A 56,687-nucleotide genomic window follows, 5' to 3' on the forward strand; every position below is an offset into this window, starting at 1 on the left:
GAGATTTCTGCCTGTCTCGTGGGCTCGGAGATGTGTATAAGAGACAGGCCTACGGCCGCCAGTCATGGCGGTAGTCAGGGTGGTCCTTGCACTGCTCGGCGAGTTTGAGCATCAGGTCGCCGAGCGCGGTAGCCGTGGGCCATCGTCGGTTGTTGACCGCTTCGCAGTACTCGTTGACGATCAGTTCGACCACGGCAGCGCCCTCGAAGGGATGCCCCGGATCGGCAATGCGAGCGCGGAGGAAGTCCTCTACGAAGGTCTCGAGCGGCACCTGATACTCCGACGTCGTGGTGTGGTGTTGCGTCATTCTGGCAGCGTCGCCACACGGGCAGAAACGGACGCCGCGCGCCGGCCCGCTGGGGGCGGGGGGCACCCGCCACCCGGCGCCCGCCCCGGCACGGTGTTCTGGCCCATCAGGTGCGGGGCGTTCTAGCGGGTGGAGGGGAGCGGCGGCCTTCCCTGCCGGGTCTGGCGGACGAGGCAGCTCAGGATCTCCTCCTTGCCGATGCAGGCATGAGCGGGCCTCGGCTCCGGGAGTGGTCATGACATCCCCGGACCCCAGCAGCTCCCAGCAGTCGTCTCGGAAATGACGAGGGGCTTCTCGCTAGGGATCCCTTCGGGAGGACGAGCTTGGTCAGATGTAGTCAACGAAGTCGCTACCGCCGTGCTCGATGTACGCCGTGAGGCCGGAGGCCGCTGCTGCGGCTACCTGGCGAAGGCGATCCATGCTCCGGGGGTTGAGGACGTCGGTCCAGTCCTCGACGGGGCGGGCGGCCCAGTCGCTGTGTTCGGCGGGATCCAGGTGGATCGACGCGAGTTGCTCGGGGCTGAGTGCGCCACCGTCGAAGATCAGACCGAACTTGTTCGCGGGCCACGTCGGTTCGGGCGGAAGGAAGTGGACGGCCAGCAGTCGGCCGCACTTCAGAGTGAGGCCGGTCTCCTGCCGGGTCTCGCGGATCGCCGCCCCGCTCGGGGGCTCGCCGGGGTCCATCTGGCCGCCGGGGAACTGCCAGATCTGGCCCTTGTCGGGCTTGTAGACCGAGGAGTTGAGCAGTACCGGCTGGCCGTGCTCGTCGGTGATGTAGAGAGAGGCGTACGCGGTCGCACGGGGAAGGGTGGCGATGAACTCCTCCGGCGGGAGCCAGCTGCCGGCCTGCGGATCGGGCTCGGGCAGGAAGCTCTCCATCAGTTCCTCCAGTCGGTGGCGGTGTTGAGGACGTCGGCGGCCCACTGGTAGTGGCCGGTGTCGCGGATGTCCTTGTCCTGCTCGGGATAGAGGTCGCAGCTCAGCAGGGCGATCATGTGCAGGTAGTCGGCGAGGTCGTCGCGCCGGTCGGCGGGGAGGTCCTCGGCGGCGGCGGCCAGCAGGCGGTTGCGGACGTCGACACGGTCTTCGTCGTACATCCGGTAGTAGGAGCAGGCCCCCGCGAGGTCGTAGAGCGGGTCTCCGAGCAACGTGAAGGTGCCGAAGTCGATGACGGCGCTGACCTTGCCGTCGGCGACGAGGATGTTGTCCGGGTAGAGGTCGCCGTGAATGACGCCCTCGGGCCCGGTGTAGGGGCGGGCGAGCCGTGCGGTGAGCCGGTCGGTGATGTGGTCGACGGCCGGGACGTCGCGGCGCAGGTCAGCGAGGACCTTGGGGAGCTTCTGCCCGAGGAGGCGGCGCAGGAAGGCGTGCCAGTCCTCGCCCTGGTGGGCCGGGTCGGGGTCGAGGAGCATCCGCCGGGCGAGCGGGGTGGTCAGGCGCAGGCCGGTGAAGTCGCGGACGGCGCCGAGGTAGGTGTGTTCGGTGGCCGCGTCGGTGAGGTCGAGGGCGTCGCCCATCGGGGTGCCGGACAGGCGGGTCTCGGTGACGGCGAGCAGGGGGCCGTGCTGCTCGATGCTCTGGATCTCGGGCAGGGCGAACGGGACGCTATTGCGGTCAAAGCGCCGGTAGAGGTCGGCGATGGTCTCCAGCGCACTGCGCTGGTCGGGGTCGGCGTAGACCTTGAGGACCTGGTCGTGGCCGAGGGCGTAGACGCGGGCCTCGGTGCCGGCGGCGATCAGGTCGGCGGGGGTGAGTCCGCGGGCTTCGAGGAGCTGGTTCTCGGCATCGGCGGTGATGCTGCTGGCGTCTCGGCGGGTGATCACGGCGTGCTCCGGGTGATGGCGGTGACGACGGTGCGGTTCTCGGGCCGGACGGGGCCGCCGGTGAAGTCCCCGGCGAAGGAGACGACGGCGAATCCGGCCTGGTGCAGGGCGTCTTCGAGTTCGGGACGGGAGTACATGCGGGTGCGGCAGGTCGCGGACCAGCCGGGCCGGGTGTAGGTGACGTGGGCGTGCTTGGCCTCCCAGTCGTACCAGGCGCTCTCGGTGACCCCGTTGTACGTAACGGTTTTGGTGCTGATGGGTTCCGTGCCGTGCCGGTTCTCGTGCTCGGCCCGCTCGCGGGTGGTCAGCTCCATGACGAGGTGGCCGCCGGGCTTGAGGGCGGTGGCCCAGGCGGTGAGGGCGGCGAGGTCGTCGGCCGGGGTGTCGAGGTAGCCGAAGCTGGTCCACAGGTTGAGAACGACGTCGAACTCCCCGGGCGGGGGGTTGCGCATGTCGGCCTGGTGGAAGTCGGCGCCGGGGTGGAGGGCGCGGGCGCGGCCGATCTGGTGGGGCGAGGCGTCGATGCCGGTGACGTGGAGTCCGCGGGCGGTGAGGGGGCCGGTGTGCCGGCCGAAGCCGCAGGGGACGTCGAGGACCCGGGTACCGGGGGCCATGAACTCCTTCGCGCACAGGGCGTCGAGGTCGGCCTGGGTGCTGTCGTACTTGCCGAGGGCGCGGAAGGTCTCCTCGAAGCCGGGGTCGAAGAAGGCGTCGGCCCAGTCGTCGGGGGCGGTCACAAGGGCGGTGTCGTTCACGGGGTGGACTCCAGAGTGTTCAGGAGGAGGGAGTGCAGCTCTCGGGTGTCGGAGGCGACGAGGTAGCGCGCGGTGACGTCGGGACCGTCGAAGCGGACCGGGCGGCCGTGTTCGTCGGTGATGTGGCGGCCGGTGGCGATGAGGAGGTGGCACAGGGCGGCGATGTCCCAGGCCCGGTGGCCGCACATCTCCGCGACGGCCCCGGCGGCGGTGCCCCGGGCCACTTCGGTGAGCGCCCGGGTGGACTCGAAGGCGTCCACCAGCAGCGGGTTCCCGGCGGGCAGGCGCTCGCGCAGTGCGGCCGGCTCGAAGTAGCAGGCGTGGACGGGGCGCTCATCGGGCGGTTGCGGGAGGGGCCGGAACGTCGCCTGGTCGCGGTCGGCGACGGCAAGGATGCCCGCGGCGGGGAAGGAGGCGATGGAGAACTCCGGCACCTGAGCGCGCCAGGCGCTGACGAGGACGGCGAAGTCGGTGGAGCCGTCGAGGTACTGGCGGGTGCCGTCGAGGGGGTCGATGTACCAGGTCAGCACGCGGTGGTTTGTGTTGGCCTGGTGGGTGGCGGGGTCCTCCTCGGTGACGATCACTGCCGTGGGGTCGAGGTGGGTGATCGCCTTGACGAGGATCTGTTCGGCGTCGGTGTCGGCGGCGGAGACGAGCGTGCCGTCAGCCTTGCGGCGCACGTCTTCCGGGCCGGCCATGCTGGAGCCCGGCCAGGTGCTCAGCAGGCGGGCGGCGGCCTGGTCCACGGCGCCGACCAGACTGCGCGACCAGTACGCGGCCCCGCCCAGGAGCGTCACCGTGGGCCTCCCGTCAGCGCGGCGGCGATGTGCTCGCCCCACGCGGGCCAGGAGAACGCGGGGTCGTAGGCGGCCGGGGTGGGGGTCCGGTGGTATTGGGTGCGCATCGCGTCGATCAGGTCAGCGCTCTCGCGTTCACCCTGGCTGACGGTCAGGTGGATCTCCTCGGGGCAGCGCGGGTGCATGCCGGGGATGTCGCTGAGGATGGTCGGGCGTCGGTGGGCGATCAGGGCGCTGGCCGGTCCGGAGGTCTCGCCCAGCCAGGGGCCGCGCAGCTGGATGCCGCAGTCCGCGGCGAGCAGCAGGGCGTTGAACTCGGCGTCGGTGAGGTATCCGGTGTGGCGGACGGTGGGGTCGTCCGGGACTGTGAGGCCGTCGCGGGCCTCCCCGGCGAGCAGGAGCAGGGCGTTCGCGGGGCGGTCGGTCCAGTTCCGCCAGGCGTCGAGGATGACGGGGATGCGCTTGTAGGCGCCGAGGAATCCGAAGGTGGCGAAGACGAACGCCTGCTCGGGTAGGCCGTGGCGGGCCCGGGTGCCGGTCACGGGGTTGAGCGGGTGGACGGGGAAGGGCAGGTGGCGGATGTCGGCGGTGGGGTGGCGGTCGGCGAGGTGCTCGGCCAGCAGCGGGGAGTGGACCAGGACGCGGGTGGCTGCTTCGATCGCCAGGTCCTCGATGTGGGCGTTGAGGCTGTAGCGGTCGACGTGCGGGTGGTCGGCGAAGTGCCGCTCCATGGCCGCCCGGGTGTCCAGGTGGGTGCCGACCGCGGTGGAGATCCGGGTCAGGACGGCCTGCTGCTCGGCGGCGGGCAGCTGGTCCCACGCCTCGTAGTAGTAGTCGAGGTTGTTGTACTCGTGGAGCAGGACCGTGCCGGGCCGGGCTGCCAGCGCGCGGAAGGCGCCGTGGTGGAGGGTGTTGTTGCCCAGGTGGTAGAGGACGTGGTCGAAGGCGGTCGGGTCGATGCCGGGGCCGGCGATCCGGCGGGTGGTGAAGTGCGCGGCGAGGTGGGGCAGGGACTGGGTGATGTACCCGGCGACGCCGCTCTTGTCGCGCGGGGCGGGGCCCCAGACTCCGAGGGTGGGAAGCTGCTCAGACACGGGCCGCTCCGAGGACGGGGCGGGCGGCGCTGATCGCCTCGCTGTAGGCGCTGCCGGTGTTGGCGACGCAGCGGGTCATGCCGAAGTTGCGGGTGGCGCGGTCGGCGGCGGCCCGGCCGGTGTGGGCCCGCAGGGTGGGGAGGGCGGCGAGTTCGTCCAGCGCGGCGGCGTAGGCGGCGGGGTCGGCGGTGTCGACCAGGCGGCCGGTGTCGGGGGTGACCACCTCGTTGAGGCCGTCGATGTCGCTGACGACGGCCGGGGCGCCGTGCTGCATGAACTCGATGACGGCCAGCCCGAGCCCTTCGGCGGTGCTGGGCTGGGTGACCAGGTCGGCGGCCTCGGCGAGCAGGTCGCGTACCTCGTCACTCTGGTCGGTCAGGAGCGTGATCCGGTCGCCGTGCCGGGCGGCGCGTTCGGCGACGTATCGGAGGTAGGCGGAGTCGGAGCCGTTGGTGGAGCCGAGCAGGACCACCCGGCAGTCTGCGCGGGTGGCCATCAGCTCGAAGGCGTCCAGCAGCCGGTGCTGGGTCTTGCGGGGGGTGTAGCGGCCGGTGAGGGCGATCAGCAGGCCGTCGGTGGGCACGCCTGTGGCCTGCGCGAGGAAGTGCCGGGCCACCCGGCGGTCGTGGACGCGCGGCCGGTGGCGCACGCCGAGGTGGACGGTGCGGATGCGCTCGGCCGGGTAGCCGAAGCCGGCGGCCTGCCGGGCGAAGGCCCGGCTGCCGGCGAGGACCAGCGTGGGCGTGCAGGTCCTGGCGACGAAGCGGGAGCGGGGCCAGCCGCCGGGCTCCGTCTCGGGTCGGGTCTCGTGGAACGAGGCGACGACGGGCACCGTCTCGGCGAGGCCGGACATGTGCGTCAGCAGCAGCGCGGCCTGGGTGTGGGTGTGGATGACGTCCACCTGCGCGTCGGCGAGGGGGGCGAAGTCGTCCAGGGCGGCGAACAGGCCGCGCTCCCACGGCACCGCGTTGGGGTCCGGCGGCTGGAGCAGTGCGCCGCCGCGCAGGACCCGCACCCCGTTCTCCCACCTGGCGGCGGGCTGGTCCGGGGAGTCGCGGTTGGTGAGGACGGTGACCTCGTGACCGGCTGCGGCGAGGTGTTCGGCGAGGGTGGTGACGTGGGTCTCCATGCCGCCGTGGCGCGGGCGGTAGGTGGTGCTGACCAGGCCGACGTGCATGCGGTACCTCCTTCTCCGGTCGGGGAGTTGGTCAGGTGGCGGGCAGGTGGTCCAGGAGCTGGGGCAGGGCGGTGATCACCGGGACGGGCAGTTCGCGGTACACCTGGTGGCGGTCGTAGAGGACGGTGGAGGTGATGCCGGCGCGGAACGCGCCGAAGATGTCGTTGATCAGGCCGTCCCCCACGAACAGCGCGTCCGCGGGCGCGCAGCCGAGCTGGCCGAGGGCGGAGGCGAAGATCCCCGGGTCCGGCTTCTCGACTCCGGTGAGGGTGGAGTCCACGACCACGTTGAAGAAGTCGAGCAGGCCGAAGCGGGCGAGTTCCTCCGTGAGGGTGCCGTCCGAGTTGGAGACTGCCGCCACCGCCAGGCCCCGCCCGCAGATCTCGCGGAGTACCGCAACCGCGTCCGGGTCGAGGTCGCGGTACAGGTCGGTGCGGTCCGTGCAGCGGCGCCAGGCCCGGCGGCCGGTCTCCGACCCGACGCCCAGCAGCTGTCCCCACATCGCGCCGACCTTCTCGGGCCGGGTCAGGCCCTGCGGGAAGTCGAGGTGGTGGGCCTCGGCGGCGGTGGCTAGCGCGGCCTCGGCGGTCTTCGCTCCGATGCCGGGTGCGCCGACGGCGGCGAGTTCCTCACTCATCACCTGTCCGCTGGGGTGGATGAAGGTCATCCCGATGTCGAACAGCACCGCCTTCCGGAGCTTCACGCGATCACCGCCAGGAAGGAGGCGTCGAGCGGGGGCCGGGTGCCGGAGCACATCGCCAGGTACTCCTCCCGGAGCGCGCTGCCGATCGGGTGGTCACCGTGGCGGGGGCGGTGGCCGTCCACCTGCCCGACGATCCGGACTTCGTCCAGCGTGCCGGTGACGAAGACCTCGTCCGCGCCGTGCAGGTCACCGGGGGTCAGGGACTGCTCGGCGGCCGGGATGCCGAGCCGCTCCGCCAGCGCCAGCACGGTGGCGCGGGTGATGCTGGCCAGGATGCCGTCCGTGAGCGGCGGCGTGGTGATCCGGCCGTGCCGCACCGTGAACACGGCGGCGCCCCCGGTCTCGGCGACGTTGCCGTGCTGGTTGAGCAGGATCGCCTCGTCCGCGCCCTTCTCCAGCGCCTCCAGGCGGGCCAGGCGGAACCCGGAGTACGCGGCGCCGGTCTTCGCGGCGGTCGGCAGCGCGTCGTCCGCGATCCGCTGCCGGCTGCTGACGATGCACCGCATCGGCTCTACCGGCCGGGCCGGAGCGGGGAAGCAGGTGACGATCGTGCCGGTCGTCATCTCGGTGCGGTCCGCGGTGTAGCGGCCGGTGTCCACGTACACCGACGGCCGCACGTACACGTCGCTCTGCGGGGCAAGCGCGGCCAGCAACTGCGCGATGCCGTCGCGCAGTTCGGCGGCGAGGCCGGGGTGAGGGATGTGCATCAGGGCGGCGGAGGTCTCCAGGCGCTCCAGGTGCTCGCCCAGCCGCACGACGGCCAGGCGGCCGTCCGGCTGCCGGTAGCCGCGCAGGCCCTCGAAGACGTTCACCGCCCGCATCGCGGTCTCGGCGGTGACGTGGATCGTGGCTTCCTCCCACGACCGCACCTTCCCGTTGTGCCAGATCAGCTCGGGGACGTTGCTCATCGTCCTTCTCTCTTCCGGGTCGGGGGCGGTGCCGGGTGGCCGACCGGCCTGGTCGGCCACCCGGCACCGCGCGGGGAGTGCGGTCAGGCCGCGGCCGGCACCTTGACGTCCAGGTGGGCGGCGAGTTCGAGCAGCGCGGGGGTCGCCTCGCGGCGGCACATGAAGTCCTCGTCCCGCGCGCCCTCGACCAGGTATGGGCGGAACACCGACCCCTCCTCGAAGCCCTCACGGTCCAGGAAGAACACCGTCAAGCCGCGCTCGCGGGCCCGGGCCTGCACCCGTCGGCGGTCGGCGTGGCTGCCGATCACCAGCAGCGACCGCGCCCCGGGGAGGAAGGGGACGTCCGGGATCTGCTCGTGGTAGCGGCGGACGTAGTGCTCGTCCAGACCCGCCCGCGCCATCAGGCCGTCGAAGTTGTTGGTGATCACCGGCCCCACCATGTGCCCGGCGTCCGCCAGGCCGCGCAGGGTCCGGTGTCCGATGGTCGGCTCCGCCTGGAGGCAGGCCCGGGTCATCTCGGTCAGCTCCGGCATCTTCGACTCCGGCGCACCGAGGATCTCCGGCAGGAAGGTGTCCTCGCCGGGCGACAGCACGAACCGGTGGTCGCTCATGTCCGTCACCCGGTAGACCTCGTGCAGCCGGTGCAGCGGCGGCACCCCCGCCTCGACCGACATGCCGCACCCGACCTCGACCTGGAACGGCAGGAAGTCCGCGATCCGGGACAGGTCCGGGATCAGCGTCGGGTTGCCGCGCTCCTCCTTGATCCGCATGCCGGCCGCCATCACCTTCCACGGCATGTTCTGGTCGTGGAGCACGGGCATGTGCCCCGCAGAGGTGATCGTCACGTCCAGGCTCTCGTACCCGGCCGGGAGCGTGCGCCCGGCGAGCTCGTCCTGCGGGTGCACGCGGTGCGGCAGCACCGTGCACTCCAGGTCCCCGCGCCGCCACCGGCCCCGGTCCCCCGGCTGCCAGCCGCCGTCCGCGAGCGCCTTGCGGACCCGGTCGAAGTGGTGTGCCAGCTCGGCCTCCGGGTACGAGGCGCTGTGGAATATGTACAGCTCGGGGACGGTCAGCACCGTCCCGCCGCCGACCTGCTTGGTGGCGTAGCGGTAGCGGTAGTGCAGGATGCGCCGGCGGCCGTCGTCCGGGCCGGTCCAGCCTGACTCGGCCGCGTTGCGGGGGTCCTGGGTGCGCCGCCACAGGCCCTCTTCTAGGTCGCGGGGCCGGTCACGCCGGCTGACGTACCGCTCCCAGCGGGTCGCCAGGGTCGGCGAGAGTTCCTCGGCCTCGTACGGGAAGTGCATGGTGCTCTCCCTGCTGTCGATGTTCGCGCCGCGACGGCGCCCAGCCGGTTCCGCGATCAAGTCCCTGGCACCCGCGGCAGGCACGCACTACCGCGCGGGCAGTGAAGTGGGACAAGGTCGCGAGACTCACGAGCTGGTAGTACGCCTCGGCGTGAAGATGAAGAGGACGCCTGCCGCTGAACGTTCGTCGACAACCAGCCTGTGATGCAGGCGAGTTGACAGACCACCGCGACCAGGAAGAGGGCATGCCGAAGAAGGAGGCGCACTACCGGCCATTGCAGTCCGTGCCCCCATGAACACTGACTGCACACAAGATGATGACCGGCAGTCAGAGCACTGGCAAGGGTTCGCGATTGGAAAACTTTTCCTGTACGCCAAGTTGTATGTGCTCGGCTCGACCGAGCCACTACGATCAATCTGACTTTGGAGGTGACGATGCCAGGAGAACCCAACCCCCGACGCCGGAGACTGGGCGCCGAGGTGCGCCACCGCCGCGTGGAACTCGGCTGGTCCCTGGAGACGTCGGCCAAGCAGCTCGGGTACGGATCTGCGAGCACCGCTCACAAGATCGAGTCCGGGCACCAGAAGATCACCCTCCAACAACTCCCCCACTTCCTCAGCGTCCTCGGAGTCGCCGAGCAGGGCGCACAGGAGTTCTGGCGGGAGCTCGTGGTGAGCGCGAACAGCGACGACTGGCACGAGCGCTTCCCCGGTGACGCCGACGACCCCTTCGGCAGCTACGCCACCGACATCGAACTCGCCAGATCGGCCTTCTTGTGGTCACCGACCGCACCCCACGGGCTGCTCCAGCACCCGCTCACGGAACGGGCGATCATTGAGGCGGACCTGGCGTGGAGCACCCCAGACGACGTCGAGAAGTTCGTCAGCGTGCGCGCCGAACTCCGTGAACGTGTCCTCTCCCGGCAGCCGCCGCCAGCGATCACCTCTGTCCTCACCGAAGGCCAACTCCGGCAGGAGATCGGCGGGCGGGCCGGCGTACACCGACAGGCCGCACACCTCGCAGAACTGGCGAGAAGCGTTCCAGGCATCACGATCTTGGTGATCCCGTTCTCAGTCGGCGCGCACGCGGGGATAGACGGCCCGTTCATGCTGATGACGTTCCCGACAGGGCGCACCAGCGTCACCATCGAAGGCAGGCGAGCGGCTCTCCAGATCCACGAGGCCGACGTCGTCGACGAGTACAAGCGCGTCAGCGAGCAAATGGCGGACGATGCCCTCTCCGCCGAGGACTCACTGACCTTCCTAGATCAACTCGCTGAGGAATACGCATGACCTTGCACGTCGGGGGCCCCGTCCCCAACGTACGGCGCATCAACGCCGATCCTGTGTGGCTGGCCCGACAGCTCGCTCATGCTGAATGGCAGTCCGCCAGCACCGGCGGATCGAACTGCGCCGAGGTTGCCCTCCTGCCCCGCGATATCACCGCTGTACGCGACTCCGTCAACCCGGAGCGTCCCCCCTTGATCGTGTCCGACGCAGGGTTCGGGCAGTTCGTGGATGCGGTCACCGCGAACCTCTTCAACGGCCCCCTTGGCCTCGGCAGAGACCCGGTCACTGCGATCGGCAAGAACACGCTCTCCACCGAGTGGCTAGCCGCTCATATCAACCTCTCCACCTGGCGGTTCGGAGGTCCGGAAAGCATCGGTGTGGCCTTCCTCCCCCGCGCAGTCACTGCCTTTTGCAGCCCTGCAGGCGAGGAGCGACGATTTCTGATCTTCGCTCAATCCGAGATCACCGACTTCTTCGCCGGCATCAGAGGTGGGCTGTTCCGTCGCCCGTGAAGGCCGTCGCACTGGCGGGCGCATCGGAGCCAGATGCCTCCGGCGGCCCGGTTACAGCTCGGGCACAGCCCAGCACGGCAGCGGAATGGCGGCACAGGCGGCGCATTCCGCAGATCAACACGCATCGACTACTTAAATCTCAGCTGCCGTAGCGTCGCAGTGCGAGCCGCTGGGTGGGGGAGTCAAGCCGTCGGGGTCTAGGACCCAGTCGGGCACGGCCAGCACCGCCGTCGGGCCGCGCCGGCTTCTTCACGGGAGCGTGCTTGCCATGCCCTTGGCAACGTCGGATCAGCCTGGTCGAGGGTGAGTAGACGGACGGCCAGACGGTCACGGGCGGGCGCCGCCCGAAGCGGGCGGACCAGGCGGACCGGGCGGCGCAGGGGCGGGACGCGCAGCACGGGAGCTCTGATGCTGACCGGGAGAAGGCAAATTGACGGTCACTCAGGGAACCTAGACTCATGAGTTTCCCGGCCCGCCTCATGGGCCGGACTGAGGGGCTGGAGCCGCGCTCCCGCAAGCTCCAGACGATCATTCCCGACCGCGTGGAGGTTGTTCCGATGCCCAAGAAGGTCACCAAGGAGAAGGTGCTCGTCTACGTCGTGCGCGACGGGCGGCTGCTGGTGTTCCGGCACACCGACTACAGCTACGAGGAGGTCGGCATCCAGGTCCCGGCTGGCAGCATCCGCCCCGGGGAGACCCCGGAGGCCGCCGCACTGCGGGAGGCCCGCGAGGAGACCAGCCTGACCGACTTCAAGATCGTGCGAAAGCTCGGCGAGACCGAGTACGACATCAGCCCCTACCGATTCGAGATCCAGCACCGGCACGTTTTCCACCTGGAACTCATCGAGCCCACCCCGGAGCGGTGGACGAGCCACGAGAACCACGACGGCGAGCAGGAGCCCACCCGCTTCGAGTGTTTCTGGATCCCGCTTGAGGCCGCGCACATCCTCCAGTCCGGCCAGGGCGCCCTACTGGGACGCCTGTCCGACTGATCGACCGGTCACGGCAGCAAGGGGCAGCCGATGCACCGACCCACCAAACAGCACCACTCGATCGACCGGCTTGCCAGGGCTCTGAGCGGCTCCCTCAGGGCGGGGCGGCAACGGCCCGGCCAGGACGGCGCACGGCAGGGGCGACGGATATGGGCGGACCAGGCCGACGGAGGGCGGCAGACCTGGAGGCCGGGGCGGCAGGCGAATATTGGGGCCTGCTAGCCCGTGCGTTGCTACGGTCGTATCCATGACGTTGTCCTCGCCAGTTGCCTCCCAGGTCGATCTGCGACGTGAACCGGTCGATGAGGTACTTGATCGCGTGGAGCGGTCGTTGCAGGTGCGCCTCGACCAGGAGACCTTGGTGCGTAAGCGCCGATCGGTGGGCGCGCGCACGGATCGCGGGACGTGGGTGCGTGTCGAGCGGCGGGGACTGGACCGGATCGGCGTACAGGGTGGCGACGGTACCGCTGCGGCCGAGGCGCTGCAGGGGATCTCGAAGCCCGCATGGTTGGCCAGCGCGGCGTGGCGGGACGAGGAGAATCCGGTGATGTGGCGGGCCGACGAAACGGCGCTGCTGCCCTCCTCCCCAGCTGGGTCCGCCGTAGTGGCCAAGGGGCCTGATCTGTCCTCCGGCTGGTGGTCAGAGTTGAACGGCTCTCTCGACGCCCTCGCCGCGCAGCACACCAACCGGATCGCCACCCCGGACACCGAGACGATCACCCAGGCGCTGGTCACCGCGACGATCCAGCAGGTGTTCCCCGACGTCGACACCACGGTGAGCGAGTGGGTTCCGGCGCACGCTGATCTGAACTGGGCGAACGTAACCGCGCCAGAGTTCTGTGTCTTCGACTGGGAGGACTGGGGGATGGCCCCGCGGGGTCTGGACGCGGCGACCCTGTGGGGTGCGTCGCTCGCTGTCCCGGCTCTTGCCGATCGCGTCCGTGAGGAGCGGCGGACGGATTTCGAAAGCCGGGACGGCAAGCTGATGACGCTATTCGTCGCGGCGAAGATCATCGGGCCGTACGCAGTTCTCGGTGATTCCCGCCTGGAGCCGGCCCGCACGGTGGCGGAGCGGCTGGTGAACGACCTCACCTCATGACGGGGTGGAACTTCGTTCGTTGAGGAGCGAGCGGTAGCGGTCGACGGTGGTTCGGTCGACGCGGAGGGAGAGCGCGTCGACCAGGCTGCGGAGGTGCTCGATGCTTCCTGTGCCGACCGCGACCCGGTGAACGGGCGGGATCTCGAATGCCACGCGGAAGGCGCTCTGGATGTTGGTGGCCTTCTGCCCTGGTTCGAGAAAGACGGCCGTGTTGAAGGTGGTCCATACCTGCTGTCGGCTGTCTCCGCCGAACGGGCTCATGCCCCATCGCCCGTCGGGTTCAACGCCCAACCCGACGGCGAGCAACTCCCCGGCTGCGAGGGTGTCAGCGTCGACCAGGAGACCGGCTCTGGTCATCAGCACGTCGGTGGGCGGTAGAGAGCCCGCATCGGTGAGCGTCAGCAAGGGGCGCGGGCGCCAGCTGGAGATGCCCCAGAAGGTGCACAGCCCGCGCTTGGTGATCTCGGCCATCGTCTCGAAGGCGCTCAGGAGATTCCCCTTCGCCTCGGCCGGCGGCTGGTGTGCCAGGCTGTGCTCCGGGTTGTGGAGGAGCAGCACATCCGGGATGCGACCGAGGTCCTCAGCTGTCTTCTCGGCGGCGGCCCACAGCTGTTGGGGATCGAGCGAGTGCTGTGGTCGGTCGTGGTGGGGGAAGAAACCGATCTTGGTGCTGATCGTGAACTGTGGCAGCAGATCGCCAGCGACCTCGAAGAGGGTCCGGTGGGAGGCGAAGCTGAGGTAGTTGAAGGCGGTGTCCAACGAGGTGACGCCGAGGTTCAGCGCGCCTTCGAGGAGCCTGCGGCGGTGCTCAGCTCGGTATAGCCCAAGGACAACTCGGGCGTCAGGGCGGTGCACAGTTCCTCCTCGATCAGGATTTCGGCCAGGTGCTCGACGTCCACGCCTGTGTCAGCTGCTGCGGCGGCGATGTTCACCGGGTGCCCGCTCAGCAGCAGCCGCAGAGCCGGGGCCGCCTTGGCCGCGAAGGTGAGCTTCTTCCCCGAGGCGATGACCTCGACCACGCCGCTGCAGTCTCGAAGAGTCGGCTCGAACTCGGAGACGCACACCACCGCGTCCGGCTTTCCGAAGGAGCCGATGAAGGGGACGTGCCGTGCGGAGGAGCGCTCGCGCTCGCGGGCCGCCAGGAACTCGGCCGGCGGCAGCTCGGCAGCGATCCGCCCCACCGTCTGGACGAGGGCTTCCTGCTGACGGTCCCACTGGTCGGGGTTCCATCGGTCAAGATCACGCCGGAACGCTTCGTCAGTGCGGCATTGGTCGGCCAGCCATGCTGCCCAGTTCACACCTGCCCGCTTCACGATGCCGAAGGTGGCATGGAGGCTGTAGCCGTCGCCCTGGTCTCTGCGGGTGGCCTGGTGCCAGAAGCCGCGCGGGATGTGCATCACGTCGCCAGCCTTCATCGTGCCCTGCCAGACGATCTCCTCGCTCGGCTCGATGTTCGGCGCGGAATCCCGGTACATCGGCACCGACCGGGACGCCCCGCGGACCTCCCAACTCTTCTCCCCGGCGAGCTGGACGATCAGCACGTCGTGGTCGTCCCAGTGCAGCTTGAAGCCGCTGGCCTCCTGGGTCGTCAGATAGGCGTTCACCTGCACCAACTCGTGGGACCACCATTGGAGCGCCCGGCAGACGACCTCCATCACCGGGTCGAAGAAGTCGATCTCATCGAGCACCAGCGTGCAGCCGGAGTTGAGCAGACTGCCGACGCGGCGCATGTCGGCCATCGGAATGGCCTGCCCGCGGCGGGTGACAGCCGGGTTGATGTAGCGGCCGGAGTGAAGCTCCGCGCCCTCGTGGAAGATGCGGAACTGCGGCGTGGTGAGGCTGCGACGCATCACCAGGTCAAGGAGCTTGTTTGGTGACAGCAGCTTGCCCAGGAACTCCGGCTCGTCCAGGGCACCGCGTGCGAAGGTGGTGCCGAGCGCGCCAGGGCCATCCCAGCCCAAGGCCTTTTCGACCGCGCGAACGAACGGGTGGTCCATCAGGTACCTCCATGGTCGTTGTACGAGCTGAGGAGGGTCGGGGCCCGCTAGTTGCGGCGGGCCCCGCCGTTCTCGTGCTGGACGAACTACTCCTGCGGCAGGTTCAGACCATCCCGGTTGTCACCGTCGTCACCGGACGACGTACCGGTCGGGTCCGACTCGGCCGCGTCGGCGGTGAATCGGTCCTGAACGGTGATCAGGCTCTCCACGCCGATCAGCAGCTCATCACGGTCCATCGGATCACTCCCTCTTGTTGGTGGAGCGGTACACGGGCTGGCGTCGCCGGCCCGGTCGCTCGGGGAAGCTCACGACTTCCCCCAGCCAATCTGACGGCCTCGGGCACACATCAGCTTGCGCTCGGGCTCCCACTGCTCTGGAGACGCTGGGAGAGCCAACCGTCTTGTCCACTGATGTATCAGCGGCCTACGACAGGATTTGACTGGTCATCCGTAGGTGAACCGTCTGTCTAACGCGTTCCGGACAGCATGTAACTGCCGAGTGATTCATGGGCAACGGCTCCGCGTGCCACCGTGACCTCGTGTGATCGACCACTTCTCGGCGTGGGTGGTCGCGGCAGCTCAACGGGTTCAGATGTCCAAGGGCGAGGAGGGGTGTCATGACCTGCACACGCGTCGGGTGGAGGGGTGCAAGCGTTGTGGTCATGGATATGGCGAAAACTGGCGGGCGTACCCCGGTGGTGCGGACCCGGGGTGCGAGGCCGCCTCCGAGAGAACGACGTCGTCGCGGCGACGCACGAGGTGGGGTCGCCGGCCAGTCTGAAGCACTGCCGCCCGTGTGTACCTACCGGTCCGGACCGACGTGGGCGGGTCCGGGGGTCCGTCAGATGTGGGGCGCTCTAGCTGGTGAAGGGGAGCGGCGGCTTGCCCTGCCGGTTCTGGCGGACGAGACCATCCAAGATCTCCTCCTTGCTCATGCCGCGGTGGCCGGGCTCGGCCTCCAGAGTGTTCTTGGCGTTCCCTGACGTCAGGAGCTCCCAGCACTCGTCTTGGACGATGACGAGGGGCTTCTCCATGGTGTTCCCTTCGGGAGAACGAGCTGGCCCTAGTGCAGCTGAGGCACCAGCGTAGCCAGGGGTGACAGAGCCGCTTGGATGGGGTGGCGTGTCCCGGCGCGGTGGAAGCGACGCGCAGAGGCTGGAGGCCCAGTCGGCGCGGACGGTTGCTGGAGAGCCAAGCAGGAGGCGCGCAGCCGCCTGGGGTTCGGCGATCAATTTGTCGTCCTGGGTGGCGTGCGCTGCCCGTGTGCATGGCTGAGCAGGTACAGCCCCGCCTGGAGGATGAGCGCGACGTGGTGCCTGGGCGGAGTACCGGTCAGGCCGTGGAGGATGTCGTTGCGCAGGTTCATTCCGCGGTCGGAATCGACCAGGAGGAGTTCCAACGCCTTGCTCCAGTCCGCCGGGTACCCGGCCTCCGGCATGCTCTGGAGGAGTCCACCCATCAGGTCGACCCCGCCGGAGCTCTGTCCCCGGGCTACGGAGACGACAGGGACCTGGGGGCGCAGAAGCTGGCGGAGGATCTGCTCGACCTGGGGCAGCGCCACGCACGCCGCAGCGTCGAATTCCTCCAGCCAGTAGTAGCAGAAGGCCTGGGCAAGGGTCCGCGCGCGAGACTCGGGCAGCACCGTCTCGTGTGCCAGAGCGGCGGTCATCTCGAACTCGTCGGGTCGAAAGCGCTCGTGGATGCGGTCGAGCTGGACTGCGGTCAGGATCCCGAACAGCCCCAGGCCGCGGACCTGCATCGCCACGGCAAGGTCGTCGTCGGCGTCGACGGGCGGGCGGACGAAGACCGGTCCGGCTGGGTTGATGCGCGAGCGCGGGATCCGTAGCAGGCCCTCGAGCGCACCGTTGGCCTCGGCCTCGGCCTGCGCGCGCATCGCCGGGTGGATGTCCGGCACGGTGAGCCACAGCGCGGTCCGCAGATCCGGGGCGGCATCGACCCGGGCCTGCTGCCCGGCAATCAACGCGCGCGGGATGGTGCCCTCGGTCCGGATGGAAGTCCACTCCGGCGTGGTCTGCTGCAGGGCCATCTCGGCGCGGGCCCGCAGGTCGGGCAGTCCCCGCTTCTGCGCCTCCGTCGCTGCCTCCGTCAGAAAGTACAGGCGGCGGTGCCCAGCATCTGCAGTATCGGCAGCGTCGAGGAGGGTACAGACCACGGTGGCGTCGATCTCCGCGTGGCGGCTGGGGGGTGCGTCCTTCCGCAGTGCATCGAGGAAGCCGAGCCGGACATCGACGTCGCGGGCGAAGAGGCTGGCCGCCCGTTCGGCGAGGTCCGCGACATCGCACTCCAGAGTCTGCAGCGCTTCCAGGACAACCAGCAGGGTCCGCCCCTCGTCCTCGGCGCCGGCCAGGAGACGTTCGGCGAGCGCGAGGGCGTCCCTGGTCGCGCGTTCACGAAGGTCGTGCTGCTTGAACTTGAGGGACAGCTCCCCGGCCTTCTTCAGGCACCGGGCGGCCCGCGGCAGCCCGGTGCCGCCCTGGGCGGCCAGCAGCAGTTGCGCCGCGTCGAGGTATCCGGTGGCCGCGTCGCGGACGTGGTCGGGCCTACGGCCGTGTCCGGCGTCGAGCAGTAGATGATGAAGGTGGCCGCGGAGAAAAGGATCGTCCACGTGGTCTGCGTACAAGCTCCAGATCTCCAACTGGGCTGGCGCGGACGGAGCCGGCGGCGTCGCCCGCGCCTTCTGCCGGGCCTTCGTCACTGCGGACGGCCGACGGTTCAAGGCGGCGACCAGCGCGTCCCGCTGTGCGACGGCTGTGCCCGAGCCGACGTCCGTGGCCGCGAGGGTCAGGGCGGCGGCCGTGTTGGAGGCGGCGTCCTTCGCGGCCATCATGAGCGCGGTCAGCACGCTCGGCTCGATCTGGGACACGGGGCCTCGCTTTCGTCACCAGCAGTATCGGAGCAGCCGGGGTACGCGCGCACCGATTTTCGTGCGCCTGGCGGCCCAGCGACCCGAGTGCGACACACCAGCCCGCAGACCTCGGGCGCAGCCCCTCGGCGGTCGTGGTCATTCATCATCAACGTCGCCCTTGGACCGGCGCCGAGCGCCAGCGGCCCGCACCCGCTGCGAGCGGTCGTACAGCGGCGCGCCCTCGGGGCCGCGGGTGTAGCCCTTTCACCTCGCGGTGCTGGCAACCCGGGCCGCGCGGCACCACCACACGGTCCGGCCGGCGGTGCACCGGGCCGGACAGCGGGGCATCCTCGTGGATCACCGACACCCGACGCGGCCCGGGGCGGGGCCGGCGGCGCCCGACGGCCCGGCGGAGGGGCGCGGGCGGCAACCGGCGGGCCGCCGAGGCGGGACAGGGGCGGCATCGCCACACCGGCAGGAGCGGCCGGGTGCCCCGGACGGCGAGGAGCTCACTTCCCCGACATCCGGAACCGGCAGGGACTGGAACCGGCGGGCAGACGGCAGCAGCCCGGGCGGCCAGGGACGGTGGCGAGCGGGGGCCCAGGGCGCGCGGCGGGAGAGACGGCGCCCCGGGCCCCCGTTGGATGATTCGATACAGATTGGGGCACTTGTACTGTACGTACTATGCGTGTGGATATTCGTACTGTGCTCCGTAAGCACGAGGAAGAGCTCCGGCTCTTTCGCCGGAGCCTGTTCTCTACGGAGCCGGCCGATAGCGGCCTGGCCTCCGTACTGCCCGAAACCGTGCTGAAGCAGTTGCAGGCGGAAGGAAGGGTGATGCCGCACCGTCTCGGACCGGTGCGCTCGGTGACCGACCGACGTGCTGTCCTCACCGTCGTCGGGGACATCACCGACCAGGCCGTACTCCTGGAGAAGCCTGGCCGGGAAGGAGCTGTGCTGACACTCTCGGTCGCCGCGCAGCACAAACAATTCCGTACTCGCCAGCCCGTCGATCTGGAAGAGGCGACGGCCTGGGTGGAGGCGGTCGTGGGATCCGACTGGCTGCCGCACTTCTACTCTGCCGGGGCCCTGAGCGGTTCCGCGACGGGCGGGACCTCGACGCCGAAGCCCCTGATGACGCAGTACTTCTACATGTTTCTAGGCCCGGACGGTGTCCCGCATGCCGAGCCGGAAGGACATCCACTGGGCGCCCTGGCCCCGCTCGTCCAGGGGCGCCCTGACGACCAACAAAGCCCAAGGTGAGCGGGGGTAGCGGGGCCGACACGGCGCGGTGTTCAGGGCCCGAGCGACTAACCGACAGCTCTCCCGCAGCGGGCACGCCCTGCCAATGCTAGGCATTGGTATCAGCTGCTAGCTATGCTGGGGGTATGGGTAAGCAGACCAACATCCGGCTGGACGAGGCCGTGCGGGCGGCGGCCGAGGAGCGGGCCAAGCGGCGCGGGCTGAGCCTGCAGGGGTACGTCGCCGATCTGATCGAGCAGGACGTGAACGAGTCCCGGTCGGCGTTCATGGCCGGCGCCGCGGGCTTCCTGGCCTCCTACGCGGAGCGGTTCGAGGCGGAGTTCGGGGAGGACCGGTACCCGGGGCTCCCGGACGGGCTGCCGAAGGACGCGCCGAGGGACGCCGCGTGAACCTGAAAGTCGACCTCGCGTGGATCCTGGCAGTGGCGCAGCAGATCCCGGGGGATCCCCAGGTCGTCGACTACGGCGTGCCGATCGCCGCTGAGGCCCGGCACCGCGCGGAGATCCTGGGCCAGGAGGTCTATCCCGAGCCGCACCACAAAGCCGCCTCGCTCCTGTGCGAGCTGGCCCGGCAGCCGAGTCTGGAGGTCCGCAACCTGCTGTTCGCGGCCACCGTGACCGCCGCTTACCTGGCCGCGTGCGGGCTGCCGGTCAGCCCCGGCCTCGACACCGTGCTCCCGCTGGCCCGCGCCGCCCGCGACGGACTCCCAGCACGCGAAGTCGCCGCCCAGATCAAGACCTGGACCAGTTAGCCCGCTGGTCAGGCTCTGGCGACCGGCGCGACTTTTGGTGCGCCGATTCGCGCCGACTTCTCCCCACTCACCTCAACACGCTGTCAGGATGTTGTTCAGGGCCGAGGGGGTGTGCCGATCCAGAGGAGCGTGATGGTCGGATCCGCAGGAGTACGTCGGGCCACTCGCTGGCAGGATTCGGTGCGGCTGCTGTTGCTGATCAACGCCGCCGCAGAGCCGGAGACCGAAGGCGAATCGGTGCCGCCGTCGACCGTCGGGGTGGTCCACACTCAGGTGCGGCTGCAGAAACTCGACTTCTGGGTCCGCAATCCGGACTACCTGGCCTACGAGCTGATGAACGAGTACGTGGCCGCTCCGGACGTTCCTCGGCTGCTGGAGCTTGCTGCGGAGATTCTGGAGTCGGAGGAACCGGATCTGCGGCGCTTCCCGATGCTGCGTTACAAGTACGGCGCCTTCGAGGAGCTTGATGACGCTCTGGCCCCGCTGGTGGAACGGGGGCTGCTGCGCAAGACGCAAGTCCTCGGGCGTGAGCGCGTGGTGGAGCACATCTACTTCCTACTGGAGCGGGGCCGGCAGGTGGCACAGTCGACGGTCACCGAGGCGCCCGCGCTGGCCTGGTACGTCGAGCGCACGCGCCTGGTCGTGGACCTGGTCGACGGTCTCGGCGGCACGCAGCTAAAGGACCGGCAGTACCTGCTGCGGGACTACGCCGACACCCCCTGGGGCCAGCACATCGGCCCCATCACCGAGCAGGCCCGCGAGCGGCTACGCGAACTTCAAGCGGCACTAGGCCCGGGAGCCACGGGCGACGCTGACCAGGAGGCTTCATGACCGCGCCCGGCCCGGCCCGCTCCGACGCGAAGGACATGACCGCCGCACCGAGCGCCGGCGAGATCCTGAGGGAGGTCGCCGAGAAGCTGGGGCTGACGCCGGTACAGGTCGAGCGGACCCTGGCCGAGGCGAACATCACCCTGAAGAGCCCGACCGCCGCCGACCGGCGGCTGCGCATCATCCGGCTGCGCGCCAGCGGCACGAAGCACTCGGGCGACGACTTCACCGTGGAGCAGCCCTTCACTCCAGGGGTGTGGGCGATCGTCCACCCGGACAACAGCGCCGGGAAGACCAGCCTGCTGGAGTTCCTCGTCTTCCCGTTGCGCGGCGGGCCGCGCGATCTGCCGCCCGATGTCCGATCGTGGCTGCGGCATCTGAGCGTGGACATCGCCGTGGCGGGCCGGGCGATCCGCATCGTCTTGGACGTCGATGACCAGCCGCACCCCCAGTTGCGGGGCCGGATCCTCGCCGGGGAGTCCGTCGACCAGTTGCTTGCCGCGGACGACGAAGCGCTTCGTCTGCTGGCGACCGCGTCCGGCAACGAGGAGGTGAGCCGGTGTATCGGTGAGTTCTTCCTGGACGCGCTGCGTATGGAGCACACCAACCTGTGGCAGGTGACCGGCGGCGCCGACGGCGAGGGGGCACCGCAGGTCCACGGGTGGGCGTCGTACTTCGGGGCTTGCTACCTCAATCCCGGTGGGGACGAGATCCTGCTCGGCGATGTCGCCGGTGGCCTGCCCGGGCGGCTCATGGAGCTGTTCGTCGACATCCCGTACAGCACGGCCCTCACCCAGCTGTCCGTCGCCGGGAAGCGGGAGAAGAAGACGATCACCCAGGGGCAGCGCCGGGCGGAAGGGGACGCGGAAGCCCGACGGACCGAGCGTGAGGCGTGGCAGACGGAACTCGCCGACGTGACTAGGCAGATCGAGGCGGGGCGCCGGGCGGCTACCCAAGACATCTCCCCGCTCTTGCAGGCCGCCGACCAGGCTGCGACGGAGCTGCGCGGCATGCGGGCGCTGTTGGAGGAGGCCGAGCACACGCTCACGGAGGTGTCCGCCGCTCGGATGCGCGCGGAGCAGGGGCTGATGGATGCCCGGGAGACCTGGCAGGCCCGGCGGGTCCTGGGACGGCTGGACCCGGTGTGCTGTCCGCGGTGTGAGGAGCCGCTGGGCAGTGTGCGGCGCAGCGAGGAGCGCGAGCAGGCGAACTGTGCGGTGTGCACGCGGCCACTGCCTGAGGTCGACCCGGAGACCGCCGAAGCGCTGCTGGCGGAGCTGGAGCAGACCCTGGAGGGAGGCCGGGAGGCCGAGCGGGAGGCAACCGATCAGCGGTTGAGGACTGTAGAGGCGGTGCAGAGCGCTCTGGCCGTCCATCGCGAGGCGGCGGCCGACCTGGAGCAGGGGCTTGCCACCTCGCAGGCCCACGACCGGCTGCGTGACCTGGAGATCCGGGCGGCCGAGCTCCGCGGACGGCTCGAGGCGACCGGATCGACGCCCCCGGCTCCGCCGGTCCCGGTGTCCGCGCAGGTCCTGGCCGCCACCGAGGAAGCTGTCCGCGCGGCCGTCGAGGCTGCGGCGAAGCAGCTGTTCCCGGCGATGAACGAAGCGATCGTCGAGCTCGCCGCACGGTTCGGCGTGCAGAACCTCGACAGCGTCAAACTCGACCGCTCCGGCAAGGTCAACGCCGTCAAGGCCGGGGTGAAGACCCCGTTCAAGAGGCTCAGCCGCGGCGACCGGCTCCGTATGCGGATTGCTACCGTCATCGCGCTTCTTCGTGTGAGCGCTGACCGCGGCGTGGCCACGCACCCCGGCCTCCTGTTGATCGACTCGGTCGCCGCCGAAGAGGTCACCGAGGTTCCCGCCCGCACCCTGATCGCCGAGCTGCAGGCCATCGCCGCAGAACTTCCCGAGCTGCAGGTCGTTCTCACCACGGCGCAGCCCGAGCTCGTCGACGCCCTACCGAAGGACCACCTCATCACCAGCGACGGTGAACACCTGTTCTAAGCTGCTCGTTCCCGAACCGGCCGGCGACAAGGAGAGGACCGTGGCCCCAAGCGTGGACCAGACGCTCCAGGACTGGGCCAGCCACGCGACCGACGACGAGCTCGAGGCCGGGCCCTCGCTCGCGGACCTCGGCGGGACCGAGGCGGTGCTCGCGGAGGCCGACCAGCTCGCTGCCGGTCCACTCCTGCCCTATCTGCTCACGGCACTTGGCCGCGACCTCGACGCCGTGGACGGCGAGCATGCCCGGCAGTTGCTCGACGCCGCGGCCCAGGGGCTGCGTAACCCCCAGGCCGCCTGGATCTTGGCCGACGCGATCGACGTGGTCTGTGCCCGCCCGGCGTTGGCCACCCGCCTCGGCACCCGCACCATCCGGGACCTTGCCGCGCACGTGGAGGCCGCGCTGGCCGGCGATGCGGACGCAGCCCTGGCTCAGCCGGCCGTCGCCGGGCTATTGCGCCTGGCCGTCGCGCAGATGACCACGCCGCACCGCCTCATGGCGTTGCTCGCCGAGATCACTGGGGACGAGCCGTCCGAGGCCCTGGAGCGCCTGCCGATCCTGGTCGGGGTCGCCCACGACCACTTCGGCGACGACGCCCTGCTCGATGTCCTGAGCGCGCTGGAGAACCAGGCCGATCTGCCAGCGGGCACCCGGGCCGACGCCAGCTTCGAGCTGGCCGTCGCGGACATGCGGACCGCGCTGGAGGCGTCCGACCGCTCGGCCGTCGAAGACCACCTGCGCCGGGCTCTGATGCGGTTCAAGGACCTCGACCGCACTCATGAGGCCCGACTCGACGCCCGCGCCCACGCCGCCGCCGTAGACGCGGTCCTCGCCTTCGGCGAAGTCGACCAGCAACCTGCGACGGCCGCACCCGCCGAGCAGCGCCTGGCCGAGGCTGCAGACCAACTGGATGCCGCCACCGCGCAGCTGGCCGCCTGGACTCGCGGCATGCACCAGCTGGACTGGCTCAGTGCCCGCGGACTTGCGCAGAGCGCCTGGTCCCGGCTCGTCACCTCGCTCCAGACCGCCCGCACCCACCTGGACCAACCCAGCTGGTACGACCCGGCCGGCACCCTCGGCGACCTGCTGGACGTCTACGTCGCCAGCCGCAGCATCCACACCGTACGAGCCGACGGATCCGGCGGCCTGACGGCAGTGGTGAGCCCACCGGTGGAAGCTGCGTTCGTCCGCAGCGACGGCCTGCTGCACCACCTCGAACAGGCCCTCACTACCGACCCGCAGTTCACCGGCTCCCCCGACGCACGGGCGCTGTACGAGGTCGTCCAGGCCCAGCGGCAGGCAGTGCCGTCGACCGGGCAGGTGGTGCCGGGAAAAGCCCTGGAGGGCCGCCCCACCCTCGCCGGGCTCTTCCAGGCTGACGCCTCAGCGCTGCGCGACGACCTCGACCCGCTGCTCCTGGATCGGATCGAGCAGCTCTTGCAGCAGCAGTCCAAGGGCTACACTCCGACCGGCAACGCCCGCTTCGACGCCCACCTGGAGTCCCTGCTCGAAGAGCTGGCCACCAGCCCCGCCTGGAAGCAGCGCGAAAGCTCCTACTTCACCACCCTGCTCGAGCAGTTCCTGCGGTTCCTCTACGACCGCTTCGACGCCCAGGCCGACTACTACGGCGCCCGCACCGCCTATCTCGGCCCCTGTACCGACAAGAAGCCTGACGGCAGCCCCGACCACTGGGACGAGAAGCACGTCCAGGACGACCTCCACCAGCACCTCGCCGGCACACTCACCCCCGGCACCGTGCAGCGCGAACTCATCGACGTCGCCAGCGGACGCACCGATGTCACCTACACCCCCGAGCCCGGCAGTCGTTTCGTCGCCGAGGTCAAACGCCGCACCACCAGCTGGAGGCGCGAACGCATCGAGAAGAGCTACCTCGCGCAGGCCGCCAACTACACCGCCACCGGCCCGCCATTCGGCGTGCTCCTGGTCGGGGACGACAGCGGCCACGCCAGCGGCTACCGGAGCGTCGAGGACAGCGTCTGGATCATCCACCACGCGCGCAGTGCCACCGAGGTACCCCGGCTCATAGTGGTCGGCGTCCTGCCGATCGGGCGCCCGACCCCGTCCGCACTGCGTATGCCCCGCGCCACCACCTGATCCCTCCTCGGTCCAGGCAACAGCATTGCAACGGAGGGAAGTTGACCTCCATCGGGAGATTGGCTCTGCGGCGGCCGCCGCGTCTAGGGTTCCGTCAGGCGATGGCTCCCTCGACTGCGGCCCTGCTGGCAACGCGTGTGCCGGGCAGACCTAGATTTGTCGCACCGCGGTAGCCCCCGCCGAGCCCCACCCCGACGACTGCGCCCGCGGGGGCACCGGCCGGGGCACCGACGGCGCCGACGACATCCATGCGCCGGCCACATCGAGGCCGACCCGGCCGACACTCCCGGTACCGACGTCCCGTGGGCTTCCGGCTGGGCGAGCGCCCGACCAGGGCACCGGTCAGCGGGGCACCGTGAACGGCTGGGCCGGAAGAAGCGGGCGCTGGTAGGCGGTGGGAAGAGCGGTGGCCTTCCCGGCGAGATCCTGGCGGCTGAAGCTGCGTTCGCCTTGCCCGAACCCGGAGGGGTCCAGATCGACGACAAGCTCGTCGCCCTCGCAGCGGACGATGGTGCCCCGGTCGTGTCCGAGGACCAGACGGGTCCCGACGTCCCACTGGTCCGGTGCAGGCCGGCGGGCCGCCGCGTCGGTACGCAGGCGGGTGCCGGTGGTGATCGGGCGGTGAAGGTCGGTGGTCAGGTCGCCCCACCACAGCAAATGCTGGATCACGGCCCGCACCATGGGCTGCGGCATCTTCTCGTTGGTGAGGCTCTTCTCGACTGCGTGGATGGGCAGTTCCGCGTCGGCGCACAGGGCGAGGATGGGTTCGATCAAAGCCTGCTGGACCGGGTGCATGGGCCGGCAGAAGCCCCCCAGGGCCTTGATGTTGGTGTAGTGCTGTGCGTCCTTGGGGCCCGTCCACCACTCGTAGGTCCAGCCCCGGGCGTTGATGACTTCCTCGGCCCAGTCCAGCACCCGCTCCGAGGGGCACAGCTCGCCTGCCGTCGGAGAGCTGTCAACGAGGGTGATCGTGCCGTCGCTGCTGATCAGCATCAGGTCGGGAATGTAGCCCGCCTTGCCGGGGCCTTGTTCGGCGCGGAGTTTGAACGGCTGGCCGATCATGGACCGCACGGTGGGGTCGAAGTCCGCCAGTTCCATGCGTTCCCAGATACCGTCCGTGGCCACCGGATTCTGGCCGGTGCTGATCGCGGCATAGATCCCGAGGTCGAGTCGCTCGCCGCGGTGGGTGAGGTGGCGCCGCCAGGGTTGTGCGCGGACCAGTTCATGGACGTCGACGTCGGTGACGGCCATCCACTGCGCCGGTCGCCCTTTCTCGAACTGCAGTCCGATCTCTACGCCATCGAGCAGTTGGTGCGCCCTCGTTCGTGTCACCGTTTCATGCTGGCAGAGCCGGCTTTGCGCTGTACCTTGCTTTGCCGAATTCACGGTGCAGGGCTCTGCTCTTTCTCGGCCTACGCACGCAGAAGGTGCCCTCAGCGGCCGTAGAATCCGGGCATGAACGCCAAGACCGCCCACACCATCAGCCCGTCGGCCGAGGAGGCGTGGCGGCTGGTCGGCCACTACCTCCATGGGCTGTCGCATGAGCTCCCCGAGCAGTGGCGGCTGCGCGATCACGAGGCGTCGCAGTGCCGCGAGCGGGTGTGGTCGCTGCCCACCGAGAACGGGAACGACGCGCAGGTCGCGTTGTGGCTGCGGCTGTCCGACACCGAGGTGCCCTGTGACGATCCCGGGTGCGCGGCACGCGAGATGTACCTGACGAGCGACGGCACCGACAGTGTGCTGGCGTCCGGCCCGCTGCCCACGTTCGCCCGGCGCGAGGGCCTGGGCTACTTCGAGTACCGGACGCATCCGCACCACGACGGGTGGGCCTGCGACGTCGACCCGGTCTCGGTGACGTGGATGTCGACGGCTCTGGCCCTGTACGGCGGGTACATGCGCATCAACTGGTTCGACATGGGTGGTGCGGACTCGATGGCGGCGGGGCACTCCCTGTGGGAGGTCTCCGCCCACCAGGTCCGTGAGATCAGCCGCTGGACGGCCATCGCCGGGCCCGACGGCGTCCGTGACGAGGGGCCGACCAACCCGGGCGCCACGCCAGTCCTCCCACTCCCGCCCGAAGCCGAGGCCAAGCTCAAGGCGGCCGCGGAAGCCCGCCGCTGACGCGTCCCCGGCGGGCGGTGCGTCACGCGTCGAGGACCCCGGTCAGGGCCGTGCCCCGGGCCTGCTTGCGAGTCGGCGGTCGCCGTCCGCGGCGGACTTGGCGTACCGCATCCTTGGGCGGCCGGCTGCCCGGTACCATCAGGGGAAACGCACCTCACCGTGACGTGCCTTGCCCGGGCCCACCTCCGGGCCGTGGTGAATCCAGCTGCCGCTGGAGGGTGATGCAGTGGTGATGCTTGGCACTTCCAACATCTTGTGACCGCCCCTGTATGCGCTCTGGCTCCTGTCGTGGTGGGGCGGCACGGACCGGGAGCGCGCAGGAGCCCTCGTGTCACCGAAGCACAACACGCACCCCACCAACCGTCAGCAGATCGCCAAGGCCCTCAACGCGCAGACGCGGATGGGCTACCAGCGCGCTCTGCAGCGCGTCGTCGACGCCACCGAGAAGGGGCTGCTGCCCGAGCTTCTGGACGAGGCCGGCCGCGCCGAGGCCGTGCGCCTCCTCGCCGAGCAGGGCGCACCCGAACCGGATCAGGGCCCGCTCCTCGCGAGGGACTACCTGAAGGCCCTGGTCGAGGAGCTCCGCCGCCTGGGCTGGGGTGCGGGCGATGAGACCGACTTGGAGTGCTTCGGCCTGACCGCGTACGCCGGGCCCGTCGCCGGGCTGAGCCTGTCGGTGGGGCGCGCCGACGACGAGGACGACGGCGCCGAGCGCGACCCGGACGACCCCGAGCAGAGCGATCTGGCCAAGCCGCTCTACCTGACGGCGATGTGCCCGGCCGGGAACGCCACCGTGGATGACTTCGAGGACGGCCTCGCCGACTGCTCCACCGAGCCGGTCCGCGCCACAGCGCGGCGCCTGGACGCCGAGCTCGGCCGAACCCGGCTCGCCAGGGTGCGCGGCATGGAGGAGCACTCCACCACGCCGTGCCCGATCTGCGGCGACCGCTACCCCGCCCATCACCTGCTGCGGAACTCGCCCAGCGCCGAGCCGGTGTGCCCCGCGTGCATCTTCGACGGCGACCAGCACTACCGCACCGATCTGCCCTACCTCGCCGTCCAGCTTGACCGGCTCCTGCACGAGGACCTGTCCGCCCCGGCGGGATGGGATGCGGTCGCGGCCGTCCTCGCGCTGACCTGCGGCGCGAACCTGCGCGCCCGGCTCGACCGCGCGCTGAGGGAGCGCGGCGGCTGGCCGTTCGTGATGGAACGCTGGGGTGAGCCGCTGACCCGCTCCTGGATCTGGCTGCCGCCGTCCGCCGACCGTCACCCGATGTTCCGGCACCTGGGCGCCGGCGCGAACCTGGCCGCGCTCGTCGACGCCGTCGACCGCCACGACCCCACCGCCCGCACCGAGGCGAAGGCCCTGTGCCGCGAGGTGGGCGTGCGGTGGAGGGACGCGCTGTGGCCGGCCGCGATCGCTTTCGCGGTGGCCCTGACCACGCAGGCCTGCGAGCGGGACCGCCACCGCACCCCCTACCACCTCGTCCACTCTCTCAGCGACGGCCTCGGCCAGACCATGAAGCCGTTCGCGGTCACCGGGGACGCCTCCAACGTCGAAAGCGGCCTCGCGGCGCTCCTCCGGTACCAGCTGCTGCCGATGCTGCTCGGGCACAGCCTGGACGAGGAACCCGATGACCCCCGGCGCCGTTACGGAGCGCAGGACGACGACGATCGCCCGGCCGCCACCGGCGCGGACGCGCGGATCAGCCACAGCGTCGACCGGGCGAACCAGGTCGCCGTCATCCTGGGCACACTCCCCTTCACCCCGCCCGGCGTCCCGGCCTGGGACGGCAGGCCGTTCACCGGGCCGGATGCCGAGGGCCTGGGCAGCACCGCCCCGGCCGGCGAGCCGTGCGCGGCGCTGCGGGCCGAGGCCCGCCGGCAGGCCGCCGAAACGCTCTACGACGCGGGCGGCCCCCTGATGGTCGACGCCGACCACGCCTGGGCACGGAGCGGCTGGTGGATCCCCTCGGACCACGGTCGGCACGCGGTGCGCCAGGCGCAGCAGTTCCTCACCGACCGGCCCCGGGTGCTGGCCCTGTGGTATGGGCCCGGCGCCCAGTTTCCCGAGCCGGTGCAGGTCTGCGTCGAGGTCACCGACGTCCACCCGCGCAGCACCGGCCCGGTGGACGTGCCCTGGCTGAGCGTGTGGGACGGCCACTCGTACTTCGGGATGACGCTGTCCGACCTCGCGCTCGTCCGGCGCGCCGAACCTGGTGAGGAACTCACCCAGGTCTGGCCGACCCACCACGACGACGCCGGCGCCAGCGCCGGCCACGACGACGGCGATGCCGGCCACCAGAACGCCGCCGCCGTACCGGACGCGCTCGCGGGTGCGTCCGGTACGGCGGACAGGAGGCTGCCGACGGCCGAGGAGCTGTCCTTGCTGACCGACCGGTTCCTGCACCTGGCCGGGCACCGGCTCGGCGAGGGCTGGAAGAGCGTGGACGAGAAGGCGTACACGGCCCACCAGCGCCTGGAGAAGGCCCTGGAAGCGGAGTACACCGGCTTCGCGGCCACGTCCGTCAAGGTCTGGATCAACCTGTTCGACACCACCCACCCCTGCCCCAGCGGCCCGGGCCAGCCTCTTCCCGCCTACGCGCTGACCGGCAAGCCGTACGAGGTGGAGTTCACCGTCCACGCCCACGACCCGTCCTGCGGCTGCGGGCAGGAGTACGGCTTCGGCGAGTTCTCCGACCGCGTCTGCCAGCTCCTGATCGTCCTGTGCCTGTACGGCGGGCTGATCGAAGCCCACCCCATGGTCGAGACCGCCGGCACGCCCGAGGACGGCCGGGCCGCGCTGCGGGACATCACCTGGGAGGTCGACGGCCCCGACGGCTACGACTTCCGGGAGGTCCAGCGCCGGGTGGTCCGCGATGTCACCGACGCCGACTCGCCCCTGAACACCGATACCAACCCGGCCTACATCCCGCCGTACATGGCCGCGGACGGCTGGTACCTGCCCGAAGGCGGCACCTCTCTCATGTTCCACGGCCGCCGGCACGGCGACGAGGACAACAACGAGCTGAAAGAGCGGGGAGCCGATGGCCCGGCGTGACCTCGAAGTGCTCGCGCACGCCGACCTGGAGCGGCTGGGGATGGCGCTCCCGGCGGTGACCGAGGCTGTGGTGGGCCTGGTGCGCTCGGGCGGGGGCGGGAAGTGGCACGTCCCCACCGAGAAGAAGAAGTGGTCGCAGCACTGCCAGCACGCCGCGCGGGCGACGGGCGAACCGAACGAGCTGGTGCTGCTGGACGTGCTGGACCAGGTCTGCGCCCGCTGCGCCGGGCAGCTGCCCGGACGGCTGCCGGACGCGGTGGTCGCCCTGTGGCGGGCGTGCTCCCTCACGGTGGCGGCGGACCGGTTCGTCGGCTCGCTGCGCAAGGACACCCGGGCACGGACGTGGCTCGGATACGCCATCGCGCTGGACCGCTCGCCGCGCAAGGACGACGCCCGGGTGCGGGAGCTGCTGCGGCCGGTGCTTTCGGGCGACGAGTTCGGCGCGCAGGCGTGGAAGGCCATGGCCAGCTGGTCGCAGGTGCTGGAGCAGGCCGAGGAGCAGCTGGCCGTCTACCGGAAGGCAGCACCGCCGGCCGTGGCGAGCGTGACGGTCGGCGCGGCGCTGGACGCGGTCGGCCGCGAGCCGGCCGTGCACGAGCAGGCCCGGGTGCTGGAGCAGGCCGTCGGCGGGGACCGGCGATGGACGGAGGTCGGGGTGTGGGACTGCGTCCGCCTGTCGTGGTCGCACGCCCGCGAGCAGGGACGATGCGCCGTGCAGGCCCAGGATCTGGCCCGGCGGGCGCTGTTCGAGCGGTGGGGGCGGCAGCGGGTGGTCGACGTGTCCGCGCTGCCCTCCCCCGCGCTCACCCCGGTCGGCTCCTGCTCCAGCCCGGCCGAGTGGGCTCAGCAGGAGTACCGGCAGCTGTGGGCCGCGTTCGTGGAGCGGTGGTGCGGGCGGCTGGAGGAGGAGTTCTCCTCCCAGCGCGCGGGCGGGGAGGACGAGCAGTTGCTGATGGTGGCCGACTGGCCGCTGACCCACCGCGGCGACCTCGCCTACCTCGCGCAGTTCCGGCAGGTCGGCCCGGCGGTGCCCGCCGGGCTCCGCGAGGAGGCGTACGGGCGGACCCGGAAGCGGCACGCCGTGGTGCTGGCAGTGCCGAGGTACGCGGTCGAGCACGCCGTCGCGCACGAGGACCGGCCGCGCTGGGGCCAGGCCACGGTGCTGACCGCCGGCGACGTCCTCGGCGCCTCTGTGTCGGAGACCGCGCAGGAGGCGGAGTCGGCCGCGCGCGTGATGCTGCGCATGGTGTATCCGTACCTGCCCGAGGACGTCGCCGCGGACGGGAAACGGCCTCAGGCCTCGGCGCCGGTCCGCTCGGCGCGCGCCGAGCAGCGCGCCGCCCGCCCCGACATCTCCGATACCCACTGGGCGCAGCAGCGCGAACGCGATGCCCGGCGGCAGTGGCGGAACGCGTTCGGCGAGGGCGTGTGGGCGTGGGTGCCGGACGACACCGCGACCGGCCCGGCCGCCGCACAGATGCAGGACCTGGCCGAGCACCACTACTCCTGGATGGTCGTGCGCCTGGACGTCGAGGCCGGGCCGCGCACCGACAAGGCGCTGATGAGCCTGTACGGCCTGCTGACCGGCTGGGACGCCCACCGGCGCGTGCTCACCTTCACCCCGCAGCACGGCCACCGGCCCATCCAGGTCCCGGTGCACCGGATCGTCGCCATGACCGGGGACCGTGAGCGGCGCGGCCGGCGTGAAGCCCCGATGTGGGAGCCGTACGCACCGCCGCGCCGGTGGTGATCCCGCCGGGCCGTGCCGGGCCGGCTCCGGCGTGGTGGAGCCGACGGCGGGAACGAGCCGGACCGGGAGAGCACGGCGGCCGGTTGGTGCCGCGTCGGGGCAGCCGTCCGGCCCGCGTGGGTTGTGTGGGAGCACGCTGCGTGGGGCGGGGCGGCTCCCCGCCCCGCCCGGGGGACGCTGGTCCCCGACGGCGGCCTGCCCTTGGCTCGGTAGACTCGCCGGGAGCCGAATGCGCAGTACAGAGGGCCGCGGCGGCCGAACTCCTGGCCGGGGTCCGTCACAGCATCGCCAGCCTGGCCTGACGGCCCTCCGGGCCGGCATACGGCACGGCCGCCCGAGGACGATCTCCCACCCACCCGGGCCGCCCGCAGCCCCGCAGCCACCGGGTGCTCTTGCCGCTCGCCACATGACCCGATCCGGCGACCCGCCGGCGCGGATCTCCGTACCGCCAGGACCGCCGCGCCCGTGATGGCGCACCGCGCCCGGCAAGGGCGAATCCCGTGGTCGCGCCCCTGCTCCCCACCCAGGCGGTTCCCCGGCCTGGGGTGTTCCGGCCCCAGACTGCACACCGCCTTGGGCGGCCGCGGCCTCATCTGTCGCCCGTACTCGCCGTCGGGGCCGATCACCAATCACGCCGCGCGGTCGCCGCGGGCCACCAGCAGCCGGTCTCTGGCGGGCACGGGGCGGGTGAAGTCTCCGCGGGGGAAGCCCTCGATCCAGATGGGCCGGTGCTCGTCGACGCTGGCGTAGTAGTGGTCGCGCCAGTGGCCGCGGACCCAGTGGCCGGCCAGCGTGCGGCCTTCGGCGGCGGCGCGTGCGGCGGAGAGCTCGTGAGCGGCGGCCTCGGGACGGCGCAGGGCGATGCGCCGGAAGCTCTCCTGGCGGATCTTGGCACTGCGGGCGACGGCGCGTACGGACTGGTGGATCTTCGGGGAGTCCTCGCAGGTCAGAGGCTGCCGGGCGAGCGCGGAGAGGGCTCGCAGCATGGAGACGCCGTGCGTGCCCGCATCCGCGGGGGCGTCCCACGGCACGATGTAGGCGAGGTGGGGGTAGAGCGCGGTGAGCTGCACCGTGACGCCGTTGATCTCGTAGGCGCCGGGCTGCTGCCGGATCCAGGTGAAGGCGTTGATGCCGTTGTCACAGCTGGCCCAGGTGATGGCACTGACAGGCGGCTGGTCGGGGCGTGACCACTCGAAGGCGGCCGACGGGACAGGCTTGGCGAAGAGGAGGACGCCGATGGGGGCCAGGAACTCGTCGCGCCGGACGTGCTGACGGGGGAAGGTCTGGGCGGCGGCTGTGACCATGTCGCACATGGGCGCGTCCGCGTAGACGGTGTCTGCGTTCTGCCAGACCGTCAGCGGGTCCGGTTCGTCCGCGGCAAGGAGCGCCATCCGTTCAGCGAGTGAGGCGGACGGCCACTGCTGGGGCCATGCCGCCTCCCCGTAGGCGATCCCGTCCGCAGCCAGGTAGCGGGGCCACTGATCTGAGCCGAACCACCCCGTCAGGCCGGCTTTGAGCCGGATCGCATCGACCTGCGTCAGTGGGCGGGAGGCATGCGCGTGGAGCCGAGCGCGAAGAGCGGGAGCGGCGGCGCCGGAACCCGGTGCCCGCGCTCCGGCCTTCTTGGTGTGGGAGCGGCGCGCCGTCATGATGCGCTGCCCGTGCCGTCCGGGGCGTCGGGTCGGTTCGCGCTCCGGTCGCGGGGCGGGCGCCCCAGGGCCCGCTCCACGTCCGCGACCTCGGTGCTGCCGTAGGTGATGCGGGCCCCGGAGATGGACATGCCGGCGGCGCCGGCGAGGTCGGCGAGCACGTAGGGGCGGGGGCGGGTGAACTCCCGTCCGTAGGCGATCAGTCGGCGGATCTCGGCCTCGGCCTGCTCCTTGCGGTAGCGGGCGATGCCGATGGCGGACAGCAGCGGCTCGTTCTCCTCGCTGTCCGCGTCGGCGGCGGCCTCAAGGCTTTGGATCATCTCCTCCCGCCGGGCGTGGATGGACTCGCATACGTCGCTGTAGATGTCGTCGGGCACTTCTCCTGGGCCGGGCATCGGATGGCAGATCGCGGCGATGTCGCTGAAGACGCTCATGGCGTCCATCATGCCAGCTTTTGCAGTGAGTGCAATTGATTGCAGTCACTGCAATTCCGCTCGGATGGGGTCTCCCCTATGCACGGCGAGCGTGCGGGGTCGGGAAGCGGGAGAACGCCGTGCAGCGACAACCCCTTCGGGCGAGAGGTATCGGCAACGGCCCTGACGGGTCGTCGTGTTGCTCAACCAGTGGCCGAGCCGCCGGGCATCGGCGGCAGCAACTCCTCGCCCGTCACAGCGCTGATCCGTCGCCAGATCGCTGCGAACATCCCCGCCCGCTCTTCCCGTCGGGCACAGCGTGAGGTTCGGCGGGGTCTGGCCAGAAGGCTGTTGAAGCTGGCCAGGTTAGGTGGCAACCGGGGTGTGCAGTGGGTGAGCGCTTCTTCCGGACTCGTCACGTAGGGGAACGCGCTCGACGCAGAGGACCCGCAGACGGAGCGGAGGGTGTGTGCGCATGCCGCGCACGGCCGCCCAGGCCCTGGGCAGAAGAGGGCCGGTCCGGTCGCGGACCAGGTCGTCGCGCCACATGTCGGCCACTGCGGTCCGGCCGCAGACGCGGGCCGCCGCGAGATCGCAGGCCAGTTCGCCCCACCAGGAGTACAGGACGGCGAGCATCCCAGCGGCTGCTGTGGCCAGGGCGAAGGCTGGCAGGGGCAGCAGGCCGGCGGCCAGGGCGACCGTCGCGACGGCGGCGGACTCGGCGGCGATGCGCTTGCCTGTGTCGCGGCGCTGGAGGTGGGCGAGCTCGTGCTCCAGGACCGCGGGGAGGTGGTGGGTGTGTCGGGGGTGAAGCCACCGCATGCCGAGCCACACGTGCCCCTGGCGGCCGTGGCCGGTGGAGCGGGCGTCGGCCCAGCTGGAGGTTTCGCTGGAGGTGGCCAGGGTGATCTTCTTCAGTCCGCGCTCGGCTGTGGTGCGGCGTACATGTTCGGTGGTCTGCCGCATCCTGTCGGCGATGTGGCGGAAGGTGTCGCTGTCGGAGGGGAGGGGTTTACGGCCTGCGTGTACCTGCCAGGTCAATGCCTGGGCCGACGGTCCCATGGCGATGGCCGACCTCTGCCGGGCGCGGCCCTGCAGCGCCCATAGCCCCCCGGCCGCCGCCGCGACGCCGACAGCGATACCGGCAGCCGGTCCGCGCAGCTGCGCCATGGCGGCCTCGCTGATGATCGCCGTCGCCACCATGGCCTGTACGGCGTAGCGCTGAAGCATGTCCCCCAGTGTCATGCCGATCACCGTAGTCGGGGACGGAGCGGCGGACCGGGGCCGGGTGCGCCGCCCGGTCAGGTCTCTTCCTTGGGGAAGAGGCGCCGTGCCATCTCGATCACGAAGGCTGAAGGTCCAAGGGACATCCAGTATCCGTTCTTGGTCTCGTACCCGGGGCCGACGATCATGGTCACGGTCGATTCGGCACGCGTGAGGGCGACGTAGAAGGTGCGCCTTTGCTCCTCGAGCTCCGCTGCCGTGGGCTTCCGCCATCTGTTCCCGCCGCTGGGGACATCGCGCGGAATGAGGCCTTGCAGGAGGCCGGGCAGGATCACCGTGTCGAACTCTCGACCCTTGGCCGCGTGGTAGGTGGCGAGCAGGACTTTCCCGACGACTTCCTCGCCGCGCGCGAGGTCCTGCAGCACAAGATCCTTGGAGCGGCACAGACCGGCCAGGACGTCGAGGCTGCTCGTGTTGTCCTGATCAGGGTGCCCTGCGGCTACCTCGTCGAGAGCCAGGCCGGCGCGCAGCTGCTCCAGCCAGGCGTGGGCCGGGGCGTCGGCGGGGTAGAGCTCCGCGGGGTCGAGGCACTGTTGCAGAGCCCTGGGCAGGAGGAGCCGTGAGGGAGGCGGGGCGAGCTGGGCCTCGGTGCGCAGTGTGGTGAGGGCGCGTGCGAGGGAGGCAAGGGACGGTGCTTGGGCACGGCGCAGCATGTCGGCGCGGTCGGCGTCGGATGCGGCGTGGATCTGGTAGTTGGTGACGGCGCGGGCCGCGCAGCGCTGGATGAAGCGGGAGAGACTGCCGGCGGGGAGCTTGTCGTCGCCCTCGTGCCGGAAGTCCAGCTCGCGTCGGGTGAGTTCGCTGCGTACGTCGTCGAGCAGGCGGCCGCGAGCGGGGTAGAGGATGGCGATCCGCTCGGGGCTGATGCCGTTGCTCTGTGCCTGTTCGACGAGGTCGCAGGTCACTCGGGCGTGGTCTTGGAGGCCTCCCTCGACCTGTTCGAGGTTGACGTCGCCGGGGGGTGCGCCTTCGCGGGCGAGGCGGCCTCGGGTGAGTCCGAGGGCGGCTTCGGCTGCGGTGATGATGTCCTGGCCGCTGCGGTAGTTGACCTCGAGTTCGAGGTCGCGGAAGTCCTCTCGGTCTGCCAGTTCGGTCAGGTACTTGGCGTCGGCGCCGGTGAAGCCGTAGACGGACTGGTCGGTGTCCCCGACGGCGAAGACGGTGATGCCGGCCAGGTCGCGCAGGGCGAGGACGAGCTCGTGAAGGACTCCACCGAGGTCTTGGTACTCGTCGACGACGAGGTGGGGGAAGCGGGCACGCAGGAGGTCGCGGACATGTGCGTGCTCCCTGACGAGGTGCACGGCCCGGATGACCATGGCCTCGAAGTCGATCTCGCCTCGGAGGACGAGTTGTTCGTCGTAGAGGCGTGCGGCCTGGACTTCCCGTGGGTCGAAGCTGTCGAGGGCCTCGTTGCAGGCCAGGGCCCGGCGGATCTTGGTGCTCTGGGGCACGCGGTGCTGGGCGAGGACCTCGCCGATGCCGACCTGGTCGAAGCAGCGCTGCAGGAGCGCCTCGATGGCCGCCTTGCTGAGGACCTGTCCCACCTCGGGCGCCGGCTGTCCGGTCAGGTGTCCGAAGGCGCGCAGGATCTCGTTCAGGCAGAAGGCGTGCACGGTGGAGCAGGTGATCCGCCCCTCGGCGCGCACGCCGCTGCGGTGGACGCGGCGGCGGATCTCCTCGGCTGCCGGGTTGGTGTAGGTGATGCAGGCCACGCCGCGGAAGGGCGAGATCTGCGTCTGGAGGACGTAGGCGATCCGGGCGACGAGGGTGCGCGTCTTCCCGCTTCCGGGTCCGGCCCGCAGAACGACGTTGCCGTCGTGGAGAACGGCGGCCCGCTGCCTGGGGTGCAGACTGTCGAGCTCCGCGAGCAGGGTGTCACTGACCTGCATCACTGCCCTGCCCGTTGACGTGCGGCGTCATGGGGCCGGGGAACAGTGACGTTCCACGGGCCGCAAGGCTGATGCGTTCCATCGCCAGGAAGATGTAGGAAGCCGTGCCCAGGCGGCCCAGGGCCTGCTCGTCGAGTGCAACGTTCCAGGGGGTCTGGGTTGCGGCTCGAATCCGTCCTTGCAGGTCGACCCGTGCGATGTGTGCGGCGAGGCGTTGTGCGAAGCGGCCCTTGCCGAGGACGCCGATCCGCTTGAGCATCTTCTTCCGCAGCTCGGGGTCGACAGTCGTGTTCCGTTCGTTGGCGACCCCGCGGCTCACGTCGTCTCGCGCGGTGGTGTTGCTGTTCAACTCCTCGAAGGCCTGGATGATCTCCTCACCGAACAGGGAGCACAGGTCGGTCTCCAGGGTCTGGGCGCCGATGAAGATGCCGTGGCCCTGGAGCTCTGCCGCGAGGGGATCGCGGGTCGCTCGGTAGTCGGCTGCACCGGTTTCCGGAAGGAGGGCGATCTGCTCCAGGAGTGCCTTGCTGCGGGATGCCTCCGGGTGGAGTTTCGCGCCCCGCCTGAGGCCGGCTTCCCGTACACCGCGCTTGTCGCGGGCGGCGTCTCCGTCGGTGACGACCACATGGGGGGTGTCAAGGCCCTTCGGGCCCAGGAGCGCCCGGTAGGGCTTGAAGTCCGTGCCGTGGGCGCTGGCCACCACGGTGCCGTAGGCGTCGAGGTCGAACCCGGCGGCTTCAGCCAGGGCGGGGAGGATGTACAGCTCGGCCAGTCCTTCGACCAGCACCACGGCGGAGGCGAAGAGGACCTCGGCACGGCTGACGTCGAGGTAGCGCTCCAAATCCTCGGCTTCCTCCTCGCTGACGGGGAGGGCGGCCGTGGTGGCGCCGGTCGTGCCGTTCTCCGTGGCGCGCAGCACGATGAAGGAGCGGACCGGGGCGACGGCGGCGATGTGCGGGCTGTGAGTGGTGAGGATGAGCGACGGCCCGGTGCGCAGCAGATACCCGAAAAGGTGTCGCTGGAGGGTGACGTGGAGATGGGCCTCGGGCTCTTCCACGGCGACCAGGGTGGCGATGAACTCTTCGTCGAGTCGCTGCTGGCTGAGGGCTTCGAGGAGCAGGCCGAGGTAGATGACGTTGGCGCTGCCCAGGCTGGTGTCGGAGATGCTCCTGCGGCGGGCCGTGTCGAAGAATAGGCGTACGGCACGGATCAGTTCGTCCGGCTTGGAGGAGGCGAAGCCGAGGGTGGGCTGGACGGCCAGGCGCGGCCCGAACATCTCTCCCAGCCGGTCTGTCAGGTGGCCCTCCAGCTTGGCGACGTTGTCGTCCTTGGTGAGCTGGTCGACGGCGGTGGCGATCGCCGAGGCGGTGGCTTCCAGATTCGCCGGGTCCAGGGGAAGCCGTTCGAGGAGGTCCCGCATAGGGCTGCGCCGCCAGTTGTGAAGGTCTCCTTCGGCGTCACGCAGGGCCGGCAGGACGCGCAGAGACACCTCACGGCGGATGGCCCGCACGTCGTTGGTCTCACGGTCGCCGGCGAAGACGACAACGTCGTAGTCCTTCGCGGTCAGCGGCCGGCCGGTGGGCTGCACCTGGGAGCCGTCGGCGGTTGATACTTCCGTGCGCGGGGCGAAGCGGTAGGTCAGCCGCGCTACGTAGGGGTCGTAGTCGACCGTGGCGCTGGACAGGATGCTCTTGGCGTCAGCGTCGTCGTCGAAGCCGCGCAGCTCGACCACGATGGTCACTTCTGCTCCGCCGGCGAGACCTGCGGGGTGCCCTTCCCAGATGTCTTCCTCGCGCAGCATGCGCCGCGCGTCGGAGACGGACGGGTCGAGGACCAGGCGGATCGCTTCCAGCAGATTCGACTTGCCGACGCCGTTCTCGCCGACGATCACCGAGTGGGCGGGGAAGCCGTCGATGACCAGGTGCCGGAAGTTGCGGAAGTTGCGTATCTCGATCCGTGAAATGTGCAGGCCCATTCGTCCCCTTGCCGATCTGGTGCGATGTGGTGATTCATCATTCCAGGTCGGTCTGGCCTGGGTGGGCGGTTTCCCGGTGTCCGGTGGCCTTCCAGACCGCCTGGATGACGGGGCGTTGAAGGGTGACGCCGTCGCCGATGACGTTGCGGACATGCATGTCGTGCTCCCTGCGGGATCTTCGGCAGTACTTGCCGAGTGATCTTCACCTCCAACATCCTTCCGGGCATGGAGCCAGGAGGATGGGCCATATCGCGAACATTTGCTTAAGTCTATGAATTGCAATAACGTCTCGACACCCGGTCGACCTCCACAGCCCTTGCAGGCGGGACGGCCCGGATCCGAACCCACCTCGCCGGCCCGGCGCAAGGCCCCGACGCCCGACCCTCCCGATTGGATGGACCGTGCCCTCGACCCCCGCGGACACCCGTAAGCAGATGGCCGCCCACTTGCAGCAGTTGACAGCCCGTATCAACTCGGAGGGGTACGCCATCCCCTTCATCCCGGCCGACCCCTCGACCGGCGAGCCCTCACTCGCCTACACGGTGGGCCTGCACGTCCGCCAGGGCTACGAGCTGGCGGTCAGCGGCCTCGACTACGAGACGTCCTGCTCCGTGCTCCACTCCCTGGTGGAGCGACTGCTTGAGCAGCAGGCTCCCCCGGCTCCGGCCATGGAGGTCAAGGGAGCCGCCGGGGGCGGCTACTCGCTGCGGCTGAGGCAGGCGGACAGCGCACTGCCGTTCATCCTGGTCCGCACTGTCTACCGCCGCAACCCGCCCGTCTGGCAGGCGGTCTGGCCGGACCGGGAGGGCCGGTTCCCCGGCGACGCGGCGTGCACCCTCTCGGCGGGGGCGCAGCTCCCCCTCTAGAGTGTTGCTTAACTCTGTGACTTCACATATGGTTGCACTATCAGCCGCTCAGCGCGCCGGTCACTACACCGTCGGTCTCCTCGTCACGAAGGGCACAGCGATGCGAATTTCGGAACTTCTCAAGCGACTTGAGGAGCAGCAGCAGCGCGTTGGGAACGTCGAAGTCGGCTCGCTCCTCTCCAGCGAGTGGGAGGGTGCCGAGGGTCCCGTCGTCGGCGTGAAGGCGGATCGCGGTCACTGCGGCTCCGGCCCCGTCACGGTCCTGCTCGAAGGGCGCAACGACGACGAGGACACCCCGCAGGCGCACTCCGAGCACCCGCTGACGGTCCGCGACCTCATCGCCCGGCTCACCGCGCTGCTGGAGAGCACGGGAGACGTCGACGTCAAGCTCCTGATCACCGGGGAAGACCCCTACGGAGGCGAACTCGGTCCGATCACCGAGGTCAGCGCACTGCGCTGGGCCAGTACGACCCTCGACGGGGCCACCGACGCCTCGACCACCATCACGATCTCGGGGCCGATCGAGAGGTGACCGGCCCTCGGAGTCTCCACCGCCCCCGCGCTGACCCGGGTTCCCGGGTCAGCCCGAACCTCGGAGCCGCCATGTCCATGCCTCAGCCTGCCCACGATTCCACGAAGCGCCGACCGTTCCTGCCCCAGGACTTCGACGAACCCTGTGAGGGCTGCCTCGCCCCGGCCGGCTCGTACTGCCGCGCGGGATGCGACTGCGGCTACACCGCCGAGGACGCCCGGGCCGAGGCGGCTCGCGGGTAGTCGGCCATGCCCGGGCTGGTCATGAGCCGGTCCGGCGTCCCGCCGTCTTGCACCATCGTTACAACCCCGCACGGAGCCCCCCATGCGCATGCTGCTCCCCGCCACCCGCCCGGGGCACCGGGGCGGGTGCGTCCGGGCCCGCCAAGGATGCACCTGTTTCTACTTCACCTTCGCCCGGGGCCGGGCCAAGGCGGCCGAACGGCGGATCGCCCGTCGTATCGAGTCGCGCCGCTGGCGGCGGGACGAAGCCGCACTGGACACCTGACCGCTGCACAGCTCAGCCCGCCCCGCCCCGGCGTTCCCCCTCCTCGCTCCGGACTGCCCCGGCGCGCACCGAGATCGGACTTCCCATGACGCACGACCCCACGCCCGCAAGCCCCCTCCACCGGCCCACCGTCACGGACGCCGCCGCACTGCGTGACGCGGCCGCCGAGATGGAGCGCCGCCTGGAACTGACCGCCGACGACCCGAGGGTGACCAAGTCCTCCGTCCTGAGCTTCCTCCACCGCCACGCCGACGACCTGGACAAGGGCCTGCCCGCGGGGTGGGCGACGGTTGACCTAGGCGCACTCGAAGCGGTGCTGCTCGAGTCCCTGGGTCCCCACGGGCGCGACGAGATCTTCGGAGCCTGGAGCCGGGCAGCAGCCCAGCCGCCGCCGCGGGCGCAGACCGCTGGGCCGCCCGTCGGCCGCCGGATCGACGTGGTGGTCGACCGCGCCCCCGACGACGGCACCGAGGTCCACGTCTACATGGACGGCGCCCCCGCCCAGGCCATCGTGCACACCATCGACCCCGGGCGCAGCGGGGCCCACCACGAGTGGTGGGAATCGGTGACGACGCTGGGGCCCGAGGTGCCGCAGGCGGTACGCGACCAGGTCAACGAGTACGCGGACGGCTACCACGATCCCGAGAAGTGCGGGCGGTCATGCGCGTGAGGTTGCGCCGGTCCGGCGGGTGCGGGGCGTGCCCCGCCCCCGCCGGGCCTGTCCCGATGTTCCCTTCGTTCCTGCTGGCCGCGCCGGGCCCTGCCCGGCCGTGTCGTCCCTGTTGGAGAGGTGTCCGTTGAACAGCAGCAAGCACGTCGAGTTGTCGTCGCGGGTCTGGGCGGTGAGCGAGCTCCTGCGCGGCGACTTCAAGCAGTCGGAGTACGGCCGGGTGATCCTGCCCTTGCTGGTGCTGCGCCGCCTGGAGTGTGTCCTGGAGCCGACCAAGGACGCCGTCCTGGCCGCGGTCGCCGAGGGCACGCCGGACGGCGGGTTGAGGGCGATCACGCGGGCCGGGTTCTACAACACCAGCCCGCTCGCGCTGCGCACCATCGCGGGCGCGGGCTCGGACTGCGCCGAGCAGCTGCTCGCGTACTGCGGCGCGTTCTCGCCCGGGGCGCGAGAGGTGCTGGAGCAGTATGGCTTCGGACCGCAGGTGGAACGGCTGGCCGCGGCCGGGCTGCTGCACCATGTCGTGGGGCGTTTCGCCGAGCTGGACCTCCGGCCGGCAGAGGAGGCCGCCGGGCGCGCGGCGCCGGGCGAGGGCGGGGGGCCGCGTGGGGTCGTGTCGAACCACCAGATGGGTTACCTCTTTGAGGAGTTGATCCGGCGGTGGGCCGAGCAGTCCCACGAGACGGCTGGGGAGCACTTCACACCGCCGGAGGTCGTCCGGCTGATGGTGAACCTCCTCGCTCCGGCCGACGGGCAGGCACCGGGCACGCCGGGGGTGCCCCGGACGGTCCTGGACCCTGCGTGCGGCAGCGGCGGCATGCTCAGCGCCGCGCAGGAACAGCTGCTGCGTCTTGACCCCGGCTGCCCCGTGGAGGTGTTCGGGCAGGAGTTGAACCCCGAGTCCTGGGCGATCTGCCGTTCCGACATGATGGTCAGGGGCCAGGCCCCGGAGGCCATCGTGCTGGGCAACTCCCTGACGCAGGACGGGCATGCGGGCGCGACGTTCGATTACTTGCTGGCCAACCCGCCGTTCGGCGTCGACTGGCGCAAGGCCCAGGGCGCCGTCGAGCGTGAGCACCGGGAGCTGGGCGAGCGCGGCCGGTTCGGCGCTGGGCTGCCCCGGGTCAACGACGGCGCGCTGCTCTTCCTCCAGCACATGATCGCGAAGATGAAACCGGTCGACGCATCGGGGAGCGGTGGCAGCCGGATCGCGATCCTCTTCAGCGGCTCGCCGCTGTTCTCGGGCCAGGCCGGGTCCGGGGAGTCCCGCATCCGGCAGTGGATTCTGGAGAGCGACCTGCTGGAGGGCATCGTCGCGCTGCCCGACCAGCTCTTCTACAACACCGGCATCTCCACCTACGTGTGGGTGCTGACCAACCGTAAGGCCGCGGACCGGAAGGGTGGGGTCGTCCTGCTGGACGCCCGGGACCACTGGCGCAAGATGCGCAGGGCGCTGGGCGACAAGCGCAAGGAGCTCGGTGAGGAGCACGTCGCCGAGCTGACCCGCCTGTACGCCGGGGCGCCGCCGGTCCCACCGGCTCACGCGCCCGGCGGTGCCGGTGGCTCGGTAGACGGCAAGGTGAAGGTCTTCCGCAACGAGGACTTCGGCTACCGGCGGATCACGGTCGAGCGTCCGCTGCGGCTGCGCTTCGAGGCCAGCGAGACGTCGATCTCGCAGCTGGCGGCGGCGAAGCCGGTCCAGCGGACGACTGACGCGGTCGCGTTCGCCGAGGCGCTGCGCCCGCTGGCCGGATCGGTGTGGGCGACGGCGGTGGATGCCCTCGACGCGCTCACCGCCGCGGTGGCCGCGGCCGGCCTGGCGTGTCCGTCGGGTGCCGCGTTCGTCCGGGCGCTGCGGGAGGCGTGGGGTGTGGCCGATGCCGGCGGCGAGGTACAGGGCTCGCCGGACGGGCCGCTGCCGGACCCGGCTCTGAGGGACTTCGAGACCGTCCCGCTCGGGCAGGACCCGGAGGAGTACCTGAAGCGGGAGGTGCTGCCGTTCGTGCCCGACGCCTGGATCGACCACGCCAGGACGAAGGTCGGCTACGAGATCCCCTTCACCCGCCACTTCTACGTCTACAAGCCGCCTCGGCCGCTGGAGGAGATCGACGCGGACCTGATGGCTGTCCAGGCCGAGATCCAGGCGCTCTGGGCCGGCCAACCCTGGGCGGCTCCGGACGCCCACCGAGTTTCTTAAGGTTGCGAATTCGCGCATGGTCTTGGCGGGGCGGCCCCATCGCCCCGCCCTCGGCCTGCCCTCTGATCCCTTTCCCCTGGAGTACGACATGACCCTGTACGGCATCCCTCCCGCCGGTTTTCGGCGCTTCATGGTCCCCGAGGACGGCCGCGAGCACGGCCGGTCCATCGTCGAGGCCGCCCACGGGTGGTGGCTGGAGAACCGTGGCGGTACGGGCGAGGTGGCCATCGCGGTCGGCACGCTGGCCGGGCTGGCCCTGTGCTCCCCGAGCCAGGCGGACGGGCCGGACTACGGCCCGCTGCTGATCCCCTTGGACGACGGGGAACTGGCCGACGCCCTGCGGGCCAGCTGGAACAGCCTGTGGGCGTCCGACCCGGTCCTCGCCGACGCCGCCGGGCCGCTACACGCATGGCTCGCCGATCCGAGCGAGAGCGACATCCGCGGCCTGGCCGACTACGCGCGCATCCTCGTGCGGGCCGGACTGCTGGAGTACTGCAGCGACCTCGCCCGCTGCGAGTCGGAAGACCTGCTCGGCCTCCTGGTCCAGCGGCTGCGCGGCCACGGCCAGAAGCAGGCCACCGGCGAGTTCTTCACCCCCTCGATCGCCGCCGACCCCGCCGGCGAGATCCTGCTGACCGATCTCCCTGCGCCCGGCGCCGTCCTCCTCGAACCGTGCGCCGGCAGCGGCACCATGGTCCGGGCCGCCGCCGCGGCACTGCGCTTCCAGGGCCTCGACCCGGGCCACTACCACTGGTGGCTGAACGACATCGACACCATCAACTCCGCCTGCTGCGCGGTCAATTCGCGGCTGTGGCGGCTGGGCAGCAACGTGACGGTGTCCTGCGGCGACGCCTTCGGCGACCCCCGCGACCTCGAAGAGCCCACGCACCGGCGCGCCGAGCGGGCGATCGCCGAGCACAGGCACCGGCCACTGCTGTACCCCACCCGCACCCGGTCACCGCACTGGCATCTGTGAAGCCCCGTGACGGAGCCGCATCCGGCGTAGGCCAGGCGGGCCCATCCGCCCGGCCGGCCGCAGGGCGACACCCCTCGCCCGACCCGCACCCACCTCAGGAGAGAGCCATGCCCAACCGACTCGCCGTGATCAACACCCTCCGGCAGGACGTGCTGGGGAACCAGCGCCGGGACGAGCGCACCCGCAGCTACGTCACCATGCCCGCTGAGGACGTCTGGGCGGTCGAGGACGCCATGACGGCCATCCTGGAGCGGGTGGCGCGCGCCGTCGACTGGCCGCGCCTGGTCCTGGAAGCCAGCCAGCGCCACGCGGTGCTGCACCCCCAGACGCCCGCCACGTTCCGGGACTGGACGCCCGAGATCGGCCTGTGCCGGGAGTGCCTGGTCGAGGCGCTGCTGAGCGACGCGACCGGGGCGACCAACTGGATCTCGCACCCGACCACCCCGAGGGAGCACGACCAGACGGACTGGCCGAGCATCGTCGCCGCCCACCTCCCCCACCGGGCGGCGGCTTCCTGGCATCCGTACAAGGCCGCTCCGGCCGCCCGGAGCGATCAGCGGCAAGCCGACCCGGCGGAGCCCGGCGCAGAGGCCGCCGAGCCCCGTTGACGACCGCGAGGATCAACCAACCCAACTCAATTGCTTAACGCTGCGAGTCTGTGTAATGTATGTGTCACGGGGAGGGCGCACGGCCCGATCCCGCTCCTGTAGCTCAGCGGAAGAGCGGCCGTAAAACGGAACGGCGTCATGACGAGACGGTTGCGGATGCACCGGGACCGGGCCCTGGCCAGCCAAAAGCCCCAGGGTTGGGGAACCTCAACGAGGGGCTGACACCCCCGAACCCCCGGCAGGGAAGCGCGTTTTCCAAGCTCGTCTACCCGGCGCGGGTTCGAGTCCCGCCAGGAGCACGACCACCGGCTTTGCGGCGCAGCGCCGCGGCCACAACAACGACGGAGACGGAGAACAGCCATGCGCGCAGAGGTCAGCTTCGACCTGGGCGTCAGCGACGACGAGGTCGACTACGAGGCGGCCTTCACCTGGGAGACCGGCAGCCTGCCGCTGCCCCGCAAGGGTGACCGAGTCGCCCTCGGCGAACTGATGACGATCGTCCAGTCGGTGACGTTCTCGTGCCTGGACAGCGGATACATCGCCACCCGGGACCACGACATCGACGACGTGGAGGTGTACCTGGTGCTCCGGCTCGGCAAGAAGGAGCGCAAGGCCGAATACCGGCCGGCGGAGTTCTACACGATCCTGTCCCGGCTGCCCAGCGTCTCGGGGCTGCACGTGACCGGCGCCGACCAGTAGCCCCGCCCGTGCCGGCGCCGCCCGCGCGGCGCCGGCACGGCCCCGATCCCGAGGAACTGCCCGATGAGCTCGCACCGCCCCTCCGACGCCGCCCTGACCGGCCTCATGCTCGACCCCCACGCCCGCCACGTCCCGTCCTGGATGTACATCCAGGACTCCGGTCCCGGGCTGGTCACCTTCGTCGGCTCCAGCCGCATCGCCGGCACCGGGGACGCCCACCCTCTGCGGTACGGCAGTCGGCGTGTCCACCAGTTGATCGTCGGAGAGATCGTCGTCCGCCCCCACTACGCGGTGGGCACCGACGCTTTGCGCGGCCAGGGGCTCGGCGGCCTGGCCACCAGCAGCCATGACTTCCGCGCGTTCCTGGAGCGCGGGGAGGTCGTCCTGGACCCCTACCGCCGCTTCCCCGGCGCCCCCGCCAACTGACCGGACCGCCCGCCATCATCCCCGCGCCGCACCGGCGTGCCCGCCCACCTTGAGGAACCTCATGACCAGCGCAGCCCTGACCAGTTTCCCCGGCGACGCCGACTCGGCCACCGTCGCCGCGGCGCTCGGTGAACTCACCGCCGCGTCCGCCCTGCCCTTCGACCAGTGGGACCGGCCCGTCATCGACCGGGTCCAGGACCTGGCCGGCTGGCTGCAGTGCGCGGCGATGCTGCGCGGCCTCAACCTGGCGCAGACGCCGGGCTCGGCCGAGGGCTCGTCCCGCGGCGTGGTGCACAGTCTGATCACATCCCACGCCTCCATGCTCGCCCGCCACCAGGCCGAACTCGCCCCGTTCAAGGGGCCCGACGGGGCGCTGCTCGGCAATGACTACGACGATCCCGACGAGGCCGCCGACCGGCACACCGAAGAGCGTGTCGAGATGCTCGGCACGGTTATGGCCGTCCTGGCCGGGGAGTTCGGCCGGTCGGCCGGCAGCACGGCACCGGGGCCCGACGTGACGGCGGGCATGGCCGCCGTCCTGGCCGCGATGACCGACCCCGACCTTGAGGGCGGCGACATCGTGGAGGCCATCAAGTGGCGCCTCCGCTCCCTCGGGTTCGACCTCACCATCCCCGAGGACCCCGACGACGACGCCTGAGAGCGCCGTCTCGTACGCCGGCGGCCCCGGCACCGCGCCGGGGGGCGCATCACCGCCCTGTCCCAACGACTCGACGAAGGCTGTCCTGATGTCCGATCCCAACGTGTGGCAGGCCCACCGTGCCGCCGCCGACCTGAGCAACACTCTCGCCTCGTCCTACGAGGAGGCCATGGCCACCGGTCTCCCTGTCTCCGCCGACGGCCAACGGCTCACCCAGCAGCTCACCGAACAGCTCGCCACGCTGCGAGAGCGGCTCGCCGTTCTGGGCGTGTCGGCAGATCCGGCCAGGCCGCCGCAGCCGTCCGCCGGTCCGGCGGCGTCGGACGGCCGCCCGGCACCGGCCCGCTACGCCGACGAGGCACTCGCCCCGGTCATCGCCGACGGCCGGCTGACGGGCCGGTTCCGCGACGGGTACACCGAGGAGCAGGTGAACACCGCCTTCGCCGTCCTGGGCGCGGCCACCGGGCTGCGCCTGGTGTGCGTTTGGGAGTACCGCGACGGCTTCGGCTGCGGCGGGAACTCGCAGTGGTTCGCCGAGGATTCGTCCGGCGGGCTCTGGGACCTGGCCGGGGATCTGGACGCCTGGCTCACCGGCGAGCGGTCCCATCCCGGTCCGGCCGGTTCCTGGGTCGGCCGGTCGGTCGCCCACCGGGTCCAGGCGCTCGCCTGGACCGACAGGGAGCACAACTACGCCCAGCTGTCCCGGCTGTAGCAGCACCCGCGCGGCCGAGGCCGCGCCCGACCGGCCGACCCGGTCACGGCGGCCTCGGTCACGCCGTCGAGCACAGCCCAGCCCGTTCAGTTCACCGCTTCGCCGATGCCGGCGGAACACCTCGCCCATGGAGGCCCGCATGACCACCTCGCGCCAGCCCGCCGACCGCTCCGAGCCCGGCACACCACCGCGCCCCGACCAGGAAGTGCAGGGCGCCGCCGAGCTGGTCCGCCTTGCCCACGAACTGGGGCTGACGGAGACGGACGTCGACGAGCTCGTGTACGAGATGGTGCACCGCGGCGCGTCGAGCGCCTACAACAACGGCGCCCATCCTGTGCTGGGCGACCTCGACGCCTTCGACGCCGTGCACGACGACGCCGACGAGCAGGCGAGCGCGATCAACAACCGCGGCCTGGAAGCCCAGATCGCCGCCCTGTTCGGAGCCTTCGGGGAGCAGCAGGTGGAGCGGATGCTGCGGGACGAAGCCCCGGGCCACACCCATCCGAACGAAGCTGCTTAACTCTGCGATTTTGCATATTGACTTGACTGTCGGGCCGTGGTCCGGCCGCCCCGGAAGCGGGGCCGTTCCCGCCGCCCGGCCCCCGGCCGGCCGAAAGCACAGAGGCACACGATGAACGTCCCCTCCCCCGGCGCCCGACGGGTGCCTGACACGATCAGCGACCCCGGCGGCCCCGCGGCTATGGACAACGAGGGCGGCGCGGCGGTGGCCCCGCCGTGCCCCCTCGCGGAGGCGGAGCGGCTGCAGGAGCGCGCCGCCGCGAGGCGCGCCGCTCTCTTGGCCCTGGCCGACGCGCACTCCGACGAGATCACCGCCGCGTACGAGGCCATCGACCAGGCGCGCCGGTGGCGGCTGCCCGAGTCGGTGGAGGACGAGGGCTGGGAGTACCGAGGCGGGCTGGAGGAGGACAGCACCGACATCTGGGCCAGGGCGCACATGGCGTACTGGGTCCTCCAGGCAGCCCGGGTGACGGTGGCGAAGGTGCGCAGGGTTCTCGGCCTGCCGGTGGACGACGTCGACCTCCTCGACGACACGGAACGCGATGCCTACATCGCGTCGCTGAGCGACCAGGAGCGCGCGGAGCTCGCCGGGCCGTGGCCGGTGGAATGGCTCTACGCGCCGAAGCCGGGCGCGCCGATCCGGGTCGTCAACCTCTTCGCCGGGCCCGGCGGTTGGTGCGAGGGCATCGTCCACGTGCTCGGCGAGCCCGTCGACATGGTCGGGGTGGACCTTTCCGAAGCCGCGTGCGCCACGGCGCAGGCCGCCGGGTTCCGGCGGATCTGCGCCTCGGTCACGGACCTGGACCCGGCGAACCCGGCGCTGCGCTACGTGGTCGCGGTGATCCTCTCCCCTCCGTGCCAGACGCTGTCGCCCGGCGGGAAGCTGGCCGGGCTCGCGGAGGAGGCCCTGTGGCTGGTCGAGGAAGTGATCAGCCAAGCCGGGGCCGCGGCCGGGTTCATCATGGTCGACGACGCCGGGGACGGCATGGAGGGTTACGCCCCGCCCACCGGAGCCACCTGGGACGAGGTCCGCGCCCCGCTGGCGGCGCTGAAGGACGCGCGCACCGGCCTCATGGCCGAAGCCGTGATCTGGCCGCTGGCACTGCAGGCCAAGTACAACAACATCCGCTGGGTGGCCATGGAGCAGTCCTCGAACCTCCTGAAGTCGAAGGCCGCCGAATATGTGGTCGAGGCGATCGCCTCCGAGTTCTACGGAGCCGGCTGGGAGTACGCCAAATTCAGCCTGGTCGAGGCCGCCGACTACGGGGCCGCCTCGAAGAAGAACCGCACCTTCATGGTGTGCATGCGCTACACCCGACCGTTCACCAGCTACCGGCCCAGCAAGCCGGTCCCGATCACTACCTGGGCCGCGTGCATGGGCTGGGAGAAGGGGCACAAGGTCAACACCCGCGGCGTACGCGGCATCAACCCCCTGACCGGCCGACCCAAGGGCGGCGGGAGGTTCACCGCCGACGAGCCGGGCACAACGGTGACCGGCACCGCATACGGATGGAAGCGCGAAGCCGACGGGCTCACCCACACCCACGCCGACCTGGGCCGCGCCGTCGGCTTCCGCGCCGACTTCCCCTGGACCCATGTCGGCCGCGGCGAAGGCATCCGCAACAAGACCCAGCTCATCGCCGACACCGTCAGCCCCATGGTCGCCGCCGCCTGGATCGGCCACATCCTGGGCCGCGCCTGGGAGGCCCGGACCCGCGCCTACGTGCGCGGGCTCTACACCCTCCGGAAGCCCGGCCGTCTCCCCGTAGTCCAGGCCGCCGACGAGCGCGACGGCGTCTCGCAGATCAGGGCTTCGAAGAGGTACGCCGCTGTGGCCCGTACCGGCCGGGCAGTGACCCGGACCGCCCGCACCACGGCCACTCGGCCTGTCTCCGCCTCCACGCCGCCCCGCACTCGGCGCCCCGTCCGTCGCTGAGCACCGCGAGGGCCAGCCGGAGCACCGGCACTGCGACTGCGGGCGGCCAAGTCGGCCGTCGTCCAGCGCTGTTCGGCCCGGGCACGGGAGCGGACGCAGGGGGCCCCGCAAGTTTCCATGCACGCCCACGACCCTATGGTGCTGCCCGAGGGGCAGCAGCCCCGAAACCAGGGAGAAGACTCATGGCTACCACCGTCACCGAGGGCCAGCTCTACCGAGACCTCGCCCCCGACATGAGGTCCCGCGACCGGCGGCTGCGCGTCCTCGCGGTCGGGGAGACCCGCGCCGACCTCCTGGTGGAGCACGACCTCGGGGGGCCGGCAGGAAAGAAGACCCACGCGAGCCTCATCCGACTGCGCTCCGCTGCCTTCGAGTTGGTCGAGGACGCGGCCGATGCCGATCCGCAGTATCTGGCGCTGCTGGCCGCCATGGCCGAGATCCACCGGCCCGATGCCGTCCCGGCCGACTATGCACGCGCGGCTCTTCGCGTCGTCCGCGCCGCGGAACAGTAGCCCCCGCTCGGGTCCGACCGGGCCGGACGAAGCCCGTTCGATGGTTTCCCGACTTGGTGATCCCGTTGAAGATGGCCCTGTCGGCGATCACGCCCCCAGGGACGTAGGGGTGACTCGTGGAGCTGACCGGTGGAGCAGGACGTCCTGGAGTGACGATCACCGGCAGGCTCTGCCTGCCGACCCCGGGGGTGAGGACTGACCCAGGGTGCCGGCTGGCCTGAGCACCGACGGAATGCACCGTGCCGTCGGTGCTCAGGACACCGCCGCGGGCAGCTGTGCCCCGGCCTCGCGGGGGGTGGCTGCCTGTGCGAGATGGCGGCGGGCCTGCTCTTCCTTCGCCACGGCGGTGCGCAGGTGCCACAGCGAGATGACGGGCAGCAGGCCGCCGAGCCGGGACGCGGCCCCCAACGCTTCGGCGACCGCCGCCAGGTCCACCGCGGCATTGCGTAGCCGCTCGTCTCTCCGGTCGGTGCGCAGGCGCTCGATCAGCTCGTCGACGAGCGCGGCAAGTTCACTGGTCCCGGGATCGTCCGGCACATCGCAGCCCCACCACTGAGCAGCCTCACCAAGGGCAGCTAACGCGGCCTCTCGGCTGAGCGGTACCCCATGGGCGTTCACGTCACCGTTCGTCACCACTACATCCTGCACTGCGGCAGTTCCTCGCCGGGCCGGTTCAGGGGAACTCGCGTGATCACGCTCATTGCCAGGCTGACCGGGCCCGGGAGGGATGGCGTCGGTGCCGACGAGTGGAGGGCCCACCGGCGGATCGGCTGAGGACACCGCCTCCACGGAGTGGGCCGACGGCCCGGCCCGGTGAGGTCGAGCCGGTGAAGGGTCAGAGCCGGGCCATCGCCAGTGCGTGGGCACCTGCGCTGTCGGCCCGCTCCACCGCCTTGGCCAGAGCCGGGGAACGGGTACCGGCCGGAGGGCGGGTACGGGCCTCCAGCTCGGCCATGTCGATCTTGTTGGCCTCCTCGATCCGCTGGCTGTACACCTCGACGGCAGCCGCGAAGGTCTCCCCCGATGCCGCGCTCCCGCCCTTCGCCATCGTCCGGGCCATCGTCCAGATCCCCTGGGCGAAGGCGTCGCGGTCCACCGTCCCCACCGGTGAGACCAGCCACGTTGATGCCAGCACCAGGTTCATCGCCCGCTGCGCCCGTACGACAGCCGCCCAGGCGTCGTCGGTCAGGTCCGTGCCCCTCAGCAGATACCGGCCCCGGGCTTCGGCGAGTTGCCGAGCGACGGTCGCCCGCCCTCCGGGGGTGTGTGCCTGGCGCCATTCCCGCAGCAGGTTGATGACCAGCACCGCGCCGACCATCGCGATCATGACGGTCAGAAAGGTGCCGGACGACATGATGTCGCCGCCGAGGTTCCGCTGCATCTCGCGCTGCATCCACGCCAGGAGCGGAACTACGACGGCCGCGCCTGTCACGACGATCGCTTGCGTCCTGACTCCACGGGCCAGCTCGGCGAGGTCCACGCCGGCCCACCTGGGCAGCGGGCCCTCCGGGTTCCGGAGCACTTCGGGGTGCTGACGGGCGAGGCGGTGAACGGTGGAAGCGACCGACGTGGGAAGCCCCGGGTCCACCACCGCGGCCACGCGCTGACGGGAACGCCTCGGGATGGTCATGCGCCTGCTCGCTCTCTGTTCCGGGCCACCGTTGGCCTGGGACAACTATGCACGCGGGCACCGACACTGGTCGAGGGCCCCGAGCAGCCGCCCAGCTGGGCAGGAGAGGCGACGCATCCGGCCAGTCCGAGCGCACGCCCGGCCCGCTGCCCGCCCGTCGCACATCTTCCCGTACGCCCCGGCGATCTCCCCCAGGACGCCGGGTGTTCCGGCGCGGGCCAGATCAGCGGCGGCGCCAGCGCGCGAAGAAGCCGGGCCTGCGCGGCGGGTCGACCGGTGTCGGCACGGATGCGGGAGCGGTGACCGGCCGCTCCACCGGGGCGGGCGGAGGCGTTGTGGTTGAGGGCGCCCGACCGGTTTCGGTGGCGGGAACGGCGGGCTGGGGTACGTCCGCGGCGGCCGGCAGGGGTGCAGGTGCCTCCACCGTGCCGGACGGATGCGGCATGGCCTTGAAGGCAGTCGGCGCGGGCCGCTGCGGGGTGGCGGTGCGGCGGGGCGGCGCCGGACGGACCGGGGCCGGGCGGGTGCGGGTCTGCGGCCGGATCGGGTCGTTCAGCGGGTTGGGTGAACGTGGCGGGGTGGGCAGCCCGGCGTCGTCGACGTCCCAGTAGGCGATCTGCCAGTGGGCCTGGGGCCAGAGCACCACCTGGTGACCGATCCGGCTGGAGTTCGGCTTCCACAGCTTCCACGCGACGTCCGGCGCGGCCAAGGCCAGCACGCGGGTGCCTTCGGCAAGGGGTTCGAGGAGTGGGCGACGGTGGGAGTCGGCGCGCAGGTAGACCTCGGCATGGGCGAGAGGGCCTGGCAGGCCGGTGGGCACGCGGGCCGCGATCTTGCAGGAGGTGGCGCTGTCGGTGGTCTTGACCTGGGTGACCTCGCCGAGGACGGCTACGGGGTGGCGGATCAGGCCGGCGGCCAGTTGCTGGTAGAGGCGGGCCAGGTGGTCGGGGTCGGGTCCGAAGCAGAAGTCGTTCCAGGCCACCGGGGTGCGCAGGCCCGGGTGTTTGACGGTGAAGTGCTCGACGTTCTCGGGGTCGTCGCCGTACATGGCCAGCAGCTGAGCGATCCGGGCGGCGCTGGTGACGGCAGGCGGAAGCACCGGGTCGACGGAGTGGATCCTGAGGTTGACCGGATCGGCCGCAGGGGCGAGGAGCGGTGCTCCGGGCGGCGGCAGGAGCGGCGTCTTGGTGTCGGTGGTGGCGGCGAGGACCAGGCGTAGTTGGAGGCCGCCGGCCCGCAGCTCGGCCAACCCGTGCGATCGGCGAGCGATGGCGTGCACGGTGTGGTCGGTGCGCAGCGGGCAGCCCGGCAGATGCTCCGCGGTGCGGCCCTTCTCCTTCTCCTTGGCCAGGGCGAAGTGCGCGCCGCGGGTGAAGGGCTTGCCCTTGGTGGAGATGCGGGGCTGCTCGGGCTGGGCGGTGACCTCGTGCTCGCAGTACGCGCAGCGCAGCGGGCGGGTGAACGGCTCGGGCTTCTCGCCGATCTGCCGGGCGGAGACCACGACGCCGTTCTTGTCCCGGGCCTGCTGCAGTTTGAACGGCTGCCGCTCCCCCACCTGTGTCCCCCCGTCCCCTCGCTGGTCTCCCGACCCTAGCTGCTTACCACGCCTGGCTGGGTCGGGGACGCGGGGGCAGCTCGGCCTGCTCCGCCACGGCGAGGATGCGGTCGGCCGACTCCCGGCCGACCGTCTCGACGAGCCGCTCGATCGTGGTGGCGACCAGGATCCAGGAACGGCGGGGCATGACGGTCAGTCGCGCGACCGCGTCGGCCAGTGCCCCCGCTTCCAGGGCCATCTGCGCCTGGATCTCGGGTGGGTCCAGCGGCCTCGGCATCGTGGACTCGCGGGCGAGGTCGACAGTGAGGGTGAGGTCGTCGAGCACCGTGACGGGGGTGGTGTTCTCGATCACGGAGGGCGTGTAGGTCCGACCCAGATCGAAGGACTTGTGGACGGTGATGTTCTCGCTGCTGTACCCGGCCGCGAGGAGGCGGCGCAGCGCGGCGTAGGCGGTGTGGGACTTTCCGGACGAGTGTGCTCCCAGGAGCAGCAGGCGGGCGCTGTCGCCGGACAGGACGGTGGAGCACCACTGCTCGACAGCTGGGTGGTCGCTCTCGGCGTCCTGGTACACGGGAGGGATGGTCGAGGAGGAGGGCATCGGCCCAGGGTAGGTGTTGCCTGGTTCGTCTCGGGTGCCTACGGCGGGTTGGCGCAGGTCGATCCGTGTACCGGTGTGGTCGCGGTGCCGGTCATGTGGACCGCCGGCGACCGGTTGAGCACGGATCTGCCCGGTCGGGATGAATTCACCCGGTTCGGCCCCGCCCCGGTGGGGGCAGCGGGATCATGTCGGGTGGACGGGACAGCGGTGACGGGTGGACGGGAGCAAGCCGGTGGGCAGCTGGGGCAAGGAGCAGGAGCGGCCGGTGGTGCGGGCGGCCGACGTGCTGTCTGGTGTGCTGAGCGGGTCCGCCGCCGAACCAGCGCGGCAGATCATCGCCGCCCGGGTCCTGCTCGTGATCGAGCAGCAGCTGTTCCCGGCACACGAGGAACTGGTACTGGCGGAGAACACCGAGGCTGCGGTGCGGGAGGCGACCGCCGCGCAGTGGACCGACGACGCCGCGGTCCGCCGGTGGCTGGCCGAGGTCCTCCAGGACCACGCGAGCGCGTACAACGACCACCACGACTTCTTCGACGGCGACTGGGGCTACGTCGACCGCGACAAGCATCCGGTGTGGACTCTGCTGGAGCTGTCGCCGCTGGCGCGCCGGCTGCGGCTGCTGCAGGACGCGGGCGCGCACAGTGGTGCCGGCCTGGGCCGCACGATCGGCGTCGGCGCGCACCAGCTCGGGCACTGGGCGGCGGACCGCTCCCGCCCCGCTGAACCCGAGCGCAGGGCCTTGGCCGAGGCGCTCGGAATTCACCCGGGGTGGTTGGACGCGTCCCGGGATCAGCAGCCTGACGTGCAGTTGTTCCGGTTCCGAGCGTGCCCGTGTCCCGAGCCCGGCGCGATGACGCGCGGTGGTCTGGGTCGCGAGGAGACGAACTGGTACGAGAGCGCGGCCGAGCAGGCGGCAGCGGTCCACTGGTGCGACGGGTGCGGCCAGCCGTGGCTCAAGGACTCCAAGGGCTGGCTGCTCCCGCTGCCGCCCGGTGAGGAGACGATCCCGTACAACGGCAGCCTGGCGGACGGCAGTCACCCCGCCATCTACGTCCAACACCGCTCGCTCGACCAGGCGTGGCCGCCGGTCCTGTGGCGGCCTCCGCACCACCCCTTCAAGAAGACGCGGAGCCGGACCGCGTTCCTGGTCCCCGCGCTGCTCACCAGCGCCCCCAAGCCACTCACTTCCCCGCCGGCTGCCGCGCCGCGGCGGCGGCAGAAGCCGTTGACCTACATCCGCCCGGAGCAGCGGGTGGCCGCCAACGCCGACTGGTGCCGCACCTGCCGGACGCTGCTCGACGCTCCCGCCGGCGAGCCGGGCGGCCAGTGGGTCCTGCTGCATCGCAGTGAACGGCGACGCACGCTGAGCACCTGGTCCTACCCCAGCGAGCAGGACGCCCTCCACGCCGCCGCCCACATGGCCATGCAGTCGCTGACCGACGACGATGTCGCGCAGCGGTTGTTCGCGGACCAGGCGCACGCCCAGGTCCTCAGCCGGTTCTGGGAGTTGCATCCCGAGACGGACCTGTTCGAGGTCGCCGAGCTCGTACCGATGCGCAGCGACGAGTTCTGAGAAGCCCTGCGACCGGTGCGCGCCCTCGGCTCGGCCGTCCGAAGTGGTGTGACTACTGCTCGTCGCTGCCCGACCAGGCGATCCACGCGCCGTCGGCGGCGCGGCCGAGGTGAAGGTCCGGGACGTGGGCCTTCACCTGGGCGCAGATACGTCCATGGGCGCCGTGCCGGGCGGGGCAGAGCCGGGCCAGTCGCTCAGGGGTGAGGGCGGACAGATCGTCCGGCAGCGTGCGGCCGACGGCGGTCGCGCGCGCTTCGGCTCCCCGCCGGCGCTCGGCTTCCTCGCGGCGCGCGTCCAGCACCCGCGCCCAGCGCAGCATGGTGTCCTCGTCGCCCGGGGTGTAGAGGCACTGGGATTCGCCGAACTCGAGGAGCGTGTCGAGCACGGTCATGCCCAGCGACTCCAACAGGCGGCGCGAGCCAGCGTTGCGCTCCTGGGTGACGGCGATGAGCGGGCCGCCGTCAGGCACCGCCGCGCTCCACCAGCCGACGGCGGCGCCCACGGCCTCGCGCCCGAGGCCCCGGCCCCAGGCCGACGGCAGCAGCTGGTAGGAGATCTCGGCCCTGTCCGTGCACCGGCTGTCCGCGGTGATGCTGACCAGGCCGATCGCCTCGCCCCCGGCGACGGGAGCCACCGCCCACATGCCGGGCGTGGTCGGGTACTCGCGTTGCCGGGTCGTCACGCGCGTCTCGCTGGCCGGGCCGCCCAGGAAGGCACGGACCCGGGCGTCGGTCAACAAGGCCCGCACGACCGGCGCGTCCTGGGCCGTGACCGGACGCAGGACGGT

The 56,687-nt window shown here is 71.0% G+C and carries 55 protein-coding genes (1 of these 55 running past the window's edge); 29 read left to right on the plus strand and 26 right to left on the minus strand.

Features of this window, described 5'->3' with window-relative positions; translation table 11 throughout:
* Positions 1-49: 49 nt before the first annotated feature.
* From IF30_RS0100005 to IF30_RS0100050, 10 genes are all read right to left on the minus strand, one after another.
* A complete protein-coding gene (locus IF30_RS0100005) occupies positions 50-307 on the minus strand; it encodes a hypothetical protein (RefSeq protein ID WP_030230071.1) in 258 nt (85 codons plus the stop codon).
* A gap of 327 nt (positions 308-634) precedes the next feature.
* Positions 635-1,186, minus strand: coding sequence for an NUDIX domain-containing protein (locus IF30_RS0100010; protein ID WP_030230073.1), 552 nt, complete (start codon positions 1,184-1,186; stop codon positions 635-637).
* Positions 1,186-2,130: a phosphotransferase family protein gene (locus IF30_RS0100015; RefSeq protein WP_030230075.1), complete on the minus strand. Its 945-nt coding sequence runs from the start codon at positions 2,128-2,130 to the stop codon at positions 1,186-1,188. The genes IF30_RS0100010 and IF30_RS0100015 overlap by 1 nt, the downstream gene beginning before the upstream one ends.
* Positions 2,127-2,885 carry a class I SAM-dependent methyltransferase gene (locus IF30_RS43040; protein ID WP_051708931.1) on the minus strand — a complete coding sequence of 253 codons (759 nt, stop codon included), beginning with the start codon at positions 2,883-2,885 and terminating at the stop codon, positions 2,127-2,129. Before IF30_RS43040 ends, IF30_RS0100015 begins: the two co-directional genes overlap by 4 nt.
* Positions 2,882-3,682, minus strand: coding sequence for an inositol monophosphatase family protein (locus IF30_RS0100025; RefSeq protein WP_030230080.1), 801 nt, complete (start codon positions 3,680-3,682; stop codon positions 2,882-2,884). Before IF30_RS0100025 ends, IF30_RS43040 begins: the two co-directional genes overlap by 4 nt.
* Complete coding sequence (locus tag IF30_RS0100030; RefSeq protein ID WP_030230082.1) at positions 3,679-4,776, minus strand: hypothetical protein; 1,098 nt, start codon at positions 4,774-4,776, stop codon at positions 3,679-3,681. Before IF30_RS0100030 ends, IF30_RS0100025 begins: the two co-directional genes overlap by 4 nt.
* Positions 4,769-5,953 (minus strand): glycosyltransferase family 4 protein, encoded by a 1,185-nt coding sequence (locus IF30_RS40770; RefSeq protein WP_037898557.1) that lies wholly within the window; start codon positions 5,951-5,953, stop codon positions 4,769-4,771. Before IF30_RS40770 ends, IF30_RS0100030 begins: the two co-directional genes overlap by 8 nt.
* Before the next feature lie 31 nt (positions 5,954-5,984).
* Positions 5,985-6,656: an HAD family hydrolase gene (locus tag IF30_RS43045; protein WP_051708932.1), complete on the minus strand. Its 672-nt coding sequence runs from the start codon at positions 6,654-6,656 to the stop codon at positions 5,985-5,987.
* A complete protein-coding gene (locus IF30_RS43050) occupies positions 6,653-7,564 on the minus strand; it encodes an aminotransferase class IV (RefSeq protein ID WP_051708933.1) in 912 nt (303 codons plus the stop codon). Before IF30_RS43050 ends, IF30_RS43045 begins: the two co-directional genes overlap by 4 nt.
* Positions 7,565-7,647: 83 nt before the next feature.
* Positions 7,648-8,868, minus strand: a complete 1,221-nt coding sequence (locus tag IF30_RS0100050) for a hypothetical protein (RefSeq protein WP_030230088.1) — start codon at positions 8,866-8,868, stop codon at positions 7,648-7,650.
* Between the two features lie 435 nt (positions 8,869-9,303).
* On the opposite strand from IF30_RS0100050, the gene IF30_RS0100055 reads away from it, so the two are divergent.
* From IF30_RS0100055 to IF30_RS0100070, 4 genes are all read left to right on the plus strand, one after another.
* Positions 9,304-10,161 (plus strand): helix-turn-helix domain-containing protein, encoded by an 858-nt coding sequence (locus tag IF30_RS0100055; RefSeq protein ID WP_078891033.1) that lies wholly within the window; start codon positions 9,304-9,306, stop codon positions 10,159-10,161.
* The gene (locus IF30_RS0100060) at positions 10,158-10,670 is read left to right on the plus strand and encodes a DUF397 domain-containing protein (protein WP_030230092.1); all 513 of its coding nucleotides are present in this window, start codon (positions 10,158-10,160) and stop codon (positions 10,668-10,670) included. The genes IF30_RS0100055 and IF30_RS0100060 overlap by 4 nt, the downstream gene beginning before the upstream one ends.
* 557 nt (positions 10,671-11,227) lie before the next feature.
* Complete coding sequence (locus IF30_RS0100065; RefSeq protein WP_030230094.1) at positions 11,228-11,662, plus strand: NUDIX hydrolase; 435 nt, start codon at positions 11,228-11,230, stop codon at positions 11,660-11,662.
* A 247-nt stretch (positions 11,663-11,909) separates the two neighbouring features.
* A complete protein-coding gene (locus tag IF30_RS0100070) occupies positions 11,910-12,761 on the plus strand; it encodes a hypothetical protein (RefSeq protein ID WP_030230096.1) in 852 nt (283 codons plus the stop codon).
* On the opposite strand, the gene IF30_RS0100075 is transcribed toward IF30_RS0100070, so the two are convergent.
* The 5 genes from IF30_RS0100075 to IF30_RS0100095 form a co-directional block, all read right to left on the minus strand.
* Positions 12,756-13,520, minus strand: coding sequence for an aldo/keto reductase (locus IF30_RS0100075; protein WP_234322523.1), 765 nt, complete (start codon positions 13,518-13,520; stop codon positions 12,756-12,758). The two genes, IF30_RS0100070 and IF30_RS0100075, sit on opposite strands and share 6 nt — an antisense overlap.
* A gap of 17 nt (positions 13,521-13,537) precedes the next feature.
* On the minus strand, positions 13,538-14,758 hold the full coding sequence (locus tag IF30_RS0100080) for a JmjC domain-containing protein (protein ID WP_030230100.1): 1,221 nt from the start codon (positions 14,756-14,758) through the stop codon (positions 13,538-13,540).
* 86 nt (positions 14,759-14,844) lie between these two features.
* Positions 14,845-14,994, minus strand: a complete 150-nt coding sequence (locus IF30_RS47400; protein ID WP_158834563.1) for a hypothetical protein — start codon at positions 14,992-14,994, stop codon at positions 14,845-14,847.
* A gap of 620 nt (positions 14,995-15,614) precedes the next feature.
* On the minus strand, positions 15,615-15,791 hold the full coding sequence (locus IF30_RS47405; RefSeq protein ID WP_158834566.1) for a hypothetical protein: 177 nt from the start codon (positions 15,789-15,791) through the stop codon (positions 15,615-15,617).
* Between the two features lie 194 nt (positions 15,792-15,985).
* A complete protein-coding gene (locus IF30_RS0100095; protein WP_158834569.1) occupies positions 15,986-17,620 on the minus strand; it encodes a hypothetical protein in 1,635 nt (544 codons plus the stop codon).
* Positions 17,621-18,307: 687 nt separating this feature from the next.
* Here IF30_RS0100095 and IF30_RS0100100 point away from each other — a divergent pair.
* The 6 genes from IF30_RS0100100 (at position 18,308) to IF30_RS0100125 (ending at position 24,584) form a co-directional block, all read left to right on the plus strand.
* Positions 18,308-18,886 (plus strand): hypothetical protein, encoded by a 579-nt coding sequence (locus IF30_RS0100100; protein ID WP_051708934.1) that lies wholly within the window; start codon positions 18,308-18,310, stop codon positions 18,884-18,886.
* 125 nt (positions 18,887-19,011) lie between these two features.
* Positions 19,012-19,275 carry a hypothetical protein gene (locus IF30_RS0100105; RefSeq protein WP_030230106.1) on the plus strand — a complete coding sequence of 88 codons (264 nt, stop codon included), beginning with the start codon at positions 19,012-19,014 and terminating at the stop codon, positions 19,273-19,275.
* A complete protein-coding gene (locus tag IF30_RS0100110) occupies positions 19,272-19,637 on the plus strand; it encodes a hypothetical protein (protein ID WP_030230108.1) in 366 nt (121 codons plus the stop codon). The genes IF30_RS0100105 and IF30_RS0100110 overlap by 4 nt, the downstream gene beginning before the upstream one ends.
* A gap of 180 nt (positions 19,638-19,817) precedes the next feature.
* Positions 19,818-20,468 carry a hypothetical protein gene (locus IF30_RS0100115; RefSeq protein WP_199807791.1) on the plus strand — a complete coding sequence of 217 codons (651 nt, stop codon included), beginning with the start codon at positions 19,818-19,820 and terminating at the stop codon, positions 20,466-20,468.
* Positions 20,465-22,471: a hypothetical protein gene (locus tag IF30_RS0100120; protein ID WP_030230112.1), complete on the plus strand. Its 2,007-nt coding sequence runs from the start codon at positions 20,465-20,467 to the stop codon at positions 22,469-22,471. The genes IF30_RS0100115 and IF30_RS0100120 overlap by 4 nt, the downstream gene beginning before the upstream one ends.
* 40 nt (positions 22,472-22,511) lie before the next feature.
* On the plus strand, positions 22,512-24,584 hold the full coding sequence (locus tag IF30_RS0100125; RefSeq protein ID WP_158834572.1) for a hypothetical protein: 2,073 nt from the start codon (positions 22,512-22,514) through the stop codon (positions 24,582-24,584).
* Between the two features lie 342 nt (positions 24,585-24,926).
* On the opposite strand, the gene IF30_RS0100130 is transcribed toward IF30_RS0100125, so the two are convergent.
* Positions 24,927-25,970, minus strand: coding sequence for a TnsA-like heteromeric transposase endonuclease subunit (locus tag IF30_RS0100130; RefSeq protein ID WP_234322524.1), 1,044 nt, complete (start codon positions 25,968-25,970; stop codon positions 24,927-24,929).
* A gap of 69 nt (positions 25,971-26,039) precedes the next feature.
* Here IF30_RS0100130 and IF30_RS0100135 point away from each other — a divergent pair, with 69 nt between their 5' ends.
* The 3 genes from IF30_RS0100135 to IF30_RS0100145 all read left to right on the plus strand — a co-directional run bounded on the left by IF30_RS0100135 (position 26,040) and on the right by IF30_RS0100145 (position 31,516).
* Positions 26,040-26,705 carry a hypothetical protein gene (locus tag IF30_RS0100135; protein ID WP_030230121.1) on the plus strand — a complete coding sequence of 222 codons (666 nt, stop codon included), beginning with the start codon at positions 26,040-26,042 and terminating at the stop codon, positions 26,703-26,705.
* A 328-nt stretch (positions 26,706-27,033) separates the two neighbouring features.
* On the plus strand, positions 27,034-29,766 hold the full coding sequence (locus tag IF30_RS48500) for a hypothetical protein (protein WP_030230124.1): 2,733 nt from the start codon (positions 27,034-27,036) through the stop codon (positions 29,764-29,766).
* Positions 29,753-31,516 (plus strand): hypothetical protein, encoded by a 1,764-nt coding sequence (locus IF30_RS0100145; protein ID WP_030230127.1) that lies wholly within the window; start codon positions 29,753-29,755, stop codon positions 31,514-31,516. The genes IF30_RS48500 and IF30_RS0100145 overlap by 14 nt, the downstream gene beginning before the upstream one ends.
* A 629-nt stretch (positions 31,517-32,145) precedes the next feature.
* Here the strand turns inward: IF30_RS0100145 and IF30_RS0100150 are convergent.
* The 5 genes from IF30_RS0100150 to IF30_RS0100170 form a co-directional block, all read right to left on the minus strand.
* Positions 32,146-32,907: a hypothetical protein gene (locus tag IF30_RS0100150; protein WP_030230131.1), complete on the minus strand. Its 762-nt coding sequence runs from the start codon at positions 32,905-32,907 to the stop codon at positions 32,146-32,148.
* A 254-nt stretch (positions 32,908-33,161) separates the two neighbouring features.
* Positions 33,162-33,599: a hypothetical protein gene (locus tag IF30_RS0100155; protein ID WP_051708935.1), complete on the minus strand. Its 438-nt coding sequence runs from the start codon at positions 33,597-33,599 to the stop codon at positions 33,162-33,164.
* A 345-nt stretch (positions 33,600-33,944) separates the two neighbouring features.
* Entirely contained in the window at positions 33,945-34,823 is an 879-nt protein-coding gene (locus IF30_RS43055) for a M48 family metalloprotease (protein ID WP_051708936.1), read from the minus strand.
* A 56-nt stretch (positions 34,824-34,879) separates the two neighbouring features.
* A complete protein-coding gene (locus IF30_RS0100165) occupies positions 34,880-36,751 on the minus strand; it encodes an ATP-dependent helicase (RefSeq protein WP_030230140.1) in 1,872 nt (623 codons plus the stop codon).
* Positions 36,738-38,726, minus strand: coding sequence for an ATP-dependent nuclease (locus IF30_RS0100170; RefSeq protein WP_051708937.1), 1,989 nt, complete (start codon positions 38,724-38,726; stop codon positions 36,738-36,740). The genes IF30_RS0100165 and IF30_RS0100170 overlap by 14 nt, the downstream gene beginning before the upstream one ends.
* 401 nt (positions 38,727-39,127) lie before the next feature.
* Between IF30_RS0100170 and IF30_RS0100180 the strand changes: the two genes are divergently transcribed.
* The 15 genes from IF30_RS0100180 (at position 39,128) to IF30_RS0100255 (ending at position 50,544) form a co-directional block, all read left to right on the plus strand.
* Positions 39,128-39,592: a DUF4262 domain-containing protein gene (locus IF30_RS0100180; RefSeq protein WP_030230146.1), complete on the plus strand. Its 465-nt coding sequence runs from the start codon at positions 39,128-39,130 to the stop codon at positions 39,590-39,592.
* 100 nt (positions 39,593-39,692) lie between these two features.
* Positions 39,693-40,124, plus strand: coding sequence for a hypothetical protein (locus tag IF30_RS0100190; RefSeq protein ID WP_158834575.1), 432 nt, complete (start codon positions 39,693-39,695; stop codon positions 40,122-40,124).
* 71 nt (positions 40,125-40,195) lie between these two features.
* Positions 40,196-40,366, plus strand: coding sequence for a hypothetical protein (locus IF30_RS47410; RefSeq protein ID WP_158834578.1), 171 nt, complete (start codon positions 40,196-40,198; stop codon positions 40,364-40,366).
* A gap of 82 nt (positions 40,367-40,448) precedes the next feature.
* The gene (locus IF30_RS0100200) at positions 40,449-40,631 is read left to right on the plus strand and encodes a hypothetical protein (RefSeq protein WP_030230155.1); all 183 of its coding nucleotides are present in this window, start codon (positions 40,449-40,451) and stop codon (positions 40,629-40,631) included.
* Between the two features lie 85 nt (positions 40,632-40,716).
* On the plus strand, positions 40,717-41,301 hold the full coding sequence (locus IF30_RS0100205) for a hypothetical protein (RefSeq protein ID WP_030230158.1): 585 nt from the start codon (positions 40,717-40,719) through the stop codon (positions 41,299-41,301).
* Positions 41,302-41,428: 127 nt separating this feature from the next.
* Positions 41,429-43,498: a type I restriction-modification system subunit M gene (locus IF30_RS0100210; protein ID WP_051708938.1), complete on the plus strand. Its 2,070-nt coding sequence runs from the start codon at positions 41,429-41,431 to the stop codon at positions 43,496-43,498.
* A gap of 88 nt (positions 43,499-43,586) precedes the next feature.
* Positions 43,587-44,474, plus strand: a complete 888-nt coding sequence (locus tag IF30_RS0100215; RefSeq protein ID WP_030230163.1) for a hypothetical protein — start codon at positions 43,587-43,589, stop codon at positions 44,472-44,474.
* Positions 44,475-44,581: 107 nt separating this feature from the next.
* Positions 44,582-45,082 (plus strand): hypothetical protein, encoded by a 501-nt coding sequence (locus IF30_RS0100220; RefSeq protein ID WP_030230166.1) that lies wholly within the window; start codon positions 44,582-44,584, stop codon positions 45,080-45,082.
* A 360-nt stretch (positions 45,083-45,442) separates the two neighbouring features.
* Complete coding sequence (locus tag IF30_RS0100225) at positions 45,443-45,781, plus strand: hypothetical protein (RefSeq protein WP_030230168.1); 339 nt, start codon at positions 45,443-45,445, stop codon at positions 45,779-45,781.
* Between the two features lie 63 nt (positions 45,782-45,844).
* Positions 45,845-46,207, plus strand: coding sequence for a hypothetical protein (locus IF30_RS0100230; RefSeq protein WP_030230172.1), 363 nt, complete (start codon positions 45,845-45,847; stop codon positions 46,205-46,207).
* 61 nt (positions 46,208-46,268) lie between these two features.
* Positions 46,269-46,865, plus strand: coding sequence for a hypothetical protein (locus IF30_RS0100235; RefSeq protein WP_030230175.1), 597 nt, complete (start codon positions 46,269-46,271; stop codon positions 46,863-46,865).
* Positions 46,866-46,953: 88 nt separating this feature from the next.
* A complete protein-coding gene (locus IF30_RS43060; RefSeq protein ID WP_051708939.1) occupies positions 46,954-47,577 on the plus strand; it encodes a hypothetical protein in 624 nt (207 codons plus the stop codon).
* A 139-nt stretch (positions 47,578-47,716) separates the two neighbouring features.
* Positions 47,717-48,097, plus strand: a complete 381-nt coding sequence (locus IF30_RS0100245) for a hypothetical protein (protein ID WP_158834581.1) — start codon at positions 47,717-47,719, stop codon at positions 48,095-48,097.
* Positions 48,098-48,208: 111 nt separating this feature from the next.
* Positions 48,209-50,032, plus strand: coding sequence for a hypothetical protein (locus tag IF30_RS40775; protein ID WP_158834584.1), 1,824 nt, complete (start codon positions 48,209-48,211; stop codon positions 50,030-50,032).
* Between the two features lie 182 nt (positions 50,033-50,214).
* Positions 50,215-50,544, plus strand: a complete 330-nt coding sequence (locus tag IF30_RS0100255) for a DUF6354 family protein (protein ID WP_030230185.1) — start codon at positions 50,215-50,217, stop codon at positions 50,542-50,544.
* Between the two features lie 252 nt (positions 50,545-50,796).
* Here IF30_RS0100255 and IF30_RS0100260 read toward each other — a convergent pair whose 3' ends face one another.
* From IF30_RS0100260 to IF30_RS0100280, 4 genes are all read right to left on the minus strand, one after another.
* On the minus strand, positions 50,797-51,192 hold the full coding sequence (locus IF30_RS0100260) for a hypothetical protein (RefSeq protein ID WP_158834587.1): 396 nt from the start codon (positions 51,190-51,192) through the stop codon (positions 50,797-50,799).
* A 187-nt stretch (positions 51,193-51,379) separates the two neighbouring features.
* Positions 51,380-51,937: a hypothetical protein gene (locus IF30_RS0100270; protein ID WP_158834590.1), complete on the minus strand. Its 558-nt coding sequence runs from the start codon at positions 51,935-51,937 to the stop codon at positions 51,380-51,382.
* Positions 51,938-52,397: 460 nt separating this feature from the next.
* Positions 52,398-53,729: a hypothetical protein gene (locus IF30_RS48950; RefSeq protein WP_030230196.1), complete on the minus strand. Its 1,332-nt coding sequence runs from the start codon at positions 53,727-53,729 to the stop codon at positions 52,398-52,400.
* Between the two features lie 43 nt (positions 53,730-53,772).
* Positions 53,773-54,327 carry a hypothetical protein gene (locus IF30_RS0100280; RefSeq protein WP_030230198.1) on the minus strand — a complete coding sequence of 185 codons (555 nt, stop codon included), beginning with the start codon at positions 54,325-54,327 and terminating at the stop codon, positions 53,773-53,775.
* A gap of 214 nt (positions 54,328-54,541) precedes the next feature.
* Between IF30_RS0100280 and IF30_RS0100285 the strand changes: the two genes are divergently transcribed.
* Complete coding sequence (locus tag IF30_RS0100285; protein ID WP_234322525.1) at positions 54,542-55,900, plus strand: XRE family transcriptional regulator; 1,359 nt, start codon at positions 54,542-54,544, stop codon at positions 55,898-55,900.
* A gap of 52 nt (positions 55,901-55,952) precedes the next feature.
* On the opposite strand, the gene IF30_RS43065 is transcribed toward IF30_RS0100285, so the two are convergent.
* Positions 55,953-56,687 carry the 3' portion of a GNAT family N-acetyltransferase gene (locus IF30_RS43065; protein WP_051708940.1) on the minus strand. It continues 60 nt past the right edge of the window, so 735 of the gene's 795 nt are visible here — the last part of the coding sequence; the start codon falls outside the window, past its right edge; it ends in the stop codon at positions 55,953-55,955.

Source organism: Streptomyces sp. NRRL S-350, assembly GCF_000719705.1.
Classification (GTDB): domain Bacteria; phylum Actinomycetota; class Actinomycetes; order Streptomycetales; family Streptomycetaceae; genus Kitasatospora.

Bases quoted from the DNA above. Each gene is read 5' to 3' on its own strand.
- IF30_RS0100165 (WP_030230140.1), bottom strand. From the start codon at position 36,751: ATGCAGGTCAGTGACACCCTGCTCGCGGAGCTCGACAGTCTGCACCCC.
- IF30_RS0100080 (WP_030230100.1), bottom strand. From the start codon at position 14,758: ATGGACCACCCGTTCGTTCGCGCGGTCGAAAAGGCCTTGGGCTGGGAT.
- IF30_RS43055 (WP_051708936.1), bottom strand. From the start codon at position 34,823: ATGACACTGGGGGACATGCTTCAGCGCTACGCCGTACAGGCCATGGTG.
- IF30_RS0100150 (WP_030230131.1), bottom strand. From the start codon at position 32,907: ATGGCGCTCCTTGCCGCGGACGAACCGGACCCGCTGACGGTCTGGCAG.
- IF30_RS47410 (WP_158834578.1), top strand. From the start codon at position 40,196: ATGTCCATGCCTCAGCCTGCCCACGATTCCACGAAGCGCCGACCGTTC.
- IF30_RS0100050 (WP_030230088.1), bottom strand. From the start codon at position 8,868: ATGCACTTCCCGTACGAGGCCGAGGAACTCTCGCCGACCCTGGCGACC.
- IF30_RS0100220 (WP_030230166.1), top strand. From the start codon at position 44,582: ATGCCCAACCGACTCGCCGTGATCAACACCCTCCGGCAGGACGTGCTG.
- IF30_RS0100245 (WP_158834581.1), top strand. From the start codon at position 47,717: ATGACCACCTCGCGCCAGCCCGCCGACCGCTCCGAGCCCGGCACACCA.
- IF30_RS0100135 (WP_030230121.1), top strand. From the start codon at position 26,040: ATGAACGCCAAGACCGCCCACACCATCAGCCCGTCGGCCGAGGAGGCG.
- IF30_RS0100280 (WP_030230198.1), bottom strand. From the start codon at position 54,327: ATGCCCTCCTCCTCGACCATCCCTCCCGTGTACCAGGACGCCGAGAGC.
- IF30_RS0100215 (WP_030230163.1), top strand. From the start codon at position 43,587: ATGACCCTGTACGGCATCCCTCCCGCCGGTTTTCGGCGCTTCATGGTC.
- IF30_RS0100190 (WP_158834575.1), top strand. From the start codon at position 39,693: ATGCGAATTTCGGAACTTCTCAAGCGACTTGAGGAGCAGCAGCAGCGC.
- IF30_RS40775 (WP_158834584.1), top strand. From the start codon at position 48,209: ATGAACGTCCCCTCCCCCGGCGCCCGACGGGTGCCTGACACGATCAGC.
- IF30_RS0100155 (WP_051708935.1), bottom strand. From the start codon at position 33,599: ATGAGCGTCTTCAGCGACATCGCCGCGATCTGCCATCCGATGCCCGGC.
- IF30_RS0100010 (WP_030230073.1), bottom strand. From the start codon at position 1,186: ATGGAGAGCTTCCTGCCCGAGCCCGATCCGCAGGCCGGCAGCTGGCTC.
- IF30_RS0100145 (WP_030230127.1), top strand. From the start codon at position 29,753: ATGGCCCGGCGTGACCTCGAAGTGCTCGCGCACGCCGACCTGGAGCGG.
- IF30_RS0100230 (WP_030230172.1), top strand. From the start codon at position 45,845: ATGAGCTCGCACCGCCCCTCCGACGCCGCCCTGACCGGCCTCATGCTC.
- IF30_RS0100100 (WP_051708934.1), top strand. From the start codon at position 18,308: ATGCGTGTGGATATTCGTACTGTGCTCCGTAAGCACGAGGAAGAGCTC.
- IF30_RS0100005 (WP_030230071.1), bottom strand. From the start codon at position 307: ATGACGCAACACCACACCACGACGTCGGAGTATCAGGTGCCGCTCGAG.
- IF30_RS0100255 (WP_030230185.1), top strand. From the start codon at position 50,215: ATGGCTACCACCGTCACCGAGGGCCAGCTCTACCGAGACCTCGCCCCC.
- IF30_RS0100270 (WP_158834590.1), bottom strand. From the start codon at position 51,937: ATGCAGCGCGAGATGCAGCGGAACCTCGGCGGCGACATCATGTCGTCC.
- IF30_RS0100105 (WP_030230106.1), top strand. From the start codon at position 19,012: ATGGGTAAGCAGACCAACATCCGGCTGGACGAGGCCGTGCGGGCGGCG.
- IF30_RS0100225 (WP_030230168.1), top strand. From the start codon at position 45,443: ATGCGCGCAGAGGTCAGCTTCGACCTGGGCGTCAGCGACGACGAGGTC.
- IF30_RS0100060 (WP_030230092.1), top strand. From the start codon at position 10,158: ATGACCTTGCACGTCGGGGGCCCCGTCCCCAACGTACGGCGCATCAAC.
- IF30_RS0100200 (WP_030230155.1), top strand. From the start codon at position 40,449: ATGCGCATGCTGCTCCCCGCCACCCGCCCGGGGCACCGGGGCGGGTGC.
- IF30_RS47405 (WP_158834566.1), bottom strand. From the start codon at position 15,791: ATGGAGAAGCCCCTCGTCATCGTCCAAGACGAGTGCTGGGAGCTCCTG.
- IF30_RS0100055 (WP_078891033.1), top strand. From the start codon at position 9,304: ATGCCAGGAGAACCCAACCCCCGACGCCGGAGACTGGGCGCCGAGGTG.
- IF30_RS0100070 (WP_030230096.1), top strand. From the start codon at position 11,910: ATGACGTTGTCCTCGCCAGTTGCCTCCCAGGTCGATCTGCGACGTGAA.
- IF30_RS0100170 (WP_051708937.1), bottom strand. From the start codon at position 38,726: ATGGGCCTGCACATTTCACGGATCGAGATACGCAACTTCCGCAACTTC.
- IF30_RS47400 (WP_158834563.1), bottom strand. From the start codon at position 14,994: ATGGACCGTGATGAGCTGCTGATCGGCGTGGAGAGCCTGATCACCGTT.
- IF30_RS40770 (WP_037898557.1), bottom strand. From the start codon at position 5,953: ATGCACGTCGGCCTGGTCAGCACCACCTACCGCCCGCGCCACGGCGGC.
- IF30_RS0100205 (WP_030230158.1), top strand. From the start codon at position 40,717: ATGACGCACGACCCCACGCCCGCAAGCCCCCTCCACCGGCCCACCGTC.
- IF30_RS0100235 (WP_030230175.1), top strand. From the start codon at position 46,269: ATGACCAGCGCAGCCCTGACCAGTTTCCCCGGCGACGCCGACTCGGCC.
- IF30_RS43050 (WP_051708933.1), bottom strand. From the start codon at position 7,564: ATGAGCAACGTCCCCGAGCTGATCTGGCACAACGGGAAGGTGCGGTCG.
- IF30_RS43060 (WP_051708939.1), top strand. From the start codon at position 46,954: ATGTCCGATCCCAACGTGTGGCAGGCCCACCGTGCCGCCGCCGACCTG.
- IF30_RS0100120 (WP_030230112.1), top strand. From the start codon at position 20,465: ATGACCGCGCCCGGCCCGGCCCGCTCCGACGCGAAGGACATGACCGCC.
- IF30_RS0100065 (WP_030230094.1), top strand. From the start codon at position 11,228: ATGCCCAAGAAGGTCACCAAGGAGAAGGTGCTCGTCTACGTCGTGCGC.